The organism is Paenarthrobacter sp. Z7-10, from assembly GCF_026932795.1.
Lineage (GTDB): Bacteria > Actinomycetota > Actinomycetes > Actinomycetales > Micrococcaceae > Arthrobacter_M.
Genome location: NZ_JADPVH010000002.1, coordinates 1 through 56966, shown reverse-complemented (window position 1 = coordinate 56966; position 56966 = coordinate 1). Strand labels below are relative to the sequence as shown.

Sequence of the window (56966 nt, the reverse complement as noted above, 5' to 3'; positions counted from 1 at the left end):
TTGGTGAACAAGTCCCGGGCACCAAGTTCCAGAGGTTCCTCACCGAGTACCTCGTTGGAAATGAAGGCCTTGCGCTGAAAGGAGACCACCTGCGTGGTCACTTGGACCTCACCAAAGTGAACCTCCACCGGACCCCACTGCTCATGCCGGAGTGATTTAACTACTTCGATTTGGGTGACGTCGCGGGCTGTGGTGTAGAAATCGGGATTGCCCCGGCGCACCACCGCGCAGTGGTCTGCTTCATTGAGTTCTTCGACCAGGAACGTCACGCCCTGATGCACATAGACCGCACCGCGGTGGGCCTGATAGTGAGACTGGGGAGAGTCCATCGTGCCCAGCAGCGCGCCGGTATCTGCCTCGACGATGCTGATCGGGCCGCCGCCATCGGCCCGCAGATTAACCATCCCTGCTGCGCTGCGCGAATGGGTCCAGAACCATCCCGCCGGACGCCGCCTGAGATAGCCGTCCGCAACCAGCTCAGCGAGCAGGGTTTCCGTGCTGGAACCAAAAAGTCCAAGGTCGGCCGGGCCAAGAGGAAGTTCGGCCGCGGCCGCGCACAGGTGCGGACCCAAAACATACGGATTGGAGGGATCGAAAACGGTGGCTTCAACAGCGGTTCCGAACACTGCCTCGGGGTGGTGCACCAGATAGGTGTCCAAGGGGTCGTCGCTGGCAATGAACGCCGCTATGGCATCCTGGCCGGCGCGGCCGGCGCGGCCGATCTGCTGGAAAAGTGAGGCTCTGGTGCCGGGCCAGCCGGCCACCAGGACGGCGTCCAGCCCCGATATGTCGATGCCCAGCTCCAGGGCCGATGTGCTGGAGATTCCGAGCAGCTCCCCGGAGCGAAGGGCCTTTTCCAGCGCACGGCGCTCTTCCGGCAGATATCCGGACCGGTAGGCGGCGATGCGGTCCGGAAGCCGGGGGTCGACCTCCGCGAGCAGGCGTTTGGAGATGCTGGCAATGTTCTCGGCGCCGCGCCTGGACTTGATGAAGGCGATGGTGCGGATGCGGGATGAAACCAGGTTGGCCAGCAGGTCAGCGGTTTCGGCAACGGCGGTGCGCCGGGCCGGAGCACCGTTTTCGCCCTTGAGCTCCATCAGCGCCGGCTCCCAAAAGGCAACGGTGGTGGAGCCGTGCGGCGAGCAGTCTTCGGTGATGGCGCTGACCGGGGCGCCGATGAGCCGGCCGAACGACACGGCCGGTTCCGAGGAGGTGGCGGAAGCGGCGATAAAAATTGGTTCGGAGCCATAATAGGAGCAGATTCGACGCAGCCGACGCATCAGGTTTGCGACATGTGAGCCAAAGACGCCCCTGTAACTGTGGGCTTCATCGACGATGACGTACTTCAGTCTTCGGAAGAATCTGTCCCAGCGGGTGTGGTTGGGCAGGATGCCGAAGTGCAGCATGTCGGGGTTGCAGAGCACGAAATTGGCGTGGTCCCGGATCCAGCGCCGATCGCTGGGGTCCGTGTCGCCGTCGTAAGTGGCGGCACGGACGGTGGGAAGGTGAAGCGACTCGATGGCGGCGAACTGATCCGCGGCCAGGGCTTTGGTCGGCGAGAGGTACAGCGCAACGGCGCCCTCGGGGTCCAGCTTGCCCGGATTTGCGGCTGCGGTGAGGCCGGCGCGGTGGATCGCGTCCAGGGCAGGCAGTTGGTAGGCGAGGGATTTTCCGGAGGCCGTGCCGGTGGCAATCACCACATGGTGTCCGCCATGAGCCGCCTCCGCGCCCAGAACCTGGTGCTGCCATGGTTCGTGCACGCCCAAATTCGCGTATGCTGCGCGGATGTCGGCATGGGTCCAGGTTGGCCAGTCCACACTGATGGCCGACCGCGCGGGAATTTCGTGCACGTGCTGGAGCTGCTCCGGGTCTGGACCCCGGCCCAGCAGGGGAATCAGCGATTCGATGCGTGCCACTGAACCATTCTTTCATCCGCACCGAAACCGGTTAGGCGCGGCGCGTGCCGGTCCGCGGCAGGACGTAGGCTTAAATGCGTGGCTTTGAATCGAATCGTGCTTTTTTACGTCTTTACCCCGCTGCCGGACCCGGAAGCTATTCGGCTCTGGCAGCGCACACTGTGCGAAAAACTTCAGCTGCGGGGCCGCATCCTGATCTCCGGCGACGGCATCAATGCCACTGTTGGCGGGGACCTGAACGCCATCAAGCAGTATCTGAAAATTGCCCGCGGCTACGCTGGCTTCCGGAATCTTGACGCCAAGTTCTCCGCGGGGTCGGCCGACGACTTCCCGCGCCTGAGCGTCAAGGTCAGGGATGAAATCGTCAGCTTTGGAGCGCCGGGGGAGCTGCAGGTGGATGCGGGCGGCGTGCTGGGCGGCGGCACCCACCTTGCACCTGAGGAACTGCATGAGCTCGTGGCGCAGAAGCGGGCCAGCCGGAAGGAGGTTGTCTTCTTTGACGGCAGGAACGCCTTCGAGGCGCAGATCGGCAGGTTCAAAAATGCCGTGGTGCCGGATGTCGCCACCACGGCAGACTTCATCCGGGAGCTGGACTCAGGCAAATACGATGCGCTCAAGGACGAGCCGGTGGTCACCTATTGCACAGGTGGCATCCGCTGTGAGGTGCTGAGTTCCTTAATGATTAACCGGGGATTCAAAGAGGTCTACCAGCTCGACGGCGGCATCGTTCGGTACGGCGAGACGTTCAAGGATGAAGGACTGTGGGAAGGTTCGCTGTACGTTTTCGATAAGCGGATGCATTTGGAATTCAGCGACCAGGCCCGCACTCTCGGACACTGCGTGCGTTGCAGCACGCCAACCAACAAATTCGAAAACTGTTCCAATCCCAGCTGCCGCAATCTGGCACTGTACTGCAGCGATTGTGCCAGCAGCGCTGACACGCTGCTTTGCCCGCAGGGCTGCAGCGCCTGACCCAGGTGCCGGCGGATGGCATGACGTCCAGCCGCCGGCGACCCGCAGTGCGACTCAGGCAGTCAGCTCCAACACCGGGCCGGAATGCAGTGCGCGGTAGACCCGGTCCCGCAGGGCATTCGCCTCCCCGATGGTCAGGGTTCGGTCCAGGGCCTGCAGCGTCAGCCGCACCAGGACGTTGTTCTGTCCCGGCTTGGGCTGCAACCGCTCGACGGCGGCGGCCGGCAGCTCCGCGGCAGGCGTAACCGCACGAACCACCAGGGACGCCAGCACGGCCGAGTCGGTCCCCAGCGCTTCCCGGGCGGCATCGCCGAGCGTTTCGACGTCGTCGTCCGCGCTGCAAAGCAGCGTCCGCGCTGCAAAGCAGGGACAGATCCCGGTGCATGGGCGGCATCACCGAGACGTGCCGCCACGGCAGGAGATCCTGCAGCTGTTCCTGCGCCCGGGGATGCGGCGAGCGCAGCAAGCGGATGTCCGGGATGTCCTTGCGCAGCATCAACGCCCGGTCCAAACCTAAGCCCAAGGCAAGACCGCACCAACGGCGCGGATCCACCCCGGCCGCCCGGAGGATCGGTGCCGCCACTAGGCCGCACTCCGCCAGTTCCAGCCAGTTGCCGTCCACCAGGACATCAAGCTGATGGCCGTGCACGGTATAGGAGTGGGCCGTCGGCACGGCGCGCCAACGGGCTCCGGGCAGCACGGCGGCCACCACCGATGCCATCAGCTGCTGCATGTCCGCCAACCCCAGCAGACCGCGGGCCCGGAGCCGCCATAAATCCAGCTGATGCGGCGTGCCAACATGCGTTCGGTCCACACTGTCACGGCGATACACCATCCCCGGCAGCGCGTGCAGGACGTCATAACTATCCCGCTCCGACGCCAGCGCATCCAGCAGCGCTGGGACGCCTGCGGAAGTATGGCTGCGCAGCATCACGGTCGGACTGACGTGCTGGGAATAGCGCGAATCCCGCGTCGCGGCGCCGGAGCTGTAACCGAGTCGGTCGTAGTTGTCCCGGGTGGCCACCAGCGGATTATGCCGGTGCAGCTGGGTCGGCACGCCCCACGCATCCTTGAGCGCGTCGAGCACGCCGTCCAGGATCAGCTGCGTGGCATGATCGCCCTGCGCCGGATCACTGAGGTCGCGCAGCGCAAGCGCGGCATTGATTTCGGTCAGCGACAGGTAGCGTGCTGCTGGCTGAAGCCGGGGCGTCAGGGCAGCTGACGAGGAAGTATGTGTATTGGGAGGGGAATACATGGCAAAGTCCTTTGGAGAGTGGCTGAAAGGGGAAGTTTCACCCTCGGCCACTGTGCCGGTGGACTCAGCGCGTCAGCGAACAGCCCGTCCGGCCGGTAAACGGCCGAGGGCTGGGAAATCGCTGCTGCTGATGCATGCTTCCATCGTAAACCCCGACCGCAACCCCTGACTTTAGACTTGAGTTCGTGACCGACTTTGCAGATGTCCACGACGCCCCGAATAGCTCCGACCTGGGTGTGCTTCAGACCTTGGCCGAGGATCTGGCCGCGCTCGATTACACGGTGGAGGGGGTCCGGGCCTTGCTCGGTGAAGAAGCTCACCGGGCACTGGACCGCGATCAGCTGATCCCGGCCCTGCTCGCGTCGGCCGACGACGACGGCGGGCTGGCTGCGGCGGTCCGGCTGTGGCTGCTTGCCGAACCGGTCAGCCCCGCCGCGGTCGCGGCGGCCTTTCCGTCCACGGGATTGGACTCCCTTCGGTTTCTAGGGCTGATCGAGGACGACCCTTCCGGTGCGGTTCGGGCCGCGGTCGACCTGCGCCCCTACGGTTGGGCCGCGGAACGCGATGGCAGCGGAGATGTTGAGCTGTGGATCGCCAGCGATCTGGGCGCCCATCAGCGCACGGGGGTGCTCCGCCGGGATCACGTGCTGGGCATCGGCCAGGCTTCCCTGACGCTGGCCCAGAGCACCGTTCGGCGGCCAGTGGAACGGGCGCTGGACCTGGGCACAGGCTGCGGCATCCAGACATTCCACCTGCTCAGTCATGCCCGTCACGTGGTGGCCACCGATATATCCGCCCGGGCGCTCGCCTTCAGCAGGTTCAACCTGCTGCTCAACGCCCCGCAACTGGGCATCGAAAGGGACAATTTGGCTGTGCGGGTGGAGCTGCGTCTGGGCAGCTTGCTTGAACCGGTGGCCGGCGAAAAGTTCGACCTGGTGGTGTCGAACCCGCCGTTTGTGATCACGCCGCGAAACAGTACGGAGACCGCCGGGGACCAGTTCACCTATCGCGATGGCGGCCTTGCGGGCGACGAAATTGTCGCTGCCCTGGTGCACGGACTGCCCAGCGTGCTGGCCCCGGGCGGAACGGCGCAGCTGCTGGGGAACTGGGAGATTCAGGGCGCCGGTTCGGCGGAGGCTGCCGGCTCCTGGTCGCTGCGTCCGGAGTCTTGGCTGCGGTCGACGGCCGATGCCTGGTTCATCCAGCGCGAAGTGCTGGAACCCGGGCAGTATGCCGAGACCTGGCTGCAGGATGCCTCTGAGGGCCGCGATCGCAATCTGTACGCCGCTTCCTACCGGGAATATCTGCAGGATTTCGCCTCCCGTGCGGTTACGGGAATCGGCTTCGGCATGATTTGGCTGCGCGCCGTCCCCGCTGGTGCCGCACCATTCATCCGCCGCTTCGAAGAGATTCCGCATCCGATCGAACAGCCCATCGGGCCGCATCTGGGCCAGCAGGTGGAGCGAGCCGACTGGCTTGCCGCTCTGGATCGGGACGCCGGTACCCTCGACGGGCTGGCCGGCGAGCACTTGGTAGTGGCCGGCGATGTCACCGAAGAGCGTCATCAAAGGCCCGGTGCGGAGCATCCGGGGGTGATCTTGTTGCGGCAGGGCGCTGGCTTGCGCCGGACCACGCTGCTCAGCACCGAGTTGGCCGGTTTTGCCTCCGCCTGCGACGGTGACCTTTCCGTCGGACAAATCATCGGGGCGCTGGCGGCGCTACTTAACCGGGACGACGGCGCAGACGGGTCCCGGAACTTCACTGTCCAATTGCTGCACGACGTCCGCAACCTGGTGCTCGACGGTTTCCTGCTCCCGGCGGAGATTGCCTCGCGCTGATTCGGCTGCCGCTGAACTCGCACCGTCGTGCGCCCGCGCGGCTGCACCGCCGTCGTCGGCCGGTCCAACCCAAGCGGCAGGAACGTCCACTTCCGGGCGGCGGGCGGCAATCAGCACGGTGATCACCGCCGAAGCAAGCAGCGTCGCCGCGCCACAGAACACGAAGCCGGTGCGCGGATCGAAAAGGCTCCCCAGCAGGCCGCCGACGCCCAGCGCGCCGATGGATACGGCCCTGGTCAGACCCATCACGATGGCCGAAACCTGCCCGCGGTGGGCTTCCGGGGTGCGCAGAATGATCAGGGCACCAAAAGTGGCGTTGAGGACACCCAGATTGACGCCGGCGATGCAGCTGAAGATATAGAGCGCAGCCAGATTCGGTGCCAGACCCATCAGGATCAGCAGAATCGACGCGCCGGCGGCGGAGGCCAGAAAGGCCTTAAGCCGCAGCTTCTCCGTGCTGATTCTGCCCGCGGACAAGGACCCGGACACCAGGCCAGCGCCCATGACCGCGGACAGTAGTCCGTACTGCGCGGCCGAGGCGCCTAGGGTTTCCCGGACCAGGAAAACTTCCAGTACGTTGATGGCCTCGGCACTGAGGATGATGAACAGCGAACCGATCAGCACGAAACGCAGCAGCCGGTCCCGGTTGACAATCCGCAGCCCGTCCAACAGGCGTGGTTTGGCCGCGTCGGTGCGTCCAGCGGCACCGTTGCGCCGGGTCCTGATGGACAACGCACCCAGAGCCAGCAGCAGATAACAGCCACCGGCCGTCCAAAAACTGAAAGCGGTGCCACCGTTGCCCACCAGGATTCCGCCCGCGGCTGGACCGGCCATCTGGGCCAGCATCAGGGTGGCCTGCATGCTCCCCATTGCCCGCGGCGTCCGCTCCTCGCCCACAATCCGCGGAAGCAGGGCCGGCCAGGTGGGACTGGCCACCGCCAGTGAAGCCTCCAGCACAAACGTCAGAACGAACAGCGCCGGCAGATAATCGCTGAACAACCGCATGCTGATGGCCATTGCTGCAACGGCCGCGGCGCTGGCTACAGAGGCGCCCGTGGCAAGCCGCTTGGAGTCGTGTGTATCTGCGAGCCGTCCGGCCCATGGGGCGAGCAGGACCATGGGCAACGTGGAAATGAGCAGAAAGAACGTCACGGCCCAAGCACCGTGCCGGCTGTCCCCGGCGCTGGCCTGGATGTGCAGCAGAATCGACACGACGACGGCGCCGTAGCCCACGCTGCCCAGGAATCGGGAGCTGCTGGCGATCAGGAAGTCCCGGTTCATGAGCAGGGACTTTGGCCGTGACGCTGGGACTTTCGGGGAAAGGGGATGATAACCAGCCGGCTCACACTTATGAAGCAAATCTTTCATAAGTGTGAAACTAATCTTTCACATATTCGTTGTCAAGCGTTTGTTTCAGATTTCGTTATGCTTGAGCCATGACAGCTCAGCAGGATCCGGAGCAGCTATCCCGGGACACCGAACGCAGCGTCGTGAACATCACTGATCCGCAGGCCATCCGTGCGCTGGCCCACAAGGTGCGACTCGATGTCATTGATGAACTCTTTGGCTCCGATGAGACGTATACCGCAACGGAACTGGCCCGCAGTTTTGGACTGACGCCCAGCGCCATGAGCTATCACCTGCGCGCATTGGAAAAATGGGGATACGTGCTGCGCGCGGCCTCGGCGGGGGACGGTCGGGAACGGCGCTGGAAGGCTGCCGGCGAAACTCTGACGGTGGGGGACCGCACCAGTGCGTCGGATCTGGTTGGCTCCACACTGATCGATGTGACATTGAACGCCACACGCGACCGGATCAACCGCGCGCTTGCCCAGGCCGAAGCCAGCGGCGGGCCGGCACCAACGTCGTTGATGCTGGCCTCATCGAAGCTGAAAGTTACGGAGGCCGAGGCCAAGGAATTTACGGCCGAATATCACCAACTGGTGGAGCGCTACCGCAAGCTGACGCACTCCCCGGACGCGGCAGAGAAGCCCAAGCCCATGTACCTGACCACGATCTTCGTTCCCGAGGTGGATCCTCCCAAGTAAGTAGCAGATAACGCACTCATTCCCTCGAATGAGTGCAACAACTGCCACCCAGTTGGGTGCGTGGTTTTTTCCTGCAATGCGCTTTCACGGTAAAAATATGGTGAACTAGGCTCTCGGGGGCTGAGTTTGCCCCCCTTATCTGTTCCACGTAGGAGTACCGTGCCCAGCAAGGCCACCGCCAAGTCAGCATCTGCAAAGCCGGGGACCGGCAAAAAGCTTGTCATCGTCGAGTCACCGGCCAAGAGCAAGACCATCGGCAAATACCTCGGCGAGGGGTTCGTTGTCGAGGCCTCCATCGGCCACATCCGTGACCTGCCGCAGCCCTCCGAGCTGCCCGCTGAGCTGAAGAAGACGGCGCTGGGCAAGTTCGCCGTCGACCTTGAGAACGGCTTTAAGCCGTATTACGTGGTGTCACCGGACAAAAAGAAGAAGGTGGCCGAGCTCAAGGCCCAGCTCAAGGACGCCGACGAACTTTACCTGGCCACTGACGGTGACCGCGAGGGTGAGGCCATTGCCTGGCATCTGCTCGAGGTGCTCAAGCCGAAGGTTCCGGTGCACCGGATGACCTTCAGCGAAATCACCAAGGAATCGCTGCAGCGCGCGCTCGAAAACCTGCGTGAACTGGATACGGATCTGGTGGATGCGCAGGAAACCCGACGGGTGCTGGACCGGCTGTACGGCTACGAAATTTCCCCGGTGCTGTGGCGCAAGATTGCCCGCGGGCTCTCCGCCGGACGGGTTCAGTCCGTGGTGACACGGATGGTGGTGGAGCGTGAGCGTGAGCGGATGGCCTTCCGGGCCGCCTCCTACTGGGACCTGGTGGGCACCTTTACTCCGGTGGCTTCCGCGCCGGACGCGGGGGAGACGTTCAAGGCCAGACTGGTGGCCCTCGATGGGCGCCGCGTGGCGTCCGGGCGTGACTTCAATGATGCCGGTGAGCAGACCGGCAAAAATGTGGCGCATCTGGACCAGGCTTCGGCCACCGATCTGGCGGCGGCCCTGGAAACGGCCGATTTCGCCGTCCGTTCGATGGAGCACAAGCCCTACTCCCGCCGTCCCGCGGCGCCGTTTACGACGTCGACCCTGCAGCAGGAAGCGGGGCGCAAGCTGCGCTTCACGTCCAAGAGCACCATGCAGGTGGCGCAGCGGCTGTACGAAAACGGCTACATCACCTATATGCGTACCGACTCCTCCTCACTGAGCGACGAAGCCGTCAACGCAGCGCGCCGGCAGGCCTCCGAGCTGTACGGAGCGGAGTACGTTCCGCAGGCCAAGCGCGTCTACCCGAACAAGAGCGCCAATGCCCAGGAAGCGCATGAGGCCATCCGCCCGTCCGGCGACGCGTTCCGCACCCCGGCGCAGGTGGCCCAGCAGTTGGGCCGCGACGAGTTCCGGCTCTACGAGCTGATTTGGAAGCGCACGGTGGCGTCCCAGATGGCCGACGCGAAAGGTTCGACGGCGACCATCCGGCTGGGCGCGGTCACCGCCGGTCCAGGCGCGGCGCAGGACGCCGAATTCTCCGTCTCCGGAACGGTTATCACGTTCCGTGGTTTCCTGGCGGCCTATGAGGAGGGCACCGATGAAGTGCGGGGCTCCGAGGACACCGACGCGGACCGCCGGCTGCCCAACGTGAAGGAAAATGACGCCCTGCGCGCCACGGATGTCGCCGCCTTGGGTCACGAGACGTCACCGCCGCCGCGCTTCACCGAAGCGTCGCTGACCAAGGAAATGGAAGAGCGCGAAATTGGCCGCCCTTCCACCTACGCGTCGACCATTTCCACCATCATGGACCGCGGCTATGTCCGCAAGCAGGGCTCGGCTCTGGTGCCGAGCTGGGTGGCTTTCTCCGTGGTCCGGCTGCTGGAGCGGCACTTCAGCGACTACGTGGACTACAAGTTCACGGCTGGAATGGAAACCGGGCTGGACCGGATCGCCAAGGGCGAGGAGGAAGGGGCCGACTGGCTCAAGCACTTCTACTTCGGCAGCGGTAACGAAACCGGTCTGCTGAGCATCGTCAATAACCTCGGCGAAATCGATGCGCGGGACATCAATTCGGTGCCCATCACGGACAGCCTCACGCTGCGGGTCGGCAAGTTCGGTCCCTACCTGGAAAGCTCCGTTCCGACGCTTGACGAGAAAACCGGCGAAATCATCGAATCCATCCGGGCCAACGTTCCGGAGGACTTGGCGCCGGATGAGCTGACCGCGGAAAAGGCCCTGGAGCTGATGAATACGGCGGCTCCCGAGGAGCGTCGGCTGGGCGTCGATCCAGCCTCAGGCAACGCCGTCCTGGCCAAGAACGGCCGCTACGGCGCGTATGTCACCGAAGTAATCACCGAGCCGACGGCGGACGAGCTGGCCAACCTGCCGGTGGAGTACTACAAGAACGGCAAGCCGAAACCGCCGAAGAAGCCGGTCAAGGCCAAGCCACGCACCGGATCGCTGTTTCAATCGATGACGGTGGAATCGGTCAGCCTGGAGGAGGCATTGGCCCTGATGAGCCTGCCGCGCGTGCTGGGCGTCGACGCCGAAGGGGCGGAGATCACGGTACAGAACGGGCGCTTTGGGCCTTATCTGAAAAAGGGCACGGATTCCCGGTCGATCGGCTCGGAAGAGGAAATCTTCACCATCACACTGGAACAGGCACTGGAGATTTACTCCCAGCCCAAGCAGCGCGGAGCCCGCACAGCAGTGCCGCCGCTGGCCGAATTCGGCGAGGACCCGGTTTCCGGGAAGCCGATCGTGGTGAAAGAGGGCCGGTTCGGTCCCTACATTACGGACGGAATCACGAACATCACCGTTCCGCGCAGTACCTCGGTGGAGGAACTGAGCCGGGAAAGTGCTGTTGAACTGCTGGCCGAGAAGCGGGAAAAGGGACCAATCAAGCGCACAGCCAAGGCACCGGCCCGGCGCAAGGTGGCGGCGAAGAAGTAGCACCGCCCTCGAGCCAACCCCCCCAAGCCCATCCACCCGCAAGCCAAACCACCCCAGCCAACCGGCTGAACCAGCTGCTACAACAAGCGGCATAAACCCCTGCGTTGCTCCCACTAGTTGACTTTGCCCGCGGTTTGAGTGCATTAGCTGTTACCCAGGAGGGCGGCAGGGATGTTGGGGCAGCGCGCCGGGTCGGGAGCGTGCCCTGATGCCCGGCCGGGACGCGCCATAATGAAGGTATGCGTCTTGGCGTCCTCGACATCGGTTCGAACACGGTACATCTACTGCTTGTCGACGCGCACCCGGGTGCCCGGCCGGTTCCCTTTGCTTCGCACAAACGTCCCCTGTCGCTGGTGCAGTACCTGGATCCGGAGGGCAACATCAGCGACGCCGGCCAGCACGAGCTGACCGAGTTCGTGCTGGAGGCTTGGGAATTTGCCGCCAAGCACAAGGTCGATGACCTGCTGGCCTTCTGCACCTCGGCGATTCGGGAGGCAGCCAACGGCCCGGCCGTGCTGGAGCGGGTGAAGCGGGAAACAACCGTGTCGCTGCAGGAACTCACCGGTGCCGATGAGGCGGCCATGACCTTTTTTGCCGTCCGGCGCTGGTACGGCTGGGGCGCCGGCACCGTCCTGAATCTGGACATTGGCGGTGGGTCTTTCGAAATGGCACTGGGCGCCGACGAGCTGCCCGGCATGGCCATCTCCGTTCCGCTGGGCGCCGGCCGGCTGACCCGGGACTGGCTGCCGGAGGACCCTCCCAGCGCCCGAAGCGTGAAGGAACTGCGCCGGTACATCCAGTCCACCCTGAAAGAGCCGGTGAAGACGTTCTCGAACCTGGGATCGCCCACCGTGGTTACAGGATCGTCCAAAACCTTCCGCTCGCTGGCCCGGATCGCCGGGGCCGCCCCCAGCGCCATGGGACCCTACGTCAAGCGCGGCCTGCTGCTTGCGGATGTGGGACTGTGGGCCCAGCGACTGACGGCGATGTCCACGGCTGACCGGCTGCATCTGCCCGGCGTCTCCGAAGCGCGGGCCGGGCAGCTCCTGGCCGGTGCGCTGGTGGCGGAGGCGGCGCTGGAGATGTTTGACGTGCAGAGCATGGACATTTGTCCCTGGGCGCTGCGTGAAGGGCTGATCCTGCGCCGGCTGGACCAGTTGACCTTTGACGCCGGGCTGCGGTCCTCCAGCGCGGGTCTGGTACCCGTGTATGACTCCGCTGAGGCAGTATAGGAAGTGATGAAGACAGACGAAGCCAACGGACCGGATAATCGGCAGGGCCCTTCCCATTCCATCCCGGTGGCACTTTCAAGCGCCTCGGTCTATCCCCTGACCGTGCACGATGCCTTCGCCGTGTCGCACGATCTCGGCTATGACGGCGTGGAGGTCATGGTGACCAACAACGCGACCAGCCAGGACGCCAAGGCCCTGCAGACCCTGAGCGAACGTTATGCCCAGCCAATTCTGGCCATCCACGCCCCGACGTTGCTGCTGACCCAACAAGTCTGGGGCAGCGCCTGGAACAAGATCCAGCGTTCTGCCGAGATGGCTGCCACGCTGGGGGCCGAGGTGGTGGTGGTGCATCCGCCGTTTCGCTGGCAGAACGACTATGCGGAGACCTTTGCGCACGGGGTGCGTGATATCGCGGACTCCTTCCAGATCCGCATCGCGGTGGAGAACATGTACCCATGGCGCGTGCGCGGGCGCGAAGCCAAGGCCTACCTTCCGCATTGGGATCCGGTTCGGCTGGATTACGACGACGTCACATGGGACTTCTCGCATGCCGCCTCCGCGGACGTTAAGAGCCTGGCGGCCGTCAAGGAACTTGGAACCCGGCTGCGGCACCTGCACCTGACGGACGGCACCAACTCTGGTAAGGACGATCATTTGATCCCGGGCCACGGCCAGCAGGAATGCGTCGAGGTGCTTCAGTACCTGGCCGGAGCGGGCTTTGATGGTGCGGTGGTGGCGGAAATATCCACCCGCAGGGCCAAGGGTGCCGGCGAGCGTGAAGAATGGCTGGCGGAAACACTGGCGTTTGCCCGGGAGCACCTCGGCCAGCTGGCCTGACACTTTTCAGTAGCTGCCGACCGCGAACACTTGCGAATACAGGGGTCTTAAACGTGAAAGCGCCGGAGAGCAATTGGCCAGTGGTTGGGGGAAACACTGGCGAACTCTCCGACGCTGTGACCGCCTTCCGGAAGCCCGGAAAGCGATCCGCAATCACTCGCACCTTTATGAGGTACTTACTAACTTAGGCAGGAAATCTGTACAAAGCCTGCCACCCTGCTGTGAATCAGCTGGCAATGAATGGGTTCCGGGTGCGGCGCTCATCGGACCCCCGTGGAAGGATAGTGACATGATCAACAAGATTGCATTCCTGGGTTGCGGGTCCATGGGCGAAGCCATTTTGGCCGGGCTGGTCGCCTCCGGGCTGGCCCCCTCCGCCGCCGTCGTCACCGTCCGCCGGGCCGAGCGGGCCGAAGAGCTGGCGGCGCGGCATGGCGTTACCGCCATTGCCGGGGCCGAGGAGCCTGAGGCCAACCGCCTGGCAGTGAAGGGATCCGACGTGGTGATTCTGGGTGTCAAACCTGTTGGCATCGCTGCGCTGTGCCGCGAAATAGCCGCCGATCTTCACGCCGGGACGGTCGTTATCAGCGTTGCCGCTGCGGTTTCCCTGGCCCGGCTGGAAGCAGCCTTGCCGTCGGACCAACCCGTCATCCGCGCCATGCCCAATACACCGCTGAAGGTACGCAGGGGCGTCGTCGCACTCTCGGCTGGCACCTCGACCACGGGCGGGCAGCTCGCGCTGGGCCATGAGGTCTTTGCTGGATCCGGCGTCGTGCTGGACGTTCCGGAGAGGCAGCAGGACGGCATCTCCGCGATCAGTGGCTCAGGACCGGCCTACGTTTTTTATCTGGCCGAAGCGCTGGCGGCAGCGGCCCGCGGATTCGGACTGGACGAGGATGCGTCCCGGATCCTGGCCCGGGAAACAGTAGCCGGAGCCGGCCTGATGCTTTCCGAGCCGGGTGCGGACCCGTCAGTGCTGCGCAAGGCCGTCAGCAGTCCAAATGGCACCACCGAACGCGCCATCGCGACCTTCGACGAGCGCGGACTTGCGGGCATTGTGGCCGCAGGTGCCCAGGCCGCCGCGGCCCGCGCGGCCGCCATCACCAAGGAACTGGACGGAGAATAATATCCGTCAGTCCGGGCTTGGAACGGCCACCCCTCCACGGCGCGGGCGAGTTGTTCAGGCTGCTCTCAGCGCGCAATGATAAGAATGCTTAGTATCCCTCGGTGGCTTTATGCCCCGAGCCGTCCACCTCAGCACCAGGAGGAGCACCATGCAGGCTCTGACCATCATTCCCGGCACCAAGGATTCGCTGCAGTTGCGGGAGATCCCCGAGCCGGAGCCGGCGGAGGGGTCGGTGCTGATCCAGGGACTGGACGTTGGACTTTGCGGCACTGACAGAGAAATTGTGAACGCGGAATACGGCCAGGCTCCGGAGGGCGCTTCGTTCCTGGTGCTGGGGCATGAGAATCTAGGTCGGGTGCTGGAGGCACCTCAGGACAGCGGGTTTTCAGCCGGGGACCTGGTGGTGGGCATCGTCCGGCGTCCGGACCCTGTGCCCTGTGGGGCCTGTGCTGCCGGTGAATGGGACATGTGCCGCAACGGTCAGTACACCGAACATGGCATCAAAGGCCTGCACGGATTCGCGCGCACGCAGTGGCGTGCCGATCCGGACGCCCTGGTCCGGTTGGATAAGAGCTTGACCTCTGTTGGCGTCCTGCTGGAGCCGGCCACCATCGTGGCTAAGGCCTGGGAGCAGATCGACCGCATTGGCCAGCGCGCCTTTTACGACCCGAAGGTGGCGGTGGTGACAGGTGCCGGCCCGGTGGGGTTGCTGGCAGCGCTGCTGGGGGTCCAGCGGGGACTCGAAGTGCACGTCTTCGATCGCGTGACCGACGGGCCCAAGCCGGATCTGGTCCGCGATCTGGGCGCCATTTACCACACGGACACCCTGACTGCTTCCGGGGTGCAGGCCGATGTATTGCTCGAATGCACCGGGGTCTCCTCCGTGGTGCTCGAAGTCATCACCGTCCATGCCACGGACGCCATCGTCTGCCTGACGGGGGTTTCCAGCACCGGGGACAAGATCCCGGTGGATTTGGGTGCGGTGAACCGCGGCGCCGTGCTGGGCAATGAGGTGATTTTTGGCAGCGTTAACGCCAACCGGCGCCATTATGAGGCGGCGGTGCAGGCCCTTCATCAGGCTGACGTCGACTGGCTGGGCCGGTTGATTACCCGCCGCGTTCCGCTGGCGGATTTTGCGCAGGCGTTCCGCCACGGTGCCGGCGATGTCAAGGTGGTGCTGGAAGTAAACGGCCGGGAGTCCTAAAAGAGGAGTCCGGTGCTGACCCGCGCCGGATTTTCCAGCTGCAGCAGGTATTCCTTGCGTTCCAGTCCGCCCGCGTAACCAACCAGGGATCCGGTGGCCCCCAGCACCCGGTGGCACGGGACAATGATGCTCAGCGGGTTGCGCCCGTTGGCCGCTCCGACGGCTTGGGCCAGGGAACGGTCCCCGAGCGATGCGGCCAGATCACCATAGGAGCGCGTCTCCCCGTACGGGATTAACATCAGCTGCTGCCAGACCCGGTGCTGGAACGTATTGCCCGCCGCCGCCGTCGTCAGCTCGAATTCGGTGCGTTGGCCGGCGAAGTATTCGTTCAGCTGCTCGATGGCCGCTGCAAAGCCGCCGGCCAAAGCCGTGCCGAACGCGCTGTTCCCCGGCCGCCGCTTGTGCTCGGCCATGTACACCGCGCACAGTGCGCGGTCGTCGGCCACCAGGGTCAATTCTCCAATCGGTGAGCCTGTGGTGGTGTAGGTCTTCACGGTCGTCTCCTTCCAGGCAGGGTTCGGGGCAGGGTCCGAGGGCAGGGTCCGGATCCCTCGTGACGTAGACGCCGGCGGACCCCGGAACGTGAGCTGTCAGGGGCGAGCGGCGAAGCGCTCCAGCAGGTCCACGTGGCCGGAGACAATCAGCATGTCCCGGGCGGAGACCTTGGTTTCGGGCTGCGCGTAAGTGAAATCCTCGCCCGGGGACTTCACCCCCACCACCGTGACGCCATATTTACTGCGCACCTTGGATTCGCCGAGCGTGAAACCCTGGGTCTCCTTGGGTGGGTACATCTTCACGATCGCAAAATCGTCGTCGAACTCGATGAAGTCCAGCATTCGGCCGGAAACCAGGTGTGCCGCCCGGACGCCCGCGTCGGCTTCGGGATAGATGATGTGGTTCGCGCCGATGCGGCTCAGGATTTTGCCATGCGAATGCGTGATGGCCTTGACCCACAGGTGCTCAATGCCAAGGTCCACCAGGTTGACGGTGATCAGGACGCTGGATTCGATTGAGGTGCCGACGCCGACGACGGCGGAGACGAAGTCCTGCGCTCCCAGCTGGCGCAGCGCGTCGATGTTGGTCGCGTCCGCCTCAACGACGTGGGTGAGGGTGCCCGCCCATTTCTGCACCAGCGACGGATCCCGCTCGATGGCCAGCACCTCGCGGCCCTGCTTCACCAGCTGTTCGGCAGTGGCGGCGCCAAAGCGTCCCAGCCCAATGACCAGCACCGGGGAGTTATGCGACGGACGATTGTTGGAGCTGGGTTTGTCAGCCAATGATTGGCCTTTCTTCCGGATAGTGGAATAGTTGCCGGCGCTGGCGCAGGGCCAGCGCCGCGGCGACGGTGATGGTGCCGACGCGGCCGGCGAACATCAGGACAGAGAGCACGTAGACCCCGGCCGGCGGAAGTTGCGCGCTCAGGCCGGTGCTCAATCCACAGGTGGCAAAGGCCGAAATCGATTCAAAGAGCACCCGGTCCAGGCTTTGTCCGCTGATCACCAGCAACGCCCCGGTGGCCATCAGCACGAATGTGGCGCCCATCATGATGACCGAAATGGCCACCCGCATGGTTCCCTGCGGAATGGTGCGGCCATAGACTTTTACGTCGCTGTCGCCGCGCGCCTCGGCCACAATGGCAAGGAACATGACGGCCAGCGTGGTGACCTTGATGCCGCCGGCGGTGGATGCGGATCCACCACCGGCGAACATCAGCGCGTCCGTAAGCAGCATGGTCGCGGAGTTCAGCTGGTTCATGTCCACCAGATTGAAGCCCAGCGACCGGGTCATGACCGAGGCGAAAAGGGAATGAACCACTTTGTCCCCGGCATTCATATTGCCGATTGTGTCGGGATTGCCCCATTCCAGGAAGCCCCACAGCACGGCACCGGCCAGGACCAGGATGGCTGAGACCTGCAGGGTGAGCTTGGTGTGCAGGTTCCAGCGCCGCACCTTCAGCCCGCTGCTCATCAGCACCATCAGCACCGGGAACCCCAGGCTGCCGATGAAACCGCCCACCATCAGCGGGATCAGCACCCACAGATCGTTCTCGTAGGGCACCACGCCGTCTGAGTGCGGCGTGAATCCGGCATTATTAAACGACGAGACCGAGTAGAACACCGCATGCCACAACGCTTCCGGGAACGACTCGCCCAAAATCAGAAAGCGTGGCGCCAGGAACAGGACCAGCACCACCTCGATGCTGACCGAGGTGGTGATGACAATCCGCAGCAGCGATCCCACCTCACCCAAGCGGCCGGCGTTCATGGCCTCCTGCGCGATCAGCTTCCCCCGTACGCCCAGCCGTTTGCTGACCATCAGCGCCATCAAAGAGGCCAGCGTCAGGATGCCCAAGCCGCCCACGAAGATGCCAGCCAGGATCACCAATTGACCAAAGAATGACCAGTGCAGCGCCGTGGACACCGTCGTGAGGCCTGTGACGCAGACTGCTGACACCGCGGTGAACAGAGCGTCGTGAAATGCTGTGGCCTTGCCGTCCGCCGCCGCCATCGGCAGCGACAAGAGCGCGGTGAACAGCAGAATGACCAATGCGAACACGATCAGGGCCAGCCTGGCCGGGGAGCCGTTTGCCACCCGGTCAACGAAGTCCCGCACGGCTGTGACGGGAGCGAAACGGTGGGTTTCCTTCGGTGGGTGCCAGACGTACTGACTCTTGGCCATGGTGGTCCTGCCCTCCTTTGGATGGATCCGCCTCATTCGGGCACCGCACCGCATGATTGGGTAGCCTGTCAATGATGCCACCCATTGCCAGCTCCGGGCCAACCGCCGTTCCGACCAGCATAGTCTGGGACCGCTCGCTGACCGCTTACGATTTCGGTCCCACCCATCCCATGTCGCCCGCCCGGCTTGAACTGACCGCACGGCTGGCTTCCGCGTTGGGGCTTTTCGACCGGCCGCAGGTCCGGGTCCTGGCACCCTTCGTGGCCGACGACGACCAGCTGGCCAGCGTCCACAGCCGCGACTACATTGCGGCTGTGCGGGCTGCGGGCCGCCATCCGGAGAATCCCGCCTTGAACCACGGCTTGGGAACGGCCGACACCCCGGCGTTTGCCGGGATGCACGAGGCCAGCGCCCGACTGGTCGGCGGTTCACTGGTCGCCGCTGAGACGGTGTTGTCCGGAAAAACTCCGCGGGCCGTCAATTTCAGCGGCGGAATGCATCATGCCGGACGGGATCATGCCAGCGGTTTCTGCATCTACAATGATGCGGCCGCCGCGATTGCGCGCCTGTTGGATGCGGGCGTGAAGCGGGTTGCCTATATCGACATTGACGCACACCACGGCGACGGAACGCAGGAAATCTTCTGGGACGACCCACGGGTGCTGACCATTTCGCTGCACGAAAGCGGTGTGACGATGTTTCCCGGCACGGGTTTCGCCCCTGACCTCGGCGGCCCGCAGGCGCGGGGCTTCGCCGTGAACGTCGCCCTGCCGGCCTTCACTGGGGACGCCGGCTGGCTGCGCGCCTTCCACGCGGTGGTGCCCCCGCTGGTATCCGCCTTCGCCCCCGACATCATCGTCAGCCAGCATGGCTGTGACTCGCACGCCGACGATCCGCTCACTAACCTCAGGACCAGTGTGGATGCTCAGCGTGAGGCCGCCCTGAGCATCTCCCGCCTCGCCACCAAAGTATGCGGGGACCGCTGGATTGCCACCGGCGGCGGCGGGTACAGCATCACCAGCGTGGTGCCGCGGGTTTGGTCACATCTAATGGCCATCGTGTCCGGCGGACCACTTCGTGTTGAAACCGCCGTTCCGGAACCGTGGCGCCGGCATGTGCAGGAAAGGTATGGACATACTGCCCCGCCCCGAATGGGAGATGGCGTGGACATTTGGTGGCGCTCCTGGGAGGTGGGCTTCGACCCCAACGACGCGGTGGACCGCGCCGTGATGGCTACCCGCCGGGAGATTTTCCCGCTGCATGGACTCGATCCCTGGTTCGACTGACCGCGGCGTCTGCCGCAGACGGAGTCCGCCCTCGGGCAGTCGCCGCATGTCGTCCGAGGAAACGGATGCCGCGGGGTGCATATGTCGCTAGGGTAGTGGAATGGTGTTCGACGACGTCTTCGCAGTCATCGCGGAGGAAACCCGGCGGGATATTCTCCGCTCCCTCAAAGCCGGGGACAAGGCAGTGGGCGAACTCGTCGAGGAGCTCGGTGCCAGCCAACCCACCATTTCAAAGCACCTGCGGGTGCTGCGGGAGGCCTCCCTGGTGACCATGCGCGCGGAGGGTCAGCGCCGCTACTACAGTTTGAATGCCGGACCCCTTGAACACATCAGCACCTGGCTTGCCAGCCTCGGACTGGACGGGGCCGGACGGCACTCGCCACCGGCCGCACTAGTTCCGGCCGGTGTGGCCGCACCCGAGGCCGGCACAGCCGGAGCACTTCCATTCACGGCCGTCCCGGTGGCCGGGGTCCCTGTCAGTGTCCCTGCCGGTGTCCCGGCCGCGTCGGCGCGGACCGCGGCGCAGTTGCCGCCCTTCGCCTCCGCGCCCGCCCCGGAGCCCGGCGGCGACGGCGGCAGGCCCCAGCAGCTCGGACGGTCCGTGGGGCGGGCAGCGAACAAAGCGGCCGACCTGCTGGCCAACCTGCCCAAGTTCGGCCGCCGCCGCGACTGACTCCGCACACCCCCTGACTCAACTGAGTAACAGCTAATGCACTTCTGAGCGCGAATGAGTGCGTTATCTGTTACCCAGGTGGGAATCAGAGCAGACGCACGTGCTCCGGAGTGAGATCGGAAACCCGGCTGACGCCCAGCAGCGCCATGGTGCGCGCCATGTCCTTGCGCAGAATGTCGATGGCCCGATCCACTCCCGCCCGTCCACCGGCCATCAGCCCATACAGGTATGCGCGTCCAACCAAGGTGAAGTCGGCGCCCAGCGCAAGTGCCGCGATGATGTCCGCCCCGCTCATGATGCCGGTGTCGAGGATGATGTCCGCCTTGCCCTTGAGCGCGGCGGAGACCTCCGGCAGCAGGTGGAACGGAATCGGCGCCCGGTCCAGTTGCCGGCCGCCGTGATTGGACAGCACCATCCCATCGGCGCCGTGATCGACCACCTTTTTCGCGTCGTCGAGCGTCTGGATGCCCTTGACCACCAGCTTGCCCTTCCAGGTCTCCCGCAGCCAATCGAGGTCATCGAACGTCAGCGTCGGATCGAACATGGAGTTGATCAGATCGGCTACGGTTCCGGTGTAGCGCGAGAGCGAGGCGAAGGTCAGCGGCTCGTGGGTGAGGAAGTTGAACCACCACGCGGGCCGGTATGAGGCGTCCAGTACGGTTTTGATGGTCAGGGCCGGTGGAATAGTCATGCCGTTGCGGACATCGCGCAGCCGCGCGCCGGCCACGGAGGTATCGACTGTGACCATGAGGGTGTCATTGCCGGCCTTGGCGGCCCGCTCGATCAGCGCCAGCGAGCGGTCCCGGTCCGTCCAGAGGTAGAGCTGGAACCAGTTGCGGCCGTTCGGCGCCGCGGCGGCGACGTCCTCGATGGAGGCCGTTCCCATGGTGGAGAGGGTGTAAGGGATACCGGCCGCCTCCGCGGCCTGGGATCCGGCATATTCGCCCTCGGACTGCATCATCCGGGTAAAGCCGGTGGGGGCGATGCCGAAGGGCATCGCCGACGTTTTTCCCAGCACCTCGGTGCTCAGGTCGATGGCGGAGACGTCGCGCAGGATCCCGGGACGGAACTCGATGTCGAGGAAGGCCTCGCGGGCGCGGCGCAGGGTGATTTCGGCCTCCGCGGCACCGTCGGTGTAATCGAAGGGCGCCTGCGGGGTCCGGCGCTTGGCAATGTCCCGCAGTTCCCAGATGGTGCTGGCCCGGCGCAGCCGCGCCGCTGAACTGAATTCGGGCTTCTTGAACTGCATCAGCGGGGCGAGGTCGCTGTAGCTGGGTATCCGGCGCCGCAGGGCCGGCGGGTTCGACGGCGAAACGGCCGCCGTTCTGGCAGGCAGGTCCGCGCCAGCGAAAGCCTGCGCGTTCGGAGGCACGTCCGCAGGGGGATTTTCAGCGGGATCACCCAGGAGCTCCTCCGTGCGGGGTTCGGCGGGCTGGCTGGCCGGCGCGCCGGCTGCATTGTTCGGGGTCATTGCTTCCTCCGGTTGCTGCGGACTGTGGTCTCAGCACAGAGTAAGTCATGTGGTCCAACCACAGCAAGTAGGATGGGTAAATGCGCAGTCATCAAGTTGTCCTAACCTGGGTCGAGGAGCAGCTGGCCAGCGGGGAATTGCCCGTGGGCAGCCGCCTGCCCGCCGAGCGGATGCTGGCCGAGCGGCTGGCCGTCTCCCGGACCTCGGTCCGGGAGGCGATCCGGATCCTGGAGGCCATGGGCGTAGTGCGTTCCGCAGTGGGATCCGGTCCGGAGGCGGGCACCATGGTCACGGCCGATCCGGCGACCGCCTTGGGTTCGGCCTTGCGGCTGCACGTGGCAACTTCACACCTGCCCGTACAGGACATCGTTGCCACCCGTGTGCTGCTGGAGACCTGGGCCGCGGCCCGCGCCCGGCCGGGTGCGCCATCCTTGGCGCTGGCCGCGGCACTGCTGCAGGAGATGGATGAGCTGGCGGACCATGAGGACCGCCGCGACATCGATGCCTTCCTGTCCCTGGACGCCCGTTTCCACGTGGCGCTGGCCGAGGCCGCCGGCAACGCGGTGGTCAGCGCCATGATGGGATCGCTGCGTGCGGCCATTCAGGACTATGCCGGCCGCTTGACGGCTAATCTTCCGCAGTGGAGTTCGACGGCGGCCCGGTTGCGAGGCGAGCATGCCGCCATTCTGGCAGCGGTCAACGCGGGCGACGGCGGCACGGCCGCCGCGCTGGTGGCCGAGCACATTGAGGGGTACTACCACGACGCGGGCCTTGGTGGTTTTCCGTCGGACGACCCAGGGAGCTAACTTGTTCCTGAGAACAATGTTCGCCAGGGTAACCCGGCATGGCTTCGTAATGAGGATCTTGAATGGCTCTTTTTGACCTCCCGCTCGATGAACTCCGCGGCTACCGGCCGGAGATCGCCGAGCCGCAGGGTTTCGATAAGTTCTGGGAAAGCACGCTCGCCGAGGCCAGGACCATTGCCTTGGAGCCCGTGTTCCAGCCGGTGGACAGCGGGCTCGTCGTCGTTGACACTTTTGACGTTACGTTCACGGGATTTGGCGGCACCCGGGTCAAGGCTTGGCTGCACGTTCCGGCCGGGGCAACCGCCCCGCTGCCCACCGTCGTGGAGTATGTTGGCTACAACGGGGGACGTGGACTGGCCCACCAGAATGTTTTATATGCCAGCGCCGGGTATGCCCACTTCATCATGGACACCCGGGGCCAGGGGGCCGGCAGCACCGTTGGCCAGACCCCGGACGACCACGCGGATGCGGGGCTGAACGCCGTCTCCGGTCGAATGACGCAGGGCATTCTTGACCCTGCCACCTACTATTATCGCCGGCTTTACACCGACGCCGTCCGGGCGGTTGACGCGGCCGCGGCGCATCCTCTGGTGGATGCGTCCCGCATGGTCGTGGCGGGCGCGAGCCAGGGCGGCGGACTATGTATCGCCGTGGCGGCCTTGTCCAAGCGCGTGGTCGGCGCCATGCCGGATGTGCCTTTCCTCTCGCACTTCAGCCGGGCAATCACCATCACAGACAACCTGCCCTACGGGGAAATTCCGGCTTACCTTATGCGCCACCGGGACCAGGTACAGCAGGTTTACCGCACGTTGTCGTTCTTCGATGGCGTGGTTCTGGCCAAGCGCGCACACGTTCCGGCATTGTTCTCCGTGGCGCTGATGGACAGAACCTGCCCGCCCTCCACGGTTTTCGCCGCCTACAACCACTGGGCCTGCGAGGATCGCGACATTGAGGTCTATCCGTTTAACGGTCATGAGGGCGGCCAGGAGTTTCATCAACTCCGGAAACTGGGTTGGCTTCGCGCACACACGCCGGTAACATCGGTGACCGGCTTTCACATTGGCCCCGTGCGGCACTAGAGTATTTGTGACACGGTCGAACGATGGCTCAGTATCCTTCCATACCGTAGGCGATCTATCGCAAGCGAAGGAACGTAAGGACAATGACCGGGGAGCAGCATCTCTCGAACGTGAGCTTTTTGACAGTTTCGGAAGTCGCCGAAGTTATGCGCGTGTCCAAGATGACCGTCTACCGCCTGGTGCACTCGGGCGAACTGCCGGCCGTGCAGTTTGGCCGTTCATACCGCGTACCAGCTTCTGCCGTGGAGGGCTATCTGCGCACCGCGAGGGTGGATGGTTCGGCGGAGACAGCCTAGAGGCGGTACCCTGTTAAAGATCCATTTTCGGTTTTGACCGATACCTGTGATCGGTCAGCTAATTCGTAGACAATTGCCTGCCGGGTAATTGTTGTTATGTAGTTTGTGAGGACTTACGTGGGTTCAGTTATTAAGAAGCGCCGCAAGCGTATGGCAAAAAAGAAGCACCGCAAGCTGCTTCGCAAGACCCGCCACCAGCGCCGCAACAAATAGTAGAGATACTTCCTGCAGCGAAAAATGCCCGTCACCTCTTGGTGCCGGGCATTTTGTTGTCTGAGGGAAGGAGCCTCCCATGACCGGGCTAATGTCAGCTGTGGACTGATGGACCCGCGGGCAGGCGCTAGCGCCGGCGCATCCGGCTGAAGCCCTTCCAGCCGCCATAGATAATTCCAACCCCGGTGGCGGCCCGCAGGCCAAGGGTGGCCGCGCGCCGCCCCGAGCGGAAGTCGTAGACCGGCCAATTGTTGTCCCGGGCATGCCGTCGGAGCCGGGCGTCCGGGTTGATGACCACCGGATGGCCCACCAGTGACAGCAGCGGAACGTCGTTAAAAGAATCGCTGTAGGCCCAACAGCGGCGCAGATCCAGCCCCTCTGCGGAGGCCAGGGCCTGCACCGCCACTGCCTTGGCCGGGCCGTGCAGAATGTCGCCCACCAGGCGTCCGGTGTACTTGTCGTCCTCGATTTCGCCGATGGTGCCCAGCGCGCCGGTCAGTTCCAGCCGGGAGGCAATAACGCTGGCCACCTCGATCGGAGTGGCCGTGACCAGCCAGACCTTCCGGCCGACCCGCAGATGCTGCTCGGTCAGCGCCCGTGTCCCCGGCCAGATTTTCGACTCGATCATTTCATCGAAGACTTCCTCCGCGAGGGTCTTCATCAGTGCGGTGGGAATTCCCGCTCCCAGTGTGCGCGCCGATTCCCGGATGGAGTGGACGTCTTCCAGGTTTTCGCCGCGCAAAATGAATTTCGCCTGTTTCCATGCGAAGCCAGCGGCGGCCCGAAGCGTGAATGCCTTCTTCTGGTACATCTTGCGCGCCACATGGAAAATGCTCGCACCCTTCATCAGAGTGTTGTCCACGTCGAAGAAAGCGGCTTCGCCCGATCGTTCCGGGGCGGCCGGGACGTCCTCGGCTTTCACCATGTTCACTTCGGGCATGGCTCGAGTCTAGTTCTTCGGGCAGGAGATGTCCGATCCCGCGCCACGAGGTCCTCGATGGGGTTAGTTTTGGAAGATGCCATCCAACCCTGCCACCCCGGAACTGACCCTGATCACCAAAGCCAACTGCCATCTGTGCACTGCGGCACGGGATGTCGTTGTCGGCGTCGCCGCCGAATTGGGACTGGCCTGGAACGAAAAATCCATCGACCATGAGCCGGCGCTGGCTGCCCGCTTTGCCGAAGAGATTCCGGTGGTGCTGGTCGACGGTGTGCAGCGCGATTTCTGGACCATTGACCCCGACCGATTGCGCAGGATTCTGCGGCAGGCAATGGATGGGGGCACCGGCGCCCCCTAATTTGCCGGGTTTGTCCGGTTCCCGATGGAGTCCTACAGTGTAATTAGCCCGACGGCGGTAACCGGCCCGACGGCGGCAGGCCCGCTCCGTGCGGTGCGTCCCGGAGATCGTGCACCGGCTGCCGCAGACACCTGGAGCTATGCTTTTGACCTCGACCCAGATCTTCCCGGATCAGCCGGACGCCGGCGCTGACGCGACGGCCCGGCAGTTGCCTCCGGCCACGGTGCAACGGCTCACGCTGTACCTTCGCGCGCTGAACGCGATGCTCGGCGATGGGGCCGAAAGGGTCTCCTCCGAGGAGTTGGCGGACGCTGCCGGGGTCAGTGCGTCGAACGTGCGCAAGGACCTGTCGTACCTGGGATCCTATGGAACCCGTGGGGTTGGCTATGAGGTGGCGGACCTGAGCCGCCACGTCTCCGCCGCGCTCGGACTGACCCAAGATTGGCGGGTGGCCATAGTGGGCGCCGGTAACTTGGGCCGGGCGTTGGCCCGCTACGGCGGATTCGAATCGCGCGGATTTGATGTGGTGGCCATCTTTGACGCCGACCAAATGCTGATCGGCAACGAGATTGGCTGGCTGCGGATCAGCGATGTAAAGGATCTGGAGACCGTCCTGACCCGCACCAAGGCCAATATGGTGGTGCTGGCGCTGCCGGCAACGGTTGCCCAGCCCATCTGCAACCGGGTGGTGGCAGCGGGCGTGCACAGCATCCTCAGCTTCGCCCCGGTGGTCCTGCAGGTGCCCTCGTTCGTGAATCTGCGCAAGGTGGATATGGCGACTGAGCTGCAGATTCTGGCCTATCACGCGCAGCGGGCCAAGGTGCCGGGACTGTCCCAGGAGACCTTGGACGGGCGGCATCGGGGCGCCTGAAGCGTCGGCCGGACCAATCGGGCCCCGCCGCCTCAGTCCGTTAGCGTTTGAAGTAGTCTTTCGCGGGCGCGCGGAACAGAATGATTTCCGCGATGATGCCCAGCGCCAGCTGAACGGCAGTGATGTAATTCGGCTGCACCAGCGCCAGCAGGGAAAGAACGGCCAGAATGGCGCCGGTGATCCGCGCCCAGTTTCGTCCCTTGCGGATCTGGAAGGCGATCACCACGTAGATCACGACGGCGAGCATGCTCAGCAGCAATGAGGCGATCAGCAGCGGCTCCAGCAGCGACTGGTCGTCCAGCCCCATGTCACGCATGACCTGCAGCGCGGTGGATTGACCGGCCGGTGTGAAGAGCGTCGCCGCGGCCAGCACAGCCAGCACGGCCTCGATGACCCCGGCGGCGATGATCATTCGGAACGCGATTTCCACCGTGCGCGGCGGTGCGAGGGCGGTTCGGCGCTGAATCAGCTGGCCAACGGTTCCCTTGCGCCCCTGCCGTCCAGCCTGCCGCACAGGCAAGGAGCCGGTCGGAGCCGTGTAGGGAGGCGGCTGGGACCCGGGAGGTGCGTACTCGCCGTAACGCGGCACTCCCGGAGCTATCTCACCGTAGTTCCCGTAGCTCGGACCGTGCCCGGGTTCTTTATTGGGCTCTTCCTCCGGGGTGGTCATGGCAAATCCAATCATTGTGGTCGACGGACGCGCTGTGGCATTTTTCCCTTTTCCGGGCAACGGCGCGGGCCGCGGCGGGGCTTCTTCAACCCTACCGCGGCCCGTTGGTCCGCTGCCTGCCGCTCCGCGGCTCGTGCGGAGCGTATCCCGTAACTACCGGGGGTAGCTGACGGCGTTCCGGTTGGCGTAGTACGCGCGGCCGGCGGGCATCAGCAGCATTATTCCGCCAACAACGAAGGCCACCGAGCCCAGCAGTCCGATGATGTTCAGGGCGCCCAGGAACAAGCCGATCAGCGATGTCAGTGCACCGATGACGTTCAATGCGGCGATCACGATCATCACAATACGGGCCCAGTTCACCCGTTCCTTCATCAGCAGTGACAGCCAGACGACGATGGCCGTGAAAATGATGGCAATGATGAAGCCGAACACGGACGCCCCAACATAGAGGGCGCTGCGCTGCGAACCCACCGCGATGAGATTGATCAGGCTGGAGAGCAGGTTCAGCGCGGCTCCGAGCAGGAACAACAGGTAGGCATTCTTAATTTCCTTGGGGATTCCCCCGAGATTCTTCAACCGCGCCGGGAAGTTGCTGAAGTTTGCGGCGGGCGACTTGGCGCCCCTCACCATTCCGCCGCCATAACCGGGATCGGCCGGCTGCTGATACGCCGGCGGACCCTGCGGCGCCTGGTAGCCGGGTTGTTGGTAGCCGGGTTGTTGGTAGCCGGGTTGTTGGTAGCCGGGTTGCTCGTAACCCGGGGCCGATGGCCGAGGAGCGCCGCCGGAGGAGGCCCCTTCACCACCCGCCGGTGACTGTGAGCCTGCCTGCTCGGGGTTCGGGTTCTCATATGGTGTGCTCATGGTCAAACTCTAGTCTGGGCCCATGTCTTTGCATAGGTTCCGCCACGGCAGTACGGCGGCACCGCTGCGGCACCCTTCCCCGGTTTTCCGGTCGAAAAGATGCGAAGCGATGCCGCCGTCGTCGTGGCTGCGCCGGTCGGGCCCTGCCGTTGAGGCTACGCCCTGACGAACGCCACCTCAAGGGTGAGGGTGACCTTGTCGCCCACCAGCACGCCGCCGGCTTCCAGCGCCGCGTTCCAGGTCAGTCCAAAGTCCTTGCGGCTGATCACGGTCTTGGCGGAGAAGCCCGCGCGGGTGGCGCCAAACGGGTCAACGGCAACTCCGTTGAATTCGGTCTCGAAGACGACTGGCTTGGTGATGCCGCGGATCGTCAGGTCACCACTGAGCTTGTAGTCCTCGCCGGAACCGCTGATCGAGGTGGAAGCGAAGGTCAGTTCCGGAAACTTCTCCACGTCGAAGAAGTCCGCGCCGCGCACGTGCCCGTCGCGGTTGGCATCACCGGAGTCGAAGCTGGCGGCTGCGATGGTGGCTGAGACGGAGGAAGCCTCCGCGGTCTCCCCGACGGTGGCCGTGGCGGCCAGTTCGGTGAACTTTCCGCGGACCTTGCTGATGCCGGCATGACGGACACTGAAGCCCACTTCACTGTGTGAGGCATCCAGGGTCCAGGTGCCCTGAGTCAGTCCGGTTGAGGTCAAGTCTGTTGCACTAGTCATATTCTTCTCCTTCAAAAGGTGTACAAACCGTTCGTTCGGGAAGGCTGTCCCGCCGTCCTTCGAGGGGTATAAGGATGCAAACGCATCTATTATTCCGGGTTCGGGAAACTTTTTTTAGAACCACCCCCCGACAAGCTGGGAATCTCCTGATTTAGCAATCCGCCGCCCGTTTGAGAAACTGGGTGCATGCCTCTAGCAACTGTCCATCTGCTGCGCCACGGCGAAGTCTTCAATCCCGACGGCGTCCTGTACGGAAGGCTGCCGGAATTCCACCTTTCGGAGCGCGGCCGGGCGATGGCGGTGCTGGTTGCGGAACACCTGAAGCAACGGGCCGACGACGGCGCGAAGCTGGTTCATTTGGTGGCGTCGCCTTTGATTCGGGCCCAGGAGACGGCGCGTCCCACAGCGGCTGCACTGGGATTGGAAATCAGCACTGATGCGCGGATCATCGAGGCGGAAAACCGCTTTGAGGGGCTGAAGGTCTCCCGAAACGAACTGCTGCATCCCCGGCACTGGGCAGCGTTCCGGAACCCGCTGCGGCCGTCCTGGGGGGAGCCCTACGCCGCCCAGGCCAGTCGCATGATTGCCGCGGTGCAGGATGCGCGACGCCGTGCCGTGGAGCTTGGCGGGGAGGGTGCGGAGGCGGTGCTGGTCGGTCACCAGCTGCCTATCTGGGTGACCAGGCTCAGCGCCCAAGGCAAGAGGCTCTGGCACGACCCGCGGCACCGCGAATGCACGCTTGCCTCGCTGACCTCACTCGTCTTCGACGGTGGCACCCTGGTCGACGTTGTGTACAGCGAACCGGCAGCCCGGCTGCTTCCCGGTGGCGCGACCACCCCCGGAGCTTGAGAAAGTGGCCCTGGGTGGGGGAGAATGAATATTTCGACACGCTGTAGAAATTCCAATTCAGTTCAGATGTGGATGATGCTGTGACTACCCCGATGAGCCGCCGGTCTCTGCTGACCGCTGCCGGCGCTGCCGTGACGCTGGCGCTGGCGGCGTGCACCGCCACGGATCCGCTGGCTCAGCAGGCTAATGCGGGGGACAACAAGAACTACATTGCCGGTGACGGCTCGGTCACCGAGTACGCAGCCAAGGACCGCAAACCCGCCGTGCAGTTCTCCGGCATGCTTTTCGACGGCAGCACGGTGAACTCGTCGACCATCGCCGGCAAGGTGACGGTGCTGAATTTCTGGTACGCCGGGTGCGCTCCGTGCCGGCTGGAGGCGCCGGATCTGGAGGCGCTGTATAAGGAAACCGGGCCAAAGGGCGTGCTGTTCTATGGCGTGAACATCCGGGACGAGGCAGCCACCGCCGATGCATTCAACCGCACCTTTTCACTGACCTATCCCAGTTTTCACGACAAGGACGGCGCGGTCCTGCTGGCCATGACGGACTACGTCCCGCCGGCCGCGGTGCCGACTACGCTCGTGTTGGACAAGGCGGGCCGGGTGTCCGCCCGCATCCTGGGCGTGGCCGAAAAGGGCACGCTGAAAACGCTGATCAGCTCAGCGCTGGCGCAGAGCCCGTGACAAACAACCCCTTCGCCCAGACCATTCTGGGCGGTTCCATGCTGCTGGCCATGCCGGTTGCACTGCTCGCCGGTGTGGTCTCCTTTCTGTCGCCGTGCGTGCTGCCGCTGGTGCCCGGATATCTGGGCTATGTGACAGGCCTGACCGGAGTGGACCTGGCGAAGCAGAAACGCGGCCGGATGTTTGCCGGCATCTCCTTGTTCGTGCTCGGATTCTCACTGGTGTTCATGCTGATAGGGGCGGTGTTTGGCCAGCTGGGCGCATGGTTGAAGGGCCCCGATGCGGCCTGGGTGACCCAGCTGCTGGGCGCAGTGGTCATTGTGCTGGGGATTATTTTCCTGGGTGGCTTTCGCTGGTTCCAGGGCGAAGCGAAGATCCATGCGCGAACGCCGGCCGGTCTGTGGGGTGCACCCGTTCTGGGCGTCACCTTCGGTCTGGGCTGGGCACCCTGTACCGGCCCGACGCTGGGAGCCGTCCAGGCGCTGGCCTTCTCCGACGGGTCCAGTGCGGCTAAGGGTGCGGTGCTGACCTTTGTCTACTGCTTGGGACTGGGACTGCCATTCCTGCTCATCGCCCTGGGCGTGCGGCGCGGGCTGGGCGCCTTGTCCTTCTTCCGCAGCCGTCGTCGTGCCCTGCAGTGGGCCGGCGGCGGGCTGCTGATAGTGCTGGGGCTGCTCATGGTGACAGGTCTCTGGGGGAACTGGATCAACGCCCTTCAGTTTTGGTTCGCCAATGAAGTGAGATTGCCAATTTGATGACCGGGAACACCTATCCCGGTGGGAAAGACCCGCGATGGAAAAGACGACAGTGACGACCAACAAGACCCAAGAGCCCCGCGCCGCCAGCGACGCGGTGCTGCCGCGGCTGGGATTCGCCGGCACCCTGCGCTGGGCTTGGCGGCAGCTGACCAGCATGCGTACTGCCCTGTTCCTGCTGCTCCTGCTTGCGGTGGCGGCCGTGCCGGGATCGTTGTTTCCGCAGCGTCCCTCAAGCCCTTCGGTGGTTACGAAATACCTGCAGGATCATCCGGATTCCGGCCCGGTGCTGGACTGGTTCCGGCTCTTCAACGTCTACTCCTCGCCCTGGTTCTCGGCGATTTACCTGCTGCTGTTCATCTCGCTGATCGGCTGTGTGATTCCGCGGGCCATCGCGCACTACAAAGCCATCCGGTCCAAGCCGCCGAGAACCCCCAGCAGGCTCTCCCGGCTGCCTGAATACGGCACGCTGCAGATTCCGGCCAGCCAAGGCGTGACCGCGGGCCAGGCGATCAAAGACGCTGCCGCGGTGCTCAAATCCCGGGGATACCGGGTGGACATCCGCGATGCCGACGGCGAACGGCCCTCGGTCGGCGCCGAGCGCGGCTTCCTGCGGGAAGTGGGAAATCTGCTTTTCCACACCGCGCTGATCGGAGTCCTCATCGCGCTGGCCCTGGGGGGTCTGTTCGGCTACAGCGGCCAGCGTGTGCTGGTGGAGGGGGATACCTTCGTCAACACGCTGGTGGGCTATGACACCTTCAGCCCGGGTGCGAACTTCAATGCCGGCGATCTGGATCCGTATTCGGTCCAGCTGGACAAATTTGAAGTCAAGTTTGACCGCCAAAAAGCCCATTACGGACAACCGCTCGACTTTACCGCGACCATGACCACGAAGGCGTCGCCGTCGTCGACCGCTAAAAAGCAGATCCTGAAGGTGAACGACCCACTGGCCCTGGGCGGCACCAATATCTACCTGGTGGGCAATGGCTACGCTCCCGTCGTCACGGTCAAGGACGGCACCGGTAAGATTGCGTTCCAGGGCCCGGTGGTTTCCGTTCCAACCGACGGTGCCTACACATCGCTGCTGGTTATTAAGGCCCCGGACGCCAAGCCCAGCCAGCTCGGTTTTGTCGGCTTCTTCCTCCCCACGGCGGTGAAGGATGGCAACGGCGTGGCCTTCGGTTCGGACCCCGATCCCTTCAACCCGCAGCTGAACCTGAACTCGTTCTACGGGGATTTGGGCCTGGACAAGGGACAGCCCAAGAACGTCTTCACTCTGGACACCTCAAAGCTCACCCAGCTCAACGGCCGCGATCTGAAGGCCGGCGGCATCGTGCTTGGCCCGGGGGGCTCCTACACGCTGCCGCAGGGCAAGGGCAGCATCAGCTTCGACGGCCTCAAGCGCTACGTCGCCCTGGACATCCATCACGACCCGGGTCAGGTCTGGGCCTTAATTTTTGGTGTCTCAGCACTGCTGGGCCTGGTTGGTTCACTGTTTTTGGCCCGCCGCCGGGCCTGGGTGCGCACTGGAATGCACCCGGATGGGCGCACCATGGTGGAATATGGGCTGCTGGCCCGTGGCGAAGACCACCGTCTGGCCGCGGAGTCGGCAGCGATCCGCAAACTGCTGGAAAAGGCCTGGCTGGCAGCTCGGACAGATTCGGCGGAAGATAACAAGCAGGCGGAACCAACGGCGGACCGCGTTTCCGCAGCCTCCGGCACAGCCCACAGCGCCAGCAAGGTAAGTAAGGATCAGTAATGCCCGATATTAACGAGTCATTGGCCATGTTCAGCGAGCGGTTCATGCTGCTGGCCGGGATTGCCTACGCCATTGCCTTCATCGCCTTCGCCTGGGACTTGGTCCAGAACAGCAAGACCACGCGATCCGTTCTGGAGCAGAGCAGGCAGGCGCAGGGCCGGCAGCCGGCGGCGGAGAACGCCGCCGCCCGGACCGCCAGCCGGTCCAAGGTTTCCGCCGGTGCCACTGCCGGCACTGCCGCTGGCGCCGGGGGCATCGCCGGCGGCGGCGGGTATCCGGTAACGGAGCTGGACGGCCCCGAAGGCCGCGCTGAGCGTCCCATCGGGCGTTCCGGAAACTCCGCGCACACAGCTGACGATTCGATGCGCTACGGCTTGACCGCACGCCGCGTTCCGGCCCGGGTGGCGGTGGCACTGACCGTGCTGGCTGTCCTGGTGCACGCCGCCGGCGTGCTGTGCCGGGGACTTGCGGCCGGTCGGGTGCCGTGGGGCAACATGTACGAGTTCTGCACCACCGGAGGCCTGGTGGTGGCCGCGGTGTTCCTGATCGTGCTGACCCGGCGCGACCTGCGCTTCCTTGGCACCTTCGTCATCGGCCTGGTGCTGGTGATGCTGACCGCTGCCTCGGTGGCCTTCTGGACCCCCGCCGGGCATCTGGTCCCGGCGCTGCAAAGCTATTGGCTGGTCATCCACGTTTCCATCGCCGTGATGTCCTCAGCACTATTCACCCTGACCTTTGCCATGTCCGTGCTGCAGCTGATGCAGTTTCGCCGCGAAGCATCGCTGGCGGCCGGCAAAGCGGACCGGCTGCCGTTCATGCGCCTGGTTCCCTCCGCGCTCAGCCTGGAGAACATGGCCTACCGCATTAACGCCATTGCCTTCGTCGGCTGGACGCTGACGCTGATGTTCGGCTCCATCTGGGCCGAGAAGGCCTGGGGCCGGTTCTGGGGCTGGGACACCAAGGAAGTGTGGACGTTCGTGATCTGGGTGGTCTTCGCCGGCTACCTGCACGCCCGAGCCACCCGCGGCTGGACGGGCACCCGCGCTGCCTGGCTCTCGATCGTGGGCTACCTGTGCGTAGTCTTCAACTTCGCGATCGTAAACGTTTACTTCTCCGGACTGCACTCCTACGCCGGCATCGGCAGCTGACGCGGTAACGTAAACCCAGCTCAGGGCTTGGTGTCGGGATTGTCCTGACGGTCACGGCCTCCGGGCTGCGGGCCGTCCTCGGACGGCTTGGCCGCGGCGGGACCGGTATTGCGTGCTCCACCCGCACCGGCCTCCCGTGCTTCCTTAAGTTTGCGCAACCGATCCACCTGCGCCTGGCGCCAACGGGCGGTTTCCAAATTGCGGAGGAAATCCGGATCATCGTCCGGCGCTATGGGCTGCCGGCGGTAAGTGCCCGGCTGCGGACTGTAGCGGGGTCGGCCCAGGAAAAACCACAGCAGCACGCCCAGCAGCGGCAGCAGGAGGATCACCAGCACCCAGGCAGGCTTGGGAATGCTGCGCACATCGGCCGGCTCGCTGCGAACACAATCGATCAGGCCATAGATGAACAGGGCCAGGAGGACGATGACCGGAAAGTATCGGACCATGCTTCATTCTACCGTCAGCGGTCCGCAGGGAGCGACGAGTAGTGCCGCGGGATCCCAGCTTCAGCGGCTAAACTTGAGCCGTGGCTTTCTTCAAGTATTTCCTGATCCGTGCCGCGGTGTTTGTGCCGTTGTTCATCCTTTTCGTGTTGTTGCACGTTGGGTTGATTTTCTCCGCCATCTTCGCCGCCCTGATCGCTTTTTGCGTCAGCTACCTTTTCTTCCGCAAACAGCGTGATGCCGCGGCGGAACAGATGCGGTACCGGTTCTCCGGACATGCTAAGCCGGTGCGCAGTCCCACCGAACTGGCCGACGCCGCCGCCGAAGACTCCCTGGCCGAAGCCTCGCCGGATGTTGTGGCCGACGCGGATGGCCGCCGGCAGCCCGCCCGGAACGGGACCGACGGTGCCGGTGTCCCGAAAGACTTTCTTGACAACTGAGCCGTCAGGCCCGCGGCGTTCCGGCAGAACCAGGTCCACCTTGGAACTAGAGCGCGCTCAGACGCCGTTGGACAGCACCAGCCCGACGGCGAACAGCACGCTGTAGCCGAGGTTGAGCAGTCCCGTCTGCTTCAGCACCGGAATGAGGCTGTGGCGCATCGTGCCCCTGAGCATCAGCAGCGACGGCTTCACAGCGGCGGGAATCAGCAGCAGGACCAGCAGGATCCACGGCTTTTGCCCGGCCAGTGGCAGGACCAGGAGCAGCGCCACAGCCAGCATCAGGACGTAGCTTCGCCGGGCGTTGCGGTCACCAAGCCGCACAGCGAGCGTGCGTTTGCCCACCGCGGAGTCGGTGGGGATGTCGCGGACATTATTGGCCATCAGCAGCGCGACGGCGATCAGCCCGGTCCCCACTGCCCCGATCACTGCTGGTGCACTGAGCCGCCCCGCCTGGGTATAGGTTGTTCCCAACGTGGCGACCAGGCCGAAAAACACGAACACGAACACGTCGCCCAGACCCAGGTAGCCGTAGGGCTTCTTTCCGCCGGTGTAACCCCAGGCTGCCAGTACGCAGCCGGCGCCCACGAGCAGCAGCCACCAGGCGCCTGAGAGCAGCACCACCCCGATCCCTGCCAGCATGGCCAGGGCGAAGGCAATGAACGCGGCGTACTTGACCTGTCGGGGTGTTGCCGCCCCGGAGCCGACCAATCGGAGCGGACCCACCCGGACGTTGTCGGTGCCGCGGATGCCGTCCGAATAGTCGTTGGCGTAATTGACGCCGATCTGCAGCAGCAAGGCCACCAGCGCGGCCAGGATGGCGCCACCTGGCCGGAATGCGTCCAAATCATAGGCCGCGGCCGTGCCAATGATCACGGGCGCGATTGCCATCGGCAGGGTGCGCAGCCGCGCCCCTTCCATCCATTGACCGGCAGTGGCCACGTTTGAGCTCCTTGATTTGCAGGTTCAGGTTAGTCCGCCCGCCGGTTCACGCTGGTGATCCGGCGGACAGGTCGGGATTAGTCGGGCTGGTTGTGCCGCCGGCGCGTGCCGGGACCGGTTCCTTCGGCGGCGAGCATGGCTTTCAGCCCCTGCCGGTCAGGTTTGCCGGTGGGCAGCATCGGCACCTCCGCAACGAAGCGGACGGTTTTCGGAACGGCGTGGGACTCCAGTACCGCGCCGGCGCCCGCCAGCAGCGCTTCCATCGAGCAGCTGCCGACGACGGCGGCACAGACGCGCTGACCCCAGTCCGGGTCGGGGACGCCCGTGACGAAGGCATCCTGGACGCCCGGCACGAGCAAGAGCTGCTCGGCGACCACACGGGCGGAGACCTTCAGTCCGCCCGTGATGATAACGTCATCCATCCGGCCCAGCACGGTCAGCCGGCCGTCCGCTGCCAGTTCGCCCTCGTCATCGGTGCGGTACCAGCGCAGGTTCTCGCCTCCCGTGCTTTCTTCGATGAAGTTGTGGGCGGTCAGGGCGGGAGCAGCCAGGTAGCCGGAAGCCAACAGCTCACCGCCCAGCCAGATTCGGCCTTCGCGTATGTCCACCCGCACGCCCTCCAATGGAACGCCGTCGTACACGCAGCCCCCGCAGGTCTCGCTCATCCCGTAAGTGGTCACCACGTTGATCCCGGCGGCGCGGGCCGCGGACAGCAGCCCGGCGTTGGCGGGCGAGCCGCCGAGCAGGATGGCGTTGAAGCGCCGGAGCACCGCCAGCGTTTCCGCTGCTGGGTCCTGCAGCAGCCGCTGCAGCTGAGTGGGAACCAGCGACGTGAAGCGGGTCCGATCCGTCAGCTCCAGCGCCGCCGCGGTAAAGGCCTCAGCGGTGAACCCTGCAGATTGGTCCATCAGCCAGGGTCGGGTGCCGGCGAAGAGTGAGCGGACCAGCACCTGCACGCCGGCGACGTAGTGCGCCGGCAGGGCCAGCAGCCACTGACCCTCCCCACCGAGTGCCATGGCCGTTCCCACCGAGGAGGCAGCCAATGCATCCACGCTGAGCAGCGTCTGCTTAGGCGCTCCAGTTGAGCCGGAAGTCGAAACGACGACGGCGATGTCGGAATCGCCGTCGAACGCGGAGTGCGCCTCCGGGAGCAGCTCAAGGTCCGGCAGCTGGCCCCGGGAACCAGCGGGATGCAGCTGCACGGCGGCTCCCTCGCCGGCCAGCGCCGCGGCGAGTGCTTTGAGGATCGGATCAAGGTCCATGGCTTCGTTTCCGCGCTTTAGAAGTAGTAAGGGAAGCGCGACCAGTCCGGATCGCGCTTTTGCAGGAAGGCTTCCTTGCCCTCCACCGCCTCATCCGTCATGTAGGCCAGCCGGGTCGCCTCGCCGGCGAAAACCTGCTGCCCGGCCAGTCCGTCGTCGGCCATGTTGAAGGCGAACTTCAGCATGCGGATGGCCTGCGGGGACTGCGCTGCGATGTCCGCGGCGTATTCCAGCGCCACCTCTTCCAGCCGTGCGTGCTCCACCACCTCGTTCACCGCACCCATCCGGTACATATCTTCGGCGGAATGTTCACGGGCCAGGAAAAAGATTCCGCGGGCGGCCTTCTGGCCCGCCTGGCGGGCCAGCAGGGCAGAACCATAACCCGCGTCGAAGGACCCGACGGTGGCGTCGGTCTGCTTGAACCTGCCGTGCTCACGCGAGGCGATGGAGAGATCCGCCACCACATGCAGCGAGTGCCCGCCGCCGGCTGCCCAGCCATTGACCACCGCAATGACCACTTTAGGCATGGTCCGGATCAGCCGCTGCACCTCCAGGATGTGCAGTCTGCCGGCGCGGGCGGGGTCGATTGTCTCCTGGGTTTGCCCGTCCGCGTACCGGTAGCCGTCGCGGCCGCGGATCCGCTGGTCGCCGCCGGAGCAAAAGGAATGACCGCCGTCCTTCGCCGAGGGACCGTTGCCGGTCAGCAGCACCGTGGCCACATCGGGAGACATCCGGGCGTGGTCCAGCGCGCGGTACAGCTCGTCCACCGTGCCTGGCCGGAAGGCGTTGCGGACCTCGGGGCGGTTGAAGGCGATCCGGACGGTGGGCAGATCACGGACGACGGCGCCGGCCGGATTCCGCTGGACCTGGCGGTGATAGGTCACGTCGGCCAGCTCGGTAAACCCGGAAACCAGGCGCCACTGCCGCGGGTCGAAGATGTCCGAGACCGGCGCGGGAAGGGACGGTGCTGCGACGTTGGCGGGATCTGCTGTGCTCACCAGTCGAGTTTAGCCGCCCGGGACCGCGCTACCCGTTCGCCCGCGCTCCCCTCTCCGTTCGCCCACGCTCCCCTCTCCGTGCTCCTGACCGCAAAACTAAGTGTCAGCTGATGCACTCAAAACCGCTTTTGAGTGCATCAGCTGACACTTAGTTGTGAAGTCGTTGGGAGTAGGTGGAAGTAGCTGGGAGTCGTTGGGAGCGCCCTCTGGACTTGGGGGGAATGGGTGGGCAAGAATCGGAGCTACCATCCACGCAAGCCACACCCTTCGAAGGAGTAAGTTCCTTGGGCGCACCAGGCATTCCCCGTTCCTTGGTCGCATCCCTCATTCCCCGTCCGGTCAGTGTCACTCAGGGGGACGGCGTCTTCGTGCTGGACGCGGCGACGGCAGTGGACGCCCCTGCCGCCCTTCGCGGCGTGGCCGCCTGGCTGCAGGGCGCACTCCGTCCGGCCACTGGGCTGCAGATCGCTGCGGGCGTGGGAGGGAACGTGGTGCTGCTGACGGAGCCGGGACTTGCTGCGGAAGGCTTTGAGCTGACTGTCACTCCGGCCGAGGTCCGCATTGCCGGTGGCAGCGCAGCCGGTGTTTTTTACGGCTGTCAGGCGCTGCTGGGGTTGCTGCCGCCGGCCATCCATCGGCGCGCACCGGTGGCCGGCATCCGATGGCAGATCCCAACGGGAACCGTGCACGACGCCCCGCGGTTTGGCTGGCGGGGCGTGATGCTGGACGTGGCACGGCATTTCCTGCCTAAGCGCGAGGTGTTCCGGTTCCTGGACCTGATGGCGATGCACCGCTTGAACATGCTGCACCTGCACCTGACGGATGATCAGGGTTGGCGGCTGGAGATCCGCCGGTATCCGCGCTTGACCGAAATTGGGGCCTGGCGCCGCGAGACTCAGGTGGGCGCCGGTCCCGATGCCCCTGGAAACGGGCGCCCGCACGGCGGCTTCTACAGCCAGGACGATATCCGTGAAATCGTGGCCTACGCCGCCGAGAGGTTCATCACGGTGGTGCCGGAAATTGAATCCCCCGGTCACGTCCAGGCCGCGCTGGCCGCCTATCCGCAACTGGGTGTTTCCGGCGGGAACCTGGAGGTGTTTACCCGCTGGGGGATTAACTACAACGTGCTGAACATGGCGGAAACCACGGTCCGGTTTTTCACCGATGTCCTAAACGAGGTGATGGACCTGTTCCCATCGCCGTACATCGGCGTGGGCGGGGACGAATGCCCCAAGGACCAATGGATTCTGGATCCGCGGACTCAGCAACGCATCGCCGAGCTGGGCTTGGCCGACGAGGAGGAGCTGCAGAGCTGGTTCATCCGAAGGCTGAACGATCATCTCCGTTCCGCTGGCCGCAGCCTTTTTGGCTGGGACGAAATTTTGGAAGGTGGAGGGGCGCCCGGCGCCACGGTGGCCTCGTGGCGTGGAACGGCCGGAGCAGTTGCGGCGGCCCGCAGTGGCTGCGACGTGGTCAGCTGCCCAGATGACCAGGCGTACCTCGACTATCGGCAATCCGACTCCCCACGGGAACCGATTCCGGTCTCGGTGGTGCTGACGCTGCGCGATGTCTACCACTTTGATCCGGTGCCGGCCCAGCTGACTGCTGCTGAAGCGGAGCATGTGCTGGGCGGGCAGGGGAATATCTGGACCGAACATATGGATTCGCCGCGCACGGTGGACTATTTTGCCTTTCCGCGCCTGTGCGCGCTCGCCGAGGCACTGTGGTCCGCCAAGGGTGGCGACTTCGAGGATTTTGACCGGCGGCTGCAGCTCCACCTCGCCCGGTTGGATGCCCTGGGCGTGGAATACCGCCGTGCCGCTGGGCCTCTGCCATGGCAGCAGCGCCCGGGCGTACCGGGGCGCCCGGAAACGCAGGACCAGCGCGCGGCTCATATTGCCGCGTTGGTCGCCAACATCGCCCTCCCCGCTGACTTCGCCAGCGGAAGTTGAGCGGCGCGCGCATTGACTTAGGCTGAATTAGCTTAGGCAGAATTCGTTGCCTTCGGGATCCGCCATGGTGTACCAGAAATGCGGACCTTGATTGGCTTCCCACAGGAAGGTGGCGCCCCGGCCCTCGAGCCGTTTCCGCACCTCGTCCTTGTCATCTCCGGCCAGGTCGACGTCCCAATGCACACGGTTTTTGACGGTTTTTCCTTCGGGTGCGCTCTGGAACAGAATCCGGCGGCGTCCCCGTTGGCCCACTTCCTCGGTGGGACAGATGGCGGCACCGTCCGTCCACACCAGCACCCCGTTGTGCACCATGGTTTCACTTTCGGTGGCGTAGCCCTGCTCGATCATGGAGCGGATGAAGGCCTCGTCCGAAGGCTCCAACGCCCAGCCGAGCGTTTCCGCCCACCAATCCGCCTGCTCCTGGGGATTCTTCGAATCAACACACATCTGGATTGAGTAGCTCATCTTTGGAGCCTAGGACCAAGCCACCGGTTGTGGAAGGCCCGGTCCACTTGACGCGTGGTGCGGCCGTGGCGCAGGGTTGTGGCATGAAGAACTAACGCGATTTCATGCCCGTGCCGGTGATGCACCGTCCCGCAGACTACGCACTGCAGCGGTTTCCAGCGGCAATCACTTGGCGAAACCGCGAGGACCCTCCATGCCAACTTCCAACACATCACGCCCTGGTACGGCACGCTCCAACGCTGTGGATTCCAACGCTGTGCATGCCCATACGGTGCATGCCCATACGGTGCATTCCAACGACTGGACCGTGGCTGATTCCGATACCCACATCGGGTTGTCCGAGGTTTCCCATAGTTACGGCGACCGACTGTTGCTGGACCGCATCACAGTCAACGTCGCCGCCGGAGAACGTGCAGCCATCGTGGGCGAAAATGGTGCGGGCAAATCGACGTTGCTTCGGCTGATGGCCGGACTCGAAGCGCCCGACGGCGGCAGCGTCACCGTGCGTGCAGACATCGGATATCTGGCCCAGAGCCTTGACTCCGCACCCGGAGCCACCGTGCGCGATGCCATCGACACTGCGCTGTCCGGAATCCGTGCCCTGGAACAGCAGCTGCGCGCGCTGGAAGGAACCATGGCTGCGGCGACGGCGGAGGAGCTGGAGCTTTATGGCTCGCTGCTGGGCGAGTTTGAGCTGCGCGAAGGCTACGGCGCCGATGCCAGGGTGGACGCTGCGATGGACCACCTCAGCCTCGCCGGCATTGGCCGGGACCGCGGGTTGTCCTCACTGTCCGGTGGAGAACGGGAGCGGCTGGCCCTTGCGTGCCTGCTGGCCGATCCGCCAGCCATCCTGCTTCTCGATGAGCCCACCAATCATCTGGACGGCGGTGCGGTGGACTGGCTGGAGTCCCGGCTTAGTGCCCATCGAGGCACAGTGGTGGCCATTTCCCACGACCGGACGTTCCTGACCCGGGTGGCCAGCGTCATTATCGAGGTGGATGGTGATCGCCGGGAGGTCCGCCGCTACGGCAACGGCTACCGGGGCTATCTTCAGGAGAAGGCCGCCGAACGCAGCCGCTGGGAGCAGGAGTATTCCCAGTGGCTTGATGCCATGGCCGCGGAGCGGCGGCAGGCAGATACGGTGGCCGACAGAATGGGGTACGGCCGGCGCCGTGACGGGGACAAGATGAGTTTCGGTTTCAAGACCGGCAGCTGGGAGCAGGCTGCGGCCAGCAAAATCCGCAATGCCCAAGAGAGACTTCGCCGGCTGCAGGCCAACCCGGTGGACCGGCCGCCGGAACCACTGCAGCTGGCCGTGCAGCTGGGTGACGGAGTGCTGTCCGGGGAAGTGCTGGCCGCACGCGGCATCTCGGTTGCAGGTCGGATGGAGGTGCCGGAGCTGCGGGTACCCGCCGGGGCCAAGCTGCTCATCACCGGACCCAACGGCGCAGGCAAGACCACGCTGCTGGATGTGCTCGCCGGAGTAAGGGCACCCGACACCGGGACCGTGGACCGGCGCGGACGTCTGGGCTACCTGCCGCAGGAGCTGGGGTCGCCGAAGCATCCGGGCCGACGGCTGCTGCCCGCGTTCGCTGCGGGCCTTTCCGGCGACATTGATGTCCATGGTGACAGGCTGCTTCGATTGGGGCTTTTCCGGACCGCCGATTTCTACATCCCGGTCGGATCGCTGTCCGCAGGTCAGTACCGGCGCCTCGCACTGGCCCGGCTGCTGGTGGGCCACTACGACGTGATCCTCTTTGACGAACCAACTAATCATTTGGCGCCCGTGCTGGTGGGAGAGCTCGAAGAGGTGTTCGCCGCCTATCGTGGCACCCTGGTCCTGGTCAGCCACGACCGTGCGCTGCGGCGCTGGTTTTCCCGGCTGGAGGTCGGACTCGAGCTGAAGATGGAGCGAGGATGCCTGCCTCCGGGACCGCTTGGCGTCTGCTGAAGCTGATCGGTTGACCGGACGGGCGGTGTCTGGAATATTTAGAGAACGAGCGGTCAGTAATCCTGCGGTCCGTTCGTTCCGCAGACGACGGCGTTCGCGCCATTGAGCGCAAAGGATCTTTCCATGACACAGGCTTCTTCGGCGGTACAGGCACACCCGACGCCGCAGGCCTTTCTGGTCGGTGGCGTGCGCACGCCCGTCGGGCGGTACGGCGGTGCCCTGTCCGGCGTCCGTCCCGATGACCTGGCGGCCTTGGTGATCAAAGAGCTCGTGGCCCGGACCGGCATGGATCCGGCCGGAATTGACGAGGTCATTCTGGGCAGCGCCAACCAGGCCGGGGAGGACAACCGTAATGTGGCGCGCATGGCCACGCTGCTGGCCGGTCTGCCGGATGAAATTCCCGGGATTACCGTGAACCGGCTCTGCGCCTCGGGGCTCTCGGCCATCATTCTGGCATCCCAGATGGTGAAGTCCGGGGCTGCGGACGTGGTGATCGCGGGCGGAGTCGAGTCGATGAGCCGGGCGCCCTGGGTGATGGCCAAGCCGGAGAAGGCCTTTGCCCGGCCAGGGGAGACCGCGGATACCTCGATCGGATGGCGCTTCACTAATCCCGTTTTCAAACAGCGGGACAAGGCAACCTATTCGATGCCCGAGACAGCCGAGGAAGTGGCTGGTCTCGATGGCATCAGCCGCGCGGATGCGGACGCCTTTGCCCTGCTGTCCCATCAAAACGCGCTCGCCGCCATCGACGCCGGCCGGTTCGACGGCGAGATTGTCGCCGTCGAGACGCGCAGAGGAACGATCGACACCGACGAGGGCCCGCGCCGCGAAACCACGTTGGAGGCGTTGGCGAAACTGCGTTCAGTGGTGAAGCCCGGCGGCATCGTGACGGCCGGTAATGCCTCCTCGCTCAATGACGGGTCTTCCGCGGTGATTGTGGCCAACGAGGCGGCCCTGCGGAAGTTCAATCTGGTGCCCCGGGCCCGGATTGTGGACGGCGTTTCCGCAGGTGTTGCCCCCGAGATCATGGGACTTGGTCCCGTCCCTGCCACCCAAAAGCTGTTGGCGCGCACGGGCGTTGGCATTGGTGACATCGGCGCCGTCGAACTGAACGAAGCGTTCGCCACCCAGTCGCTGGCGTGCATCCGCCGGCTCGGCTTGGACCCCGCCATCGTCAATCGCGACGGCGGTGCGATCGCGCTGGGTCATCCGCTCGGATCTTCCGGTTCGCGGATCGCCATCACGCTGCTGGGCCGGATGGAACGCGAGGGGGTGCAGACCGGGCTCGCGACCATGTGCGTTGGCGTGGGTCAGGGAACGTCCATGCTGCTGCAGGCGCTCTGATGGGCTACAGCACCCTGCTGGTGGAGGAACGAGCCGACCGGCTGCTGGTCCAGCTGAACCGACCCGAGGCGCGCAACGCCATCAACCAGGCGATGGTGGATGAGCTGCACGACGTGTGCGCTCGGCTGGAGGCGGAACCGAAGATCCTGATCCTTTTCGGCAGTATTGGATCAAGCAGCAGCAGCGGAGGCGGCGCCAAGGCCGGTGTGTTCGCCTCCGGGGCGGACATTGCCGAACTGCGGGAACGCCGCCGGGAGGATGCGCTCGAGGGGATCAATATCAAGCTTTTCATGCGCATAGCCGCCCTGAAAATGCCTGTGATCGCGGCTCTGGACGGGTATGCACTGGGTGGCGGTGCGGAACTGGCCTTCGCCGCCGACTTCCGGCTGGGAACGCCGTCGGTGAAGATCGGCAATCCCGAAGCCGGTTTGGGCATCATGGCCGCTGCCGGTGCGAGCTGGCGGCTGCGGGAATTGGTGGGCGAACCCGTAGCCAAGGAAATTCTGCTGGCGGGCCGGGTCCTAACTGCGGACGAAGCGCTCGCTCTGCACCTGATCACCGGGATCCACGAAACCGGCGAGCTGATGACCGCAGCGAACGCGCTGGCGGATCGGATTGCCGGCCAGGACGCGCTGGCGGTGCAGATGACCAAGGCCGTCTTCCATGTCCCGGACGCAATGCACCCCCAGGCGGACATGGAGGCACAGGCGGTGCTCTTCGAATCGCCGGCCAAGTTCGAGCGCATGCAGGCCTTCCTGGACCGGAAGAAAACAACCCGAAAGAAGACCTCATGAGTTCCACACCCCCCGTGCACGGCGAAGTCCCGTCCACCGTTGGCGTGCTCGGTGGCGGCCGGATGGGCGCCGGGATTGCGCATGCCTTCCTGGTTGCAGGATCCACCGTGGTCGTGGTGGAGCGCGACGCTGAGGCCGCCGAGGCAGCCCGGGAACGGGTCGAAATGGCCTTGGCGAAAAGCGTGGAACGCGGCACGACGGCGGAGCCACTGGCCGCGCTGACCGGCCACCTGCGCGTCTCCACGGACTATTCGGATTTTGCCGGCTGCGAACTGGCGGTCGAGGCGGTACCGGAGGATTTTGCGCTCAAAAGCGCGGCCTTGCGGTCCGTCGAGGAACAGTTGCCGGCGACCGCGTGGCTGGGCACCAACACCTCCTCGCTCTCGGTCACGGACCTGGCCGAGGGTTTGCGGCGGCCCGAACGTTTCTGCGGACTGCATTTCTTCAACCCGGTTCCAGCCTCGCTGCTGGTGGAAATTGTCCTGACTACAGTAACCTCGCCGGCTCTGGAGAGCGCCGCGGGAAGCTGGGTGAAAGCGTTGGGAAAGACGCCCGTCGTCGTCCGCGATGCCCCTGGTTTCGCCTCTTCCCGGCTCGGCGTTGCCATTGCGCTGGAAGCCATGCGCATGGTCGAGGAGGGGGTGGCGTCGCCGCAGGACATCGACGCGGCCATGGTGCTCGGCTATAAGCACCCCGTTGGGCCGCTGCGCACCACCGACATCGTGGGCCTGGATGTTCGGCTCGGCATCGCCGAGTATCTTTCGTCGACGCTGGGCGAACGCTTCGCGCCTCCCCAGATCCTGCGGAACATGGTGGCGCGCGGGGACCTGGGCCGCAAATCCGGCCGGGGGTTCTTTGACTGGGATGCACCCTGAGTGCGGCTAAAATAACCCGATGATGCAGATGCAACCTCTGACCCTGACCGGGAAACTGGTGACCCTGGAACCGCTCACCGCCGCGCACCACGACGGACTGGTGGCCGCTGTGCGGGACGGGGAGTTGTGGAAGCTGTGGTACACCGCAGTACCGGAGCCGGACGCCATGGCCGCAGAGATCCGGCGTCGGTTGGCGCTGCAGGAGGCGGGGTCCATGCTGCCCTTCACCGCCCGGCGCACGGACACCGGCGCCGTGATCGGCATGACCACCTATATGAACATCGATGCGGATAACCACCGGCTGGAGATTGGCTCCACCTTCAATGCCGCCGCCAGCCAGCGCAGCGGAACCAACGCGGAATCCAAACTGCTGCTGCTGACCCATGCCTTCGAGGTCTTGGACTGCATAGCCGTTGAATTCCGCACACACTGGATGAACCTGCAGTCCAGGGAAGCCATCGCCCGCCTGGGTGCCAAACAGGATGGCGTGCTGCGCAGCCATTCCCGGATGGCTGACGGATCCCTCCGGGACACCGTGGTCTTCTCGATCCTGGCTTCGGAGTGGCTGACCGTCAAGCGCGGTCTGCAGTTCCGGTTGGCTCGGCGCGGATGACCGCCCCGCTCTAGTGGCGCGCCGAAATAAGTCCCGCCAGCGACGCCGTCAGCGAGGCGGCGTAGCCGAAGCGCTGCCCGTCAGCATTGGGATGGAAGTTCCCGGGGTCCGAGGGAGCAAAGGGATTCAGATTGATCCACTGCTGCGCGGACGGCACGCCATGGCCGGCAAACGACCGGCTGACGTCGACAAAGCGCGCGCCATTCCACGTCGACGTTCCGGCGATGGTGGCGTTGAGCAGATCGGTGGCGTAATTCAGGGATCGGGCCGTACTGACCTGGGCCGCCGGATATCCCAGGGCTGCCATATTGTCCGGCTCGAACAGGTGCGGGTAACCCAGTACAACAATCCGGGCATTGTGCGCCTTGGCCTTGATCGCGTTAAACATGGCCGTCAGCCGTTGCGGCAGCTGGGGCAGTTTTACAAAGACGGACGTCGCAATGGCACTGCGGCAGGCCAGGCCCTCCGGATCGGCTGTACACGCCGCGGCCACCTGACCACTGCCGATGTCGTTCCCGCCAACCGTCACGGTGACCAGCCGGGTGTTCGCCGGCAGCAGCGGAACCTCCTGCAGGCGAACGTCATCCGTGGTCGCCCCGAAGCAGCTGAGGTTCGCCGTCAGATTGATGCCCGGAACGGTCCCAGCGATGTTGGGGTAGGCGTTGGGGCTTTGCAGGCACGGCGGCAGTTGCGTTCCGCCGGCACCGGTCCCGGCGGAATAGGAGTCACCGAGGGCAACATAGGGAACGCCGGAGTTGCTGCTGGAATGGGAGGCGGCGGTGGCGGAGGACGCGGATGCGGACGTGGAGGGCAACGCGGAGGCCGGGGCGGCAATTGCCCCGCCGACCAGCCCTGCGGTAATAGCGGCAACGGCACTCAAACGGGCCGTGAATCCCCTGTGGGAGCAAGCTGGCGATTTCATAGCCTGAGGCTACTCCCGGCTAGCGGATCTGGGTAGGGTCCGGCGGTGTGGGTCGTTCCAGCAGAAGATTGGTGATGCGCAGCGTGCAGAGCCGCCGTCCGTCGTCGTCGGCGATCAGCACCTCATAGGTGGCCAGCGTGCGGCCCAGGTGGATGGGCGTGGCCGTGATGGTCACGATCCCTTCCCGCGCGGACCTGTGGTGCGTTGCCGACACATCGACCCCCACGGCGGTCCGGCCCATCGTGCTGGCGTAAATCACCGAGGCCCACGAGCCCACGGCCTCTCCGACGGCCAGCGACGCCCCGCCGTGCAGCAAGCCAAAGGATTGCCGGTTCCCCTGTACCGGCATCGTGGCCACCACCCGGTCCACGGATTCCTCAAGGATCTGGACGCCCATCTTTTCGTCCAGTTCGCCCAATACAATCTTCCAGGGTGTCAGTTCCCCTTTGTTGGCGGCTTTCCCGCTCACGGGCGGCTCCTTCGGGATAAGTGGTTCCGGCTTGTCTGGCTCCGGAACGGCAACCAGACCATAATGTACTCTGGACATATTACTGAACGTCCGGTCAGTATATCGCCGAAGGCGCTGCGGACCGGTAGGGAACGCTTCGAAAGGAACCGTCGACGATGACAGCCACCGTCCTGAATGCAGACACCGCCGTTGAAACTGTGCCCAGCTACGTCCGCGACGCCTGGTGGACACCGGAGCCTTCCGCGGACCTGTTGACGAACAGTGCCCGGGTCCGCGACGCCAGCACCGGCGAACTGCTGGCCATGGTGAGCACGGAGGGGCTGGACCTTGCCGCCGTCGTCGAGCATGGCCGCAGCGTGGGCCAGCGGGAACTGGGCGCGCTCACCTTTCACCAGCGTGCGCTCAAGCTTAAGGAGCTGGCCCAGTACCTCAATGACAGGCGCGCGCAGCTGTATGAGGTCTCAGCCCGCAGCGGCGCCACCACGGGTGACTCGCAGGTGGACATTGATGGCGGCATTGGTGTGCTGTTCACGTTCGGTTCCAAGGGACGGCGCGAACTGCCAAATTCGCAGGTCGTGGTGGACGGTCCGGTCGAGACGCTGTCCAAGGACGGGTCATTTATTGGTGAACACATTTATACCCGCATTCCCGGTGTGGCGGTGCAGATCAATGCCTTCAACTTCCCGGTTTGGGGGATGCTGGAGAAACTGGCGCCGGCATTTTTGGCAGGTGTCCCCACCATCGTCAAACCAGCCACACCCACGGGCTACGTTGCCGCCGCCGCCGTGCGGCTGATGGTGGAATCACAGATCCTGCCAGCCGGATCGCTGCAGCTGATCTCCGGGTCGGCGCGGAACTTGCTCGACGAACTCGACTACCGGGACCTGGTGGCCTTCACCGGCTCCGCGGCCACGGCGAAAACGCTGAAGGCCCACCCGAATGTCGCCATTGGGGGAGTGCGTTTCACCTCGGAAACCGACTCACTGAACGCGGCCATTTTGGGGCCGGACGCCGTTGCCGGCACGCCGGAATTCGAGGCGTTCATCAAGTCTGTGGTCACCGAAATGACTGTCAAGGCGGGGCAGAAATGCACGAGCATCCGCCGGGTCCTGGTCCCCAAGGAACTGTGCACGGAGGTGAGCGAGGCCATCGGGGCACGCATCGCCCAGCGCGTGGTGCTGGGCGACCCGCGGGCCGAGGGCGTCACCATGGGTGCGCTGGCCTCCCTGGAGCAGCTGGCGGACGTGCGCTCCGCCGTTGAAATCATGCTTGCCGCCGGCGGCGAACTGGCCTACGGCAGCTTGGACGCGCCCGCCGTGACGCGGGCCGATGGCACCGTCGCTCCGGCGCCCGGCGGGGCCTTCATGTCCCCCGTGCTGCTGCGCTGGGCCAACCCGGAGGCGTCGGAGCTGCATGCGCTGGAGGCCTTCGGCCCGGTGGCTTCGGTGGTCGGCTACAGCGATTTGGCGGATGCGGTGCGGCTTGCGGCGCTGGGCAGCGGCTCGCTCGTGGCCTCCGTCTGCACCAATGATCCGTCCGTCGCTCAGCAGCTGGTCAGCGGTATCGCCGCGCACCACGGGCGCGTGCTGATCCTCAACCGCGAAGATGCGCGCAGTTCCACCGGGCATGGTTCCCCGGTCCCGCATCTGGTGCACGGCGGTCCCGGGAGGGCTGGCGGCGGCGAGGAGCTAGGCGGCATCCGCTCGGTCTTCCACCACATGCAGCGGACCGCCGTGCAGGGTTCACCCAACATGCTCACGGCGATCACAGGGGTCTGGCACACCGGCGCCGATCAGCACTTCGACGACGTCCATCCGTTCCGCAAGCCGCTGAGCGCGCTCCGGATCGGGGACGCCTTCAAGTCGGGACTGCGCCAGGTCACCCTGGCGGACATCACCGCCTTTGCCGAAAGCACAGGTGACACTTTTTACGCCCACACCAACGCCGAAGCCGCGGCGGCAAATCCGTTCTTTCCGGGCATCGTGGCGCACGGTTATCTGATGCTGTCCTGGGCTGCCGGGCTGTTCGTGGAACCCGCGCCGGGACCGGTGCTGGCCAACTACGGACTGGACAATCTGCGCTTCCTCACACCGCTGGCCGCGGGAGATTCCTTCCGGGTCACGCTGACAGCCAAGCAGATCACGCCGCGGGAGACGGACGAATACGGCGAGGTTCGCTGGGACGCGGTGCTGCACAATCAGCACGATGAAGTGGTGGCCAGCTACGACGTCCTCACCTTGGTGGCCAAGGACTGGGCAGCGTCGTAGGCCGGGGATAGCTCCGGCGCGCGTGGGTCGAGGAGCCGGCTATTCAGCGTCCAGATCCCGCTCCAAAAAGGCGGCCAGCGACGCGAGGGCCACGTCGGCGTCCGCTCCCTCCGCACGCAGCACGACGACGTCGCCACATTCCGCGCCCAGGCTCAGCACGGCCAGTACGCTGGCGGCGTTCAGGGCGTCCTGCACGGGTGCTCCGTCCCTGGCTATGGTCACTTCGACCGGCAGTCGGGCCGCCGCCTCAGCGAACAGTGCGGCGGGCCGCAAGTGCAGGCCAACCCGGCTGGCAATGGTGGCTCGACGTTCGGACACGATTTCTCCTCGGTATTAGCGCAGCAATACTACCCAGCAGTATCTACCACCGACATTTATCCAGCCATATCCAAGCAGCCATATCTAGGCGGCCATGTGGGGCCCCGGATCTATGCGGCCAGATGGGGCCCCGACTGGCCTGATGGACTTTTCCACGGCCTATAGTCCTAGTCTTTCCAGCATGGGCAGCCGGGCGCGCACCCGGGCGCGGGCCCCCGTGGCGCTTGAGCTGTCCAGCGCCACTCCCGCCAGCTCCTGGGCCAGCTCAAGGGAAACGCTGCCCAGTACGGCGCCTACCCCGGCCAGCGACCGCGGTGTCATGGACAACGTGGAGACGCCCAGTCCGGCGAGGACGACGGCGAGTGCCGGATCCGCTGCGGCCTCACCGCACACGCCCACCGGCTTGTGGCCGCCCTCGGCCGCGGCGCCGGCCACAGTATGGCTGATCAGCTGCAGCACTGCCGGTTGCCAGGGACTGTTCAAAGCCGCGAGTGCGCCAAGCTGGCGATCCGCCGCCATGACGTATTGGGTCAGGTCGTTGGTGCCGATGCTGACGAAGTCCACCCGGCTAAGAATGGGCTCGGCAGTGAGGGCGGCGGAAGGGACCTCCACCATGACCCCGCAGGTTTTGAGCCCCGCGGCGGCGCACCGGCCGGCGAATTTTCCGGCTTCTTCGGCGGTGGAGATCATCGGTGCCATCACCCACACCTCGGCTTCGGCGCCGGCTGCGGCGCTGGCGATTGCCTCCAACTGGCGTTCCAGCACACCAGGGCGCACTCGTTCCGTCCGGTAACCGCGGATCCCGAGGGCAGGGTTGGGCTCGGCGGCGGCGTTGGCGATGGCCAGGAACGGCAGCGGCTTGTCCGCCCCCGCATCGAGGGTGCGCAACACCACCTTCTTTCCGGGGAAGGCGTCAAGGACTGCCCGATAAGCCTTTCTCTGCTGCTGGATCGACGGCTCAGAGGTATGGTCCAGAAAGTACAGCTCGGTGCGCAGCAGGCCAATCCCCTGGGCACCCGCGGCCGCCGCCGTGGCAGCGTCCCGAGCGCTGCCCACATTGGCCAGCAGCGGCAGCACATAACCATCGGCCAGCCGTCCGTCGCCGTCGAAACCCGCGGCTGCCGCCGTCGTCGTCTGCCCGCCCACTGTCGTCGTCGCCCTCGGGCTCACCTGCAGCCCGGCGCGCGCTGCGTTGTCCGGATCCACGACGACGGTTCCAGTCACGCCGTCGACGCAAATCTCCACGCCGTCGGTCAATTCATCCGCTCCCGCTGCGGCGACGACGGCGGGCAGCCCAAGAGCGCGGGCAAGAATGGCCGTGTGTGAAGCCGGCCCGCCGCCCGAGGTCACCAAGGCCAGCACCATGGCTGGATCCAGCGTTGCCGCGTCGGCCGGCGCAAGGTCTTCGGCCACCAGGATGTAGGGGGTGGCGGAAGAGGGAACTCCGGGCGCGGGCACGCCGCGCAGGATGGCAATGATGCGCGCGCGGATATCCAGCACATCCGCTGCGCGCTCGGCCATGTGTCCGCCCAGCCCGCGGAGCATTCCCGCCACCGATGCAGCAGCATCCCAGAGCGCCCCTTCCGCCGACGATCCGCCGTCAATCAAATCCAGTGCGGACCGCATCAGCATCGGATCCGCCGCCATCATGGCCGTTGCTGCCAGGATGGCCTTGGCATCGCCCGTGGCCTGCTCCGCCCGGCTTTGCAGCTCGGTCTGGACGCTATGGGAAGCGGCACGCAGGTCGGCCGCAGCCTGCCCGGCAGAGACGGAGACGGCCCTGCGTTCACCCGGAGCGGGCTCGCGGACCGGGCGCGGCATCCGCCGCACCACGCCGGTGATCCGCCCGGGACTGACCCCTGCTCCGGAGAAAATCCGCATTGACCGTCCTCACTTCCACCGCCAAATGGTACGGGCCTGACCTCCACCCTATCCGTGTGGCGCGTTGCCGCCCTGTCGCCCTGTCGCCCTGTCGCCCTGCCGCCCTGCCGGCTCTGTCCCGGCCGCAACCCCTGCCGCTCCGGCCGACTCTGTCCCGGCCGCCGCTCCGCCGCTCCGGCCGCCCCCGCTGAACCGGCCCTGTCCCAGCCCGTTCCAAGTAGGGGCGATGATTCGATGGGGTCGACGGAATAGCAGGACCGCTCATTCCGTTGCCTGCACGAAGTCAAAGCCGCCGTTCGCCGGTCTGAATCCATCCCGGGTAGTGGTCGTGGATTGTTGCCGGTAGGGAATTGGAAGAGACATGAATGGAGTTGGCGATGCTGGACATCGTGGTGATTGGCGGTGGACAGGCAGGACTTTCCGCCGCCTACCACCTTTCCCGGCGCGGACTCGTTCCGGAGCGTGATTTTATTGTGCTCGACGCCAACCCCGGCCCCGGTGGTGCCTGGCGTCACCGCTGGCCAACGCTGACTCTGGGCGCCGCGCATTCGATTCATGATCTTCCCGGCATGCCGTTGACCTCGCCGGATCCCTCCGAGCCAGCCGCCGCCGTCGTCGAACGGTACTACGGCGGCTACGAAAAGGAATTCGGACTGCCCGTGCACCGGCCAGTCCGAGTACAACAAGTGACTTCAGCCGGCGGCGGTCTGCCGAATTCCGGAGAGCTGCCGTTACTGCGCGTCGGCACGGACCGTGGGAGTTGGCGCACCCGGCTGGTGATCAATGGCACCGGCACCTGGGACCGACCATATTGGCCGCACTATCCTGGCCGGGAACTTTTCCGCGGGCGAGAGCTGCACACCCATGACTTCTGTTCGGTCGATGACTTCCGCGGCCAACGTGTCCTGGTGGTTGGTGGCGGAACGTCCGCCGTGCAGTTCCTGCTCCAGCTGGCTGGCGCCGGCGTGCAGACCGCCTGGTCCACGCGCCGGCCGCCGGAATTCACCGAGCGGCCCTTCGATCAGGAATGGGGCCGTGAAGTGGAGAAAAGGGTTCGTGAGCGCACGGCCCGGGGGCTGCCTCCGGGCAGCGTCGTGTCTGTCACAGCCTTGCCCCTAACGCCCGTGTATCGGCAGGGAATTGCCGACGGCATTCTGGTTTCCCGTGGTCCGCTTGCTTCGATCACCGCCGACGGGGTCCAATTTGCGGATGGTTCAACTTTTGCCGCAGACGCCATCCTTTGGGCCACTGGATTCCGCGCTTCCTTGGATCATTTGGCGCCACTGAAGTTGCGCGAGCCCGGCGGCGGAATCATCGTTGAGGACGGCGTTCGAGTGGCCAAGGACCCGCGGGTGTTCCTGGTGGGGTACGGCCCCTCGGCCTCAACCCTCGGTGCCACCCGCGCGGGACGGGCCGCCGCGCTGGCCGCCATCGAGGCCCTTGGCGTTCCGGCCCTCTGAACCACCGGCTGACCGGCGCAGACTGGGTACGCCTGGTGCACTCGCAGCCCAGGACCACCCCTTGTGCCCCGGACATTAGCGGCTAGGCTCTGGCTATGCCAGCACCGGAGCCTTCGCCTCAGCAACTCAACCGTCAACCGGCGCCTCTACCGGCCGTTCAACTCACTGCCGGTACCGTCGAGTGAACCCGTTCAAATTCATCTCGTCCCTGGTGCGGCCGCTGAAGGCCCTCTATGTGCTTTTTATCGTCGTCTTCCTGGTCGGGTTCGTTTCCTTCTTTGTGCAAGTGCCGGACCTGAGCCGATATATGTTCGGCGGCGCCGGGGGTCATCGCGTTTGTGCTGGGACTGTGCCTGATTACCAATTTCAATGGCTCGGCCCTGTCCCTGGCCAACGCGGTGAAGGGATATAAACCCCTCGGCGTGGACTATTCTCGATCCTTCCTGGCGACCGAGACCTATGCACGATTGTTCGGTGCGGGCTTCCTGGTGGTGGGTGGCAGCATCGCCGTGACGTCGTTTCTCGGGCTCTGGGAGACCTGAAGCCAGCCGCCTTGTGCCGTCGCTGGATCGGGTGCAAGAATCCAAATATACGCAGGCGCTCCTGGCACCACTGGTCATGTCGTGTGCGTTGACCGATGAGAAGGGGGCACATGAGCTACGACGCCAGCCGATACCGGAATTACTTCGAGCATGCTTTCAGCTATGAGGCCGGGTTTCGCCGGAACGTTAGCCGCTTTGGATCACAGAGCGCCGTCCTGGACCCGGAAACGGGCCGCTCCTGGACGTACCGGGAACTCGACGCGGACGTGGCCCGGGCCGCTTCCGCGCTTGATTCCCTGGGCGTGGGCCGCGGTGATCGGGTGGTCTATCAGCTCAACAATTCCCCGGAATTCGCCATCCTGTATCTGGCGACTCAACGGCTTGGCGCCATCGGCGTGCCAGCGAATTTCAGACTGGCGCCCGGGGAGAGTGCGCACATCCTCACGGACAGCGAACCAACGGTTTACATCGTCGGCGTCCAGGACCTGTCCGCGGCCAGGCAGGCGATGCAGATTTCCGGTCTTACCCCTGTGCTGCTCACCGTAGGCAAGGCGGACGACGGCGTTGCGGGGGATGCGTCCGACCGCGCCCCCGCGGTGGTTGGCTCATTGGAGGAGGCGATGTCCTCGGCCCCGGACAGGGAGTTGTCCCTACCCGCGGATTTTTCGATCTACGAGGAAACGACCCGGCTGTATACCTCCGGCACCACCGGGATGCCCAAGGGGGTGCCGCTGCCCTCACTGGTCGAGGTGATGAGTGCACACGACGTGATCATGCATTTCCCGCTGGCGCCGCAGGACCGCACCCTGAACATGACGCCATGGTTCCACCGCGGCGGACTGTACTCGGGCGGTCCCAACCCTGTGTTCTACGTGGGCGGGTCTGTGGTCCCGCTGCGCGCTTTTTCCGCGGCAACGGTGCTGGATTGGGTGGAAAAGTATGACATCACCTTCCTGATCGGTGCACCCGTCACACTGGGTATGCTCGCCGATGAGCAGGAGCGCCAACCGCGGGACCTCTCCCGGCTTCGCGGCATCGTCACGATGGGAGCACCATTGACCCGCACCGCCGTACTGCGCTACCAGCGCGTGCTCACCGAGCGGATCTTTAACGGCTACGGCACCACGGAAGCGTTTTGGAACACCTTCCTGCGTCCGGAGGATCTGCCAGCCCATGCCGGCACTGCCGGCCGCGCCTGCACAGACGACGATGTCGCCGTCGTCCGGCTTTATGAGGACCGGCCCGCGAATCCTGACGAACTCGCCGCACGGGACGGACAAGAGGTGGGCGAGATGATTATGCGCTCGCCCAAGTCCGGCTTTTCGTATTTCAACCTGCCGGACAAGGACGAGGAGAAATTCCACCAGGGCTGGCTGTATCCCGGGGATCTTGCCAGCTGGGACGAGGACGGGTTCGTCACCATTGTCGGGCGCAAAGACGACATGATAATTTCCGGCGGGGAGAACATTCACCCGGTGCAAATCGAGGAAGTGCTGGCCGAACATCCCGGCGTAAGGGACGCGATAGTGGTTGGTCTGCCCGATGACCATTGGGGCCAAAAGGTCGTGGCCTATGTGATTCCGCACGATGGGATGACCGGAGATGCAGCCGTTGCCGAGCTTGATCGGCATTGCCGCGAACACCCGCTGTTGTCCAATTTCAAGCGGCCGAGGGCCTATCGTTTCGTGGACGAACTGCCGATGACAGCTACCGGAAAGAAGATGCACTTCAAGGTTGCGGAGCTGGCGGTGGCGGACGAAGCCGCTGGTCTGCTGACTTCCACCGATGCCGCAGTGCCGGCTTTGCTGCCCGACGCGGCTGGGACCGGCGAATGAGCCCAGAGTCGGACGAGCGCCGGGCAGTCATTACCGGAATGGGAGCCATCACTCCGGTGGGCAACACTGCGGCGCTGACCTGGGCGGCGTTAACGGAGGGCGTGAGCGGTGTAGGGCCCATCACTCTCTTCGATGCGACAGGTTTCCCTACCCGGATAGCTGCTGAGGTCAAAGGTTTTCAGGCTACCGAACAGATGACCTTCAAGGCGCGCAAACGATCCTCCCGCAGTTCGCAAATGGCGGTGACCGCAGCCCACGAAGCCTTGGCCGACGCCGGATTGCCGGCCAGCCTGGAAGGTCGCGAGGCTGCGGTATTCATAAATTCGGCGGTGTCCGGCTTTGCCGAGATCCAGGACGCAACGCAGACCTTGTCGACCGAGGGCCTGCGCCGGATCAGCCCCAATTTCGTGGCTGCTTCGCTGACGAATATGGCAGCGTGCGAGGTAGCCATCAGCCTGGGCGTTCACGGCCCAGTTAACGCCAGCGCTCTGGCATGTGCCAGCGGTGCCTATGCCCTGTTGGAAGCCCGTCGGGCTCTGCTGGCGGGCGACGCAGACTACGTGGTTGCCGGCGGAGTGGATGCCTCCATCACTGAGGTGATGTTTGGCGGTCTCAGCGCCATGCGGGGGTTGTCGACAAGCAATGAGGTGCCAGCGGAAGCGTCCCGGCCCTTCGACGCCGACCGGAACGGGTTTGTTTTCGGCGAAGGTGCCGTGGTCTTCGTGCTGGAGCGCCTGGATCAGGCGCGTGCCCGTGGAGCGCGGGTGTACGCGGAGGTGAAGGGCGGCGCGCTGACCTCGGACGCTTTCCATACCGTGGCACCTGAGCCCGGGGGCCGCTATGCGGCCGAGGCGATCCGCCGCGGGCTGCATAATGCCCGCCTGAACGCGGCGGACGTCGACTATATTTGTGCCCACGGAACGTCCACCAAGGCAAACGACCGCACTGAAACAGCCGCCATCCGGGCGGCCCTCGGTGCCGCGGCAGATTCCGTTGCCGTGTCCGCACCGAAATCCATGACGGGCCACCTCATTGGCGCAGCGGGTGCGTTGGCAGGGTTGGTCTGCGCCCGGACCATCTCCGACGGAGTCATCACGCCGACTATCAACTACACCACCCCGGATCCGGAATGCGACCTGGACTATGTACCCAACGAGGCGCGCACCGCGCCCGTGCGTCATGCGATCACTAATGCCTTTGGCTTCGGCGGACAGAACTGCGTGGTGGCTTTCGGAAAGGTGTAGGTCCTTCTGACGGCGCAGCAGCCTGCCAGTAACAGTGCTGGGTAATCAACGGTCCTGAGGCCAGGGGGCGTCTGGCATGTCCCTCAGTCTGACGACAATGCGGCTCGATCGGTGCTTCTTCTTCTTAGAGCGCCGCCGTCCCACATCGAATTTAGTGTCTGCTCCATTGCTGGCACGAGTGCGGACTGCGCCATCGCCGATCACGGGTTCGGTCCCAGCCTCGACGCGGGCCCTTAACGTGGCGGTGGCTGCATCGTCAACTATCCCATTTTTCGCAGGCATGACAGCAGGCATGGCCGCAGGCATGACGGCAGAATCGGCGGACTGTTGCCGGTTGTGGGGTGTTTCGGGTAGTGGTGGGGCGGTGGATTGGTAGGTGTGGCCGGTGGGGGTCCGGGTTTGGACGGTGTGTCGGGGTCCGGGGACGGGTTGGCAGGACCAGCCGGGTGCTTCTTTGGTTTCGTTGCAGGCTTCGCATAG

General features: G+C 64.9%; 53 protein-coding genes and 1 pseudogene (1 of these 54 running past the window's edge). 33 read left to right on the top strand and 21 right to left on the bottom strand.

Annotated features, from left to right (window positions below; translation table 11 throughout):
• Positions 1–1916 carry the 5' portion of a DEAD/DEAH box helicase gene (locus IV498_RS01030; protein ID WP_269044698.1) on the bottom strand. 466 nt of this gene lie to the left of the window's left edge, so the window shows 1916 of its 2382 coding nt (coding positions 1–1916); its start codon is at positions 1914–1916; the stop codon falls past the left edge of the window.
• Between the two features lie 78 nt (positions 1917–1994).
• Here IV498_RS01030 and trhO point away from each other — a divergent pair, with 78 nt between their 5' ends.
• Entirely contained in the window at positions 1995–2888 is an 894-nt protein-coding gene (gene trhO / locus IV498_RS01025) for an oxygen-dependent tRNA uridine(34) hydroxylase TrhO (protein ID WP_269044697.1), read from the top strand.
• A gap of 54 nt (positions 2889–2942) precedes the next feature.
• Here the strand turns inward: trhO and IV498_RS01020 are convergent, their stop codons facing one another.
• Both IV498_RS01020 and srmL read right to left on the bottom strand, forming a co-directional pair.
• Entirely contained in the window at positions 2943–3161 is a 219-nt protein-coding gene (locus IV498_RS01020; protein ID WP_269044778.1) for a hypothetical protein, read from the bottom strand.
• Positions 3162–3291: 130 nt separating this feature from the next.
• Positions 3292–4143 (bottom strand): annotated as a pseudogene (gene srmL / locus IV498_RS18995) (PheS-related mystery ligase SrmL); the annotation flags it as partial.
• Positions 4144–4328: 185 nt separating this feature from the next.
• Here srmL and IV498_RS01005 point away from each other — a divergent pair.
• Entirely contained in the window at positions 4329–5981 is a 1653-nt protein-coding gene (locus tag IV498_RS01005) for a DUF7059 domain-containing protein (RefSeq protein ID WP_269044696.1), read from the top strand.
• On the opposite strand, the gene IV498_RS01000 is transcribed toward IV498_RS01005, so the two are convergent.
• Complete coding sequence (locus IV498_RS01000) at positions 5862–7262, bottom strand: MFS transporter (protein WP_269044695.1); 1401 nt, start codon at positions 7260–7262, stop codon at positions 5862–5864. The two genes, IV498_RS01005 and IV498_RS01000, sit on opposite strands and share 120 nt — an antisense overlap.
• A 155-nt stretch (positions 7263–7417) precedes the next feature.
• On the opposite strand from IV498_RS01000, the gene IV498_RS00995 reads away from it, so the two are divergent.
• The 6 genes from IV498_RS00995 (at position 7418) to IV498_RS00970 (ending at position 15362) form a co-directional block, all read left to right on the top strand.
• A complete protein-coding gene (locus IV498_RS00995) occupies positions 7418–8029 on the top strand; it encodes an ArsR/SmtB family transcription factor (RefSeq protein WP_269044694.1) in 612 nt (203 codons plus the stop codon).
• A gap of 159 nt (positions 8030–8188) precedes the next feature.
• Entirely contained in the window at positions 8189–10963 is a 2775-nt protein-coding gene (gene topA / locus IV498_RS00990) for a type I DNA topoisomerase (RefSeq protein ID WP_269044693.1), read from the top strand.
• 239 nt (positions 10964–11202) lie between these two features.
• Positions 11203–12195, top strand: a complete 993-nt coding sequence (locus tag IV498_RS00985) for a Ppx/GppA phosphatase family protein (protein WP_269044692.1) — start codon at positions 11203–11205, stop codon at positions 12193–12195.
• A 6-nt stretch (positions 12196–12201) separates the two neighbouring features.
• On the top strand, positions 12202–13032 hold the full coding sequence (locus IV498_RS00980; RefSeq protein ID WP_269044691.1) for a sugar phosphate isomerase/epimerase family protein: 831 nt from the start codon (positions 12202–12204) through the stop codon (positions 13030–13032).
• Between the two features lie 289 nt (positions 13033–13321).
• Positions 13322–14158 (top strand): pyrroline-5-carboxylate reductase, encoded by an 837-nt coding sequence (gene proC, locus IV498_RS00975; protein WP_269044690.1) that lies wholly within the window; start codon positions 13322–13324, stop codon positions 14156–14158.
• 148 nt (positions 14159–14306) lie between these two features.
• Complete coding sequence (locus tag IV498_RS00970; protein ID WP_269044689.1) at positions 14307–15362, top strand: glucose 1-dehydrogenase; 1056 nt, start codon at positions 14307–14309, stop codon at positions 15360–15362.
• Here IV498_RS00970 and IV498_RS00965 read toward each other — a convergent pair.
• The 3 genes from IV498_RS00965 to IV498_RS00955 form a co-directional block, all read right to left on the bottom strand.
• Positions 15359–15856 carry a methylated-DNA--[protein]-cysteine S-methyltransferase gene (locus IV498_RS00965; protein WP_269044688.1) on the bottom strand — a complete coding sequence of 166 codons (498 nt, stop codon included), beginning with the start codon at positions 15854–15856 and terminating at the stop codon, positions 15359–15361. The two genes, IV498_RS00970 and IV498_RS00965, sit on opposite strands and share 4 nt — an antisense overlap.
• Before the next feature lie 96 nt (positions 15857–15952).
• Positions 15953–16591: a potassium channel family protein gene (locus IV498_RS00960; RefSeq protein ID WP_269044775.1), complete on the bottom strand. Its 639-nt coding sequence runs from the start codon at positions 16589–16591 to the stop codon at positions 15953–15955.
• 40 nt (positions 16592–16631) lie between these two features.
• Complete coding sequence (locus IV498_RS00955; RefSeq protein WP_269044687.1) at positions 16632–18041, bottom strand: TrkH family potassium uptake protein; 1410 nt, start codon at positions 18039–18041, stop codon at positions 16632–16634.
• Between the two features lie 71 nt (positions 18042–18112).
• Here IV498_RS00955 and IV498_RS00950 point away from each other — a divergent pair, with 71 nt between their 5' ends.
• Complete coding sequence (locus IV498_RS00950) at positions 18113–19327, top strand: acetoin utilization protein AcuC (RefSeq protein ID WP_269044686.1); 1215 nt, start codon at positions 18113–18115, stop codon at positions 19325–19327.
• A 100-nt stretch (positions 19328–19427) separates the two neighbouring features.
• A complete protein-coding gene (locus IV498_RS00945) occupies positions 19428–20000 on the top strand; it encodes an ArsR/SmtB family transcription factor (RefSeq protein ID WP_269044685.1) in 573 nt (190 codons plus the stop codon).
• 85 nt (positions 20001–20085) lie between these two features.
• Here IV498_RS00945 and IV498_RS00940 read toward each other — a convergent pair whose 3' ends face one another.
• Complete coding sequence (locus IV498_RS00940; protein ID WP_442951253.1) at positions 20086–21471, bottom strand: alpha-hydroxy acid oxidase; 1386 nt, start codon at positions 21469–21471, stop codon at positions 20086–20088.
• Positions 21472–21551: 80 nt separating this feature from the next.
• On the opposite strand from IV498_RS00940, the gene IV498_RS00935 reads away from it, so the two are divergent.
• The 4 genes from IV498_RS00935 to IV498_RS00920 all read left to right on the top strand — a co-directional run bounded on the left by IV498_RS00935 (position 21552) and on the right by IV498_RS00920 (position 23865).
• The gene (locus IV498_RS00935; RefSeq protein ID WP_269044684.1) at positions 21552–22277 is read left to right on the top strand and encodes a FadR/GntR family transcriptional regulator; all 726 of its coding nucleotides are present in this window, start codon (positions 21552–21554) and stop codon (positions 22275–22277) included.
• Positions 22278–22339: 62 nt separating this feature from the next.
• Entirely contained in the window at positions 22340–23356 is a 1017-nt protein-coding gene (locus tag IV498_RS00930) for an acetylxylan esterase (protein ID WP_269044683.1), read from the top strand.
• Positions 23357–23439: 83 nt separating this feature from the next.
• The gene (locus IV498_RS00925) at positions 23440–23652 is read left to right on the top strand and encodes a helix-turn-helix domain-containing protein (RefSeq protein ID WP_269044682.1); all 213 of its coding nucleotides are present in this window, start codon (positions 23440–23442) and stop codon (positions 23650–23652) included.
• A gap of 117 nt (positions 23653–23769) precedes the next feature.
• Positions 23770–23865 (top strand): 30S ribosomal protein bS22, encoded by a 96-nt coding sequence (locus IV498_RS00920; RefSeq protein WP_269044681.1) that lies wholly within the window; start codon positions 23770–23772, stop codon positions 23863–23865.
• Between the two features lie 127 nt (positions 23866–23992).
• On the opposite strand, the gene IV498_RS00915 is transcribed toward IV498_RS00920, so the two are convergent.
• Entirely contained in the window at positions 23993–24805 is an 813-nt protein-coding gene (locus tag IV498_RS00915; RefSeq protein ID WP_269044680.1) for an HAD family hydrolase, read from the bottom strand.
• Positions 24806–24881: 76 nt separating this feature from the next.
• Here IV498_RS00915 and IV498_RS00910 point away from each other — a divergent pair, with 76 nt between their 5' ends.
• Both IV498_RS00910 and IV498_RS00905 read left to right on the top strand, forming a co-directional pair.
• Positions 24882–25163: a glutaredoxin family protein gene (locus IV498_RS00910; RefSeq protein WP_269044679.1), complete on the top strand. Its 282-nt coding sequence runs from the start codon at positions 24882–24884 to the stop codon at positions 25161–25163.
• A gap of 139 nt (positions 25164–25302) precedes the next feature.
• Positions 25303–26034: a redox-sensing transcriptional repressor Rex gene (locus tag IV498_RS00905; RefSeq protein WP_269044678.1), complete on the top strand. Its 732-nt coding sequence runs from the start codon at positions 25303–25305 to the stop codon at positions 26032–26034.
• A 40-nt stretch (positions 26035–26074) separates the two neighbouring features.
• Here IV498_RS00905 and IV498_RS00900 read toward each other — a convergent pair whose 3' ends face one another.
• From IV498_RS00900 to IV498_RS00890, 3 genes are all read right to left on the bottom strand, one after another.
• On the bottom strand, positions 26075–26704 hold the full coding sequence (locus IV498_RS00900; RefSeq protein ID WP_269044677.1) for a hypothetical protein: 630 nt from the start codon (positions 26702–26704) through the stop codon (positions 26075–26077).
• 153 nt (positions 26705–26857) lie between these two features.
• On the bottom strand, positions 26858–27565 hold the full coding sequence (locus IV498_RS00895) for a hypothetical protein (RefSeq protein ID WP_269044676.1): 708 nt from the start codon (positions 27563–27565) through the stop codon (positions 26858–26860).
• 155 nt (positions 27566–27720) lie between these two features.
• On the bottom strand, positions 27721–28278 hold the full coding sequence (locus IV498_RS00890; protein WP_269044675.1) for a YceI family protein: 558 nt from the start codon (positions 28276–28278) through the stop codon (positions 27721–27723).
• A 186-nt stretch (positions 28279–28464) separates the two neighbouring features.
• Between IV498_RS00890 and IV498_RS00885 the strand changes: the two genes are divergently transcribed.
• The 5 genes from IV498_RS00885 to ccsB all read left to right on the top strand — a co-directional run bounded on the left by IV498_RS00885 (position 28465) and on the right by ccsB (position 33472).
• Positions 28465–29127 (top strand): histidine phosphatase family protein, encoded by a 663-nt coding sequence (locus tag IV498_RS00885; protein WP_269044674.1) that lies wholly within the window; start codon positions 28465–28467, stop codon positions 29125–29127.
• Between the two features lie 92 nt (positions 29128–29219).
• A complete protein-coding gene (locus IV498_RS00880; protein WP_269044773.1) occupies positions 29220–29810 on the top strand; it encodes a TlpA family protein disulfide reductase in 591 nt (196 codons plus the stop codon).
• Between the two features lie 38 nt (positions 29811–29848).
• Positions 29849–30565, top strand: coding sequence for a cytochrome c biogenesis CcdA family protein (locus IV498_RS00875; RefSeq protein ID WP_269044772.1), 717 nt, complete (start codon positions 29849–29851; stop codon positions 30563–30565).
• A gap of 37 nt (positions 30566–30602) precedes the next feature.
• Positions 30603–32324 (top strand): cytochrome c biogenesis protein ResB, encoded by a 1722-nt coding sequence (gene resB / locus IV498_RS00870; RefSeq protein ID WP_269044673.1) that lies wholly within the window; start codon positions 30603–30605, stop codon positions 32322–32324.
• On the top strand, positions 32324–33472 hold the full coding sequence (gene ccsB, locus IV498_RS00865) for a c-type cytochrome biogenesis protein CcsB (RefSeq protein ID WP_269044672.1): 1149 nt from the start codon (positions 32324–32326) through the stop codon (positions 33470–33472). Before resB ends, ccsB begins: the two co-directional genes overlap by 1 nt.
• A gap of 20 nt (positions 33473–33492) precedes the next feature.
• On the opposite strand, the gene IV498_RS00860 is transcribed toward ccsB, so the two are convergent.
• Positions 33493–33918 carry a PLDc N-terminal domain-containing protein gene (locus tag IV498_RS00860; RefSeq protein WP_269044671.1) on the bottom strand — a complete coding sequence of 142 codons (426 nt, stop codon included), beginning with the start codon at positions 33916–33918 and terminating at the stop codon, positions 33493–33495.
• Between the two features lie 80 nt (positions 33919–33998).
• On the opposite strand from IV498_RS00860, the gene IV498_RS00855 reads away from it, so the two are divergent.
• Positions 33999–34355, top strand: coding sequence for a DUF4229 domain-containing protein (locus tag IV498_RS00855; RefSeq protein ID WP_269044670.1), 357 nt, complete (start codon positions 33999–34001; stop codon positions 34353–34355).
• 57 nt (positions 34356–34412) lie between these two features.
• Here the strand turns inward: IV498_RS00855 and IV498_RS00850 are convergent, their stop codons facing one another.
• From IV498_RS00850 to IV498_RS00840, 3 genes are all read right to left on the bottom strand, one after another.
• Entirely contained in the window at positions 34413–35294 is an 882-nt protein-coding gene (locus IV498_RS00850) for a 1,4-dihydroxy-2-naphthoate polyprenyltransferase (protein WP_269044669.1), read from the bottom strand.
• 77 nt (positions 35295–35371) lie between these two features.
• A complete protein-coding gene (menE, locus tag IV498_RS00845) occupies positions 35372–36556 on the bottom strand; it encodes an o-succinylbenzoate--CoA ligase (RefSeq protein ID WP_269044668.1) in 1185 nt (394 codons plus the stop codon).
• A 17-nt stretch (positions 36557–36573) separates the two neighbouring features.
• Positions 36574–37554 carry a 1,4-dihydroxy-2-naphthoyl-CoA synthase gene (locus tag IV498_RS00840; RefSeq protein ID WP_269044667.1) on the bottom strand — a complete coding sequence of 327 codons (981 nt, stop codon included), beginning with the start codon at positions 37552–37554 and terminating at the stop codon, positions 36574–36576.
• A gap of 284 nt (positions 37555–37838) precedes the next feature.
• On the opposite strand from IV498_RS00840, the gene IV498_RS00835 reads away from it, so the two are divergent.
• Positions 37839–39506, top strand: coding sequence for a beta-N-acetylhexosaminidase (locus tag IV498_RS00835; protein ID WP_269044666.1), 1668 nt, complete (start codon positions 37839–37841; stop codon positions 39504–39506).
• 27 nt (positions 39507–39533) lie between these two features.
• On the opposite strand, the gene IV498_RS00830 is transcribed toward IV498_RS00835, so the two are convergent.
• A complete protein-coding gene (locus IV498_RS00830; RefSeq protein WP_269044665.1) occupies positions 39534–39971 on the bottom strand; it encodes a VOC family protein in 438 nt (145 codons plus the stop codon).
• 193 nt (positions 39972–40164) lie between these two features.
• Between IV498_RS00830 and IV498_RS00825 the strand changes: the two genes are divergently transcribed.
• The 5 genes from IV498_RS00825 to IV498_RS00805 all read left to right on the top strand — a co-directional run bounded on the left by IV498_RS00825 (position 40165) and on the right by IV498_RS00805 (position 45548).
• Positions 40165–41922, top strand: coding sequence for an ABC-F family ATP-binding cassette domain-containing protein (locus IV498_RS00825; RefSeq protein ID WP_269044664.1), 1758 nt, complete (start codon positions 40165–40167; stop codon positions 41920–41922).
• A 123-nt stretch (positions 41923–42045) separates the two neighbouring features.
• A complete protein-coding gene (locus tag IV498_RS00820) occupies positions 42046–43266 on the top strand; it encodes a thiolase family protein (RefSeq protein WP_269044663.1) in 1221 nt (406 codons plus the stop codon).
• A complete protein-coding gene (locus tag IV498_RS00815; RefSeq protein WP_269044662.1) occupies positions 43266–44060 on the top strand; it encodes an enoyl-CoA hydratase/isomerase family protein in 795 nt (264 codons plus the stop codon). The genes IV498_RS00820 and IV498_RS00815 overlap by 1 nt, the downstream gene beginning before the upstream one ends.
• Positions 44057–44935 (top strand): 3-hydroxyacyl-CoA dehydrogenase family protein, encoded by an 879-nt coding sequence (locus tag IV498_RS00810; protein WP_269044661.1) that lies wholly within the window; start codon positions 44057–44059, stop codon positions 44933–44935. Before IV498_RS00815 ends, IV498_RS00810 begins: the two co-directional genes overlap by 4 nt.
• Positions 44936–44954: 19 nt before the next feature.
• Positions 44955–45548, top strand: coding sequence for a GNAT family N-acetyltransferase (locus IV498_RS00805; protein ID WP_269044660.1), 594 nt, complete (start codon positions 44955–44957; stop codon positions 45546–45548).
• 10 nt (positions 45549–45558) lie between these two features.
• Here the strand turns inward: IV498_RS00805 and IV498_RS00800 are convergent, their stop codons facing one another.
• Positions 45559–46470 (bottom strand): SGNH/GDSL hydrolase family protein, encoded by a 912-nt coding sequence (locus IV498_RS00800; protein WP_269044659.1) that lies wholly within the window; start codon positions 46468–46470, stop codon positions 45559–45561.
• A gap of 19 nt (positions 46471–46489) precedes the next feature.
• On the bottom strand, positions 46490–46867 hold the full coding sequence (locus IV498_RS00795) for a PaaI family thioesterase (protein ID WP_269044771.1): 378 nt from the start codon (positions 46865–46867) through the stop codon (positions 46490–46492).
• Positions 46868–47094: 227 nt separating this feature from the next.
• On the opposite strand from IV498_RS00795, the gene paaZ reads away from it, so the two are divergent.
• Positions 47095–49206: a phenylacetic acid degradation bifunctional protein PaaZ gene (paaZ, locus tag IV498_RS00790; protein WP_269044658.1), complete on the top strand. Its 2112-nt coding sequence runs from the start codon at positions 47095–47097 to the stop codon at positions 49204–49206.
• Positions 49207–49245: 39 nt separating this feature from the next.
• Here the strand turns inward: paaZ and IV498_RS00785 are convergent, their stop codons facing one another.
• Both IV498_RS00785 and IV498_RS00780 read right to left on the bottom strand, forming a co-directional pair.
• Positions 49246–49524 carry an HPr family phosphocarrier protein gene (locus IV498_RS00785; protein WP_269044657.1) on the bottom strand — a complete coding sequence of 93 codons (279 nt, stop codon included), beginning with the start codon at positions 49522–49524 and terminating at the stop codon, positions 49246–49248.
• 159 nt (positions 49525–49683) lie between these two features.
• Positions 49684–51405: a putative PEP-binding protein gene (locus IV498_RS00780; RefSeq protein ID WP_269044656.1), complete on the bottom strand. Its 1722-nt coding sequence runs from the start codon at positions 51403–51405 to the stop codon at positions 49684–49686.
• Positions 51406–51770: 365 nt separating this feature from the next.
• Here IV498_RS00780 and IV498_RS00775 point away from each other — a divergent pair, with 365 nt between their 5' ends.
• The 4 genes from IV498_RS00775 (at position 51771) to IV498_RS00760 (ending at position 56486) form a co-directional block, all read left to right on the top strand.
• Positions 51771–52865 carry a flavin-containing monooxygenase gene (locus IV498_RS00775; protein ID WP_269044655.1) on the top strand — a complete coding sequence of 365 codons (1095 nt, stop codon included), beginning with the start codon at positions 51771–51773 and terminating at the stop codon, positions 52863–52865.
• A gap of 338 nt (positions 52866–53203) precedes the next feature.
• On the top strand, positions 53204–53407 hold the full coding sequence (locus tag IV498_RS00770) for a hypothetical protein (protein ID WP_269044654.1): 204 nt from the start codon (positions 53204–53206) through the stop codon (positions 53405–53407).
• A 110-nt stretch (positions 53408–53517) separates the two neighbouring features.
• Positions 53518–55242: a class I adenylate-forming enzyme family protein gene (locus tag IV498_RS00765; RefSeq protein WP_269044653.1), complete on the top strand. Its 1725-nt coding sequence runs from the start codon at positions 53518–53520 to the stop codon at positions 55240–55242.
• Positions 55239–56486 carry a beta-ketoacyl-[acyl-carrier-protein] synthase family protein gene (locus IV498_RS00760; RefSeq protein WP_269044652.1) on the top strand — a complete coding sequence of 416 codons (1248 nt, stop codon included), beginning with the start codon at positions 55239–55241 and terminating at the stop codon, positions 56484–56486. Before IV498_RS00765 ends, IV498_RS00760 begins: the two co-directional genes overlap by 4 nt.
• The last annotated feature ends 480 nt before the right edge of the window (positions 56487–56966 follow it).

Coding starts and splice junctions, on each gene's coding strand:
- IV498_RS00905 (WP_269044678.1), top strand. CDS start 25,303: ATGCTTTTGACCTCGACCCAGATCTTCCCGGATCAGCCGGACGCCGGC.
- IV498_RS00890 (WP_269044675.1), bottom strand. CDS start 28,278: ATGACTAGTGCAACAGACTTGACCTCAACCGGACTGACTCAGGGCACC.
- IV498_RS00995 (WP_269044694.1), top strand. CDS start 7,418: ATGACAGCTCAGCAGGATCCGGAGCAGCTATCCCGGGACACCGAACGC.
- IV498_RS00950 (WP_269044686.1), top strand. CDS start 18,113: ATGATGCCACCCATTGCCAGCTCCGGGCCAACCGCCGTTCCGACCAGC.
- IV498_RS00900 (WP_269044677.1), bottom strand. CDS start 26,704: ATGACCACCCCGGAGGAAGAGCCCAATAAAGAACCCGGGCACGGTCCG.
- IV498_RS00860 (WP_269044671.1), bottom strand. CDS start 33,918: ATGGTCCGATACTTTCCGGTCATCGTCCTCCTGGCCCTGTTCATCTAT.
- IV498_RS00935 (WP_269044684.1), top strand. CDS start 21,552: ATGCGCAGTCATCAAGTTGTCCTAACCTGGGTCGAGGAGCAGCTGGCC.
- IV498_RS00825 (WP_269044664.1), top strand. CDS start 40,165: ATGCCAACTTCCAACACATCACGCCCTGGTACGGCACGCTCCAACGCT.
- IV498_RS00910 (WP_269044679.1), top strand. CDS start 24,882: ATGCCATCCAACCCTGCCACCCCGGAACTGACCCTGATCACCAAAGCC.
- IV498_RS00985 (WP_269044692.1), top strand. CDS start 11,203: ATGCGTCTTGGCGTCCTCGACATCGGTTCGAACACGGTACATCTACTG.
- IV498_RS00930 (WP_269044683.1), top strand. CDS start 22,340: ATGGCTCTTTTTGACCTCCCGCTCGATGAACTCCGCGGCTACCGGCCG.
- IV498_RS00925 (WP_269044682.1), top strand. CDS start 23,440: ATGACCGGGGAGCAGCATCTCTCGAACGTGAGCTTTTTGACAGTTTCG.
- proC (WP_269044690.1), top strand. CDS start 13,322: ATGATCAACAAGATTGCATTCCTGGGTTGCGGGTCCATGGGCGAAGCC.
- IV498_RS00875 (WP_269044772.1), top strand. CDS start 29,849: ATGCTGCTGGCCATGCCGGTTGCACTGCTCGCCGGTGTGGTCTCCTTT.
- IV498_RS00765 (WP_269044653.1), top strand. CDS start 53,518: ATGAGCTACGACGCCAGCCGATACCGGAATTACTTCGAGCATGCTTTC.
- IV498_RS00820 (WP_269044663.1), top strand. CDS start 42,046: ATGACACAGGCTTCTTCGGCGGTACAGGCACACCCGACGCCGCAGGCC.
- IV498_RS00980 (WP_269044691.1), top strand. CDS start 12,202: ATGAAGACAGACGAAGCCAACGGACCGGATAATCGGCAGGGCCCTTCC.
- resB (WP_269044673.1), top strand. CDS start 30,603: ATGGAAAAGACGACAGTGACGACCAACAAGACCCAAGAGCCCCGCGCC.
- ccsB (WP_269044672.1), top strand. CDS start 32,324: ATGCCCGATATTAACGAGTCATTGGCCATGTTCAGCGAGCGGTTCATG.
- IV498_RS00805 (WP_269044660.1), top strand. CDS start 44,955: ATGATGCAGATGCAACCTCTGACCCTGACCGGGAAACTGGTGACCCTG.
- paaZ (WP_269044658.1), top strand. CDS start 47,095: ATGACAGCCACCGTCCTGAATGCAGACACCGCCGTTGAAACTGTGCCC.
- IV498_RS00800 (WP_269044659.1), bottom strand. CDS start 46,470: ATGAAATCGCCAGCTTGCTCCCACAGGGGATTCACGGCCCGTTTGAGT.
- IV498_RS00775 (WP_269044655.1), top strand. CDS start 51,771: ATGGAGTTGGCGATGCTGGACATCGTGGTGATTGGCGGTGGACAGGCA.
- IV498_RS00810 (WP_269044661.1), top strand. CDS start 44,057: ATGAGTTCCACACCCCCCGTGCACGGCGAAGTCCCGTCCACCGTTGGC.
- IV498_RS00915 (WP_269044680.1), bottom strand. CDS start 24,805: ATGCCCGAAGTGAACATGGTGAAAGCCGAGGACGTCCCGGCCGCCCCG.
- IV498_RS00955 (WP_269044687.1), bottom strand. CDS start 18,041: ATGGCCAAGAGTCAGTACGTCTGGCACCCACCGAAGGAAACCCACCGT.
- IV498_RS00885 (WP_269044674.1), top strand. CDS start 28,465: ATGCCTCTAGCAACTGTCCATCTGCTGCGCCACGGCGAAGTCTTCAAT.
- IV498_RS00945 (WP_269044685.1), top strand. CDS start 19,428: ATGGTGTTCGACGACGTCTTCGCAGTCATCGCGGAGGAAACCCGGCGG.
- IV498_RS00760 (WP_269044652.1), top strand. CDS start 55,239: ATGAGCCCAGAGTCGGACGAGCGCCGGGCAGTCATTACCGGAATGGGA.
- IV498_RS00940 (WP_442951253.1), bottom strand. CDS start 21,471: ATGACCCCGAACAATGCAGCCGGCGCGCCGGCCAGCCAGCCCGCCGAA.
- IV498_RS00830 (WP_269044665.1), bottom strand. CDS start 39,971: ATGAGCTACTCAATCCAGATGTGTGTTGATTCGAAGAATCCCCAGGAG.
- IV498_RS00880 (WP_269044773.1), top strand. CDS start 29,220: ATGAGCCGCCGGTCTCTGCTGACCGCTGCCGGCGCTGCCGTGACGCTG.
- IV498_RS00780 (WP_269044656.1), bottom strand. CDS start 51,405: ATGCGGATTTTCTCCGGAGCAGGGGTCAGTCCCGGGCGGATCACCGGC.
- IV498_RS00795 (WP_269044771.1), bottom strand. CDS start 46,867: ATGGGCGTCCAGATCCTTGAGGAATCCGTGGACCGGGTGGTGGCCACG.
- IV498_RS00895 (WP_269044676.1), bottom strand. CDS start 27,565: ATGAGCACACCATATGAGAACCCGAACCCCGAGCAGGCAGGCTCACAG.
- IV498_RS00970 (WP_269044689.1), top strand. CDS start 14,307: ATGCAGGCTCTGACCATCATTCCCGGCACCAAGGATTCGCTGCAGTTG.
- IV498_RS00815 (WP_269044662.1), top strand. CDS start 43,266: ATGGGCTACAGCACCCTGCTGGTGGAGGAACGAGCCGACCGGCTGCTG.
- IV498_RS01000 (WP_269044695.1), bottom strand. CDS start 7,262: ATGAACCGGGACTTCCTGATCGCCAGCAGCTCCCGATTCCTGGGCAGC.
- menE (WP_269044668.1), bottom strand. CDS start 36,556: ATGGACCTTGATCCGATCCTCAAAGCACTCGCCGCGGCGCTGGCCGGC.